The sequence below is a fragment of the Arthrobacter sp. Dra40 genome (genome assembly GCF_059091905.1).
In genome coordinates this window covers 55,787-111,442 of record NZ_JBNHHB010000008.1, presented here as the reverse complement: position 1 = coordinate 111,442, position 55,656 = coordinate 55,787, and the positions used below count along the sequence as shown (strand labels likewise).

Annotated in this window: 56 protein-coding genes (2 of these 56 only partly in view); 28 read left to right on the top strand and 28 right to left on the bottom strand. The window is 67.0% G+C overall.

Going from position 1 to position 55,656, the window contains the following annotated elements; all coding sequences use genetic code 11:
* From AC5RWT_RS06540 to AC5RWT_RS06530, 3 genes are all read left to right on the top strand, one after another.
* Positions 1-297, top strand: the end of a protein-coding gene (locus AC5RWT_RS06540) for an Fpg/Nei family DNA glycosylase (protein WP_494079618.1). 492 nt of this gene lie to the left of the window's left edge; the window shows 297 of its 789 coding nt (coding positions 493-789); its start codon lies beyond the left edge, outside the window; the stop codon is at positions 295-297.
* Positions 298-660: 363 nt separating this feature from the next.
* On the top strand, positions 661-2,613 hold the full coding sequence (locus AC5RWT_RS06535; protein ID WP_494079617.1) for a DUF6541 family protein: 1,953 nt from the start codon (positions 661-663) through the stop codon (positions 2,611-2,613).
* A gap of 99 nt (positions 2,614-2,712) precedes the next feature.
* The gene (locus AC5RWT_RS06530) at positions 2,713-3,672 is read left to right on the top strand and encodes an RluA family pseudouridine synthase (RefSeq protein ID WP_494045072.1); all 960 of its coding nucleotides are present in this window, start codon (positions 2,713-2,715) and stop codon (positions 3,670-3,672) included.
* Here AC5RWT_RS06530 and AC5RWT_RS06525 read toward each other — a convergent pair whose 3' ends face one another.
* Positions 3,673-4,152 carry a DUF4383 domain-containing protein gene (locus tag AC5RWT_RS06525; RefSeq protein WP_494079616.1) on the bottom strand — a complete coding sequence of 160 codons (480 nt, stop codon included), beginning with the start codon at positions 4,150-4,152 and terminating at the stop codon, positions 3,673-3,675.
* Between the two features lie 117 nt (positions 4,153-4,269).
* The gene (locus tag AC5RWT_RS06520) at positions 4,270-4,683 is read right to left on the bottom strand and encodes a hypothetical protein (protein ID WP_494079615.1); all 414 of its coding nucleotides are present in this window, start codon (positions 4,681-4,683) and stop codon (positions 4,270-4,272) included.
* A 220-nt stretch (positions 4,684-4,903) separates the two neighbouring features.
* Here AC5RWT_RS06520 and AC5RWT_RS06515 point away from each other — a divergent pair, with 220 nt between their 5' ends.
* From AC5RWT_RS06515 to AC5RWT_RS06495, 5 genes are all read left to right on the top strand, one after another.
* The gene (locus AC5RWT_RS06515; protein ID WP_494079614.1) at positions 4,904-5,410 is read left to right on the top strand and encodes a DUF2231 domain-containing protein; all 507 of its coding nucleotides are present in this window, start codon (positions 4,904-4,906) and stop codon (positions 5,408-5,410) included.
* Positions 5,411-6,481 (top strand): SDR family NAD(P)-dependent oxidoreductase, encoded by a 1,071-nt coding sequence (locus tag AC5RWT_RS06510; RefSeq protein ID WP_494079613.1) that lies wholly within the window; start codon positions 5,411-5,413, stop codon positions 6,479-6,481.
* A 526-nt stretch (positions 6,482-7,007) separates the two neighbouring features.
* Entirely contained in the window at positions 7,008-7,889 is an 882-nt protein-coding gene (locus AC5RWT_RS06505) for a manganese catalase (protein WP_494045078.1), read from the top strand.
* Between the two features lie 57 nt (positions 7,890-7,946).
* Positions 7,947-8,690 (top strand): MBL fold metallo-hydrolase, encoded by a 744-nt coding sequence (locus AC5RWT_RS06500; RefSeq protein ID WP_494079612.1) that lies wholly within the window; start codon positions 7,947-7,949, stop codon positions 8,688-8,690.
* A gap of 47 nt (positions 8,691-8,737) precedes the next feature.
* Positions 8,738-9,538 (top strand): FRG domain-containing protein, encoded by an 801-nt coding sequence (locus tag AC5RWT_RS06495; protein ID WP_494079611.1) that lies wholly within the window; start codon positions 8,738-8,740, stop codon positions 9,536-9,538.
* Here AC5RWT_RS06495 and AC5RWT_RS06490 read toward each other — a convergent pair.
* Positions 9,535-10,053: an O-acetyl-ADP-ribose deacetylase gene (locus AC5RWT_RS06490; protein ID WP_494079610.1), complete on the bottom strand. Its 519-nt coding sequence runs from the start codon at positions 10,051-10,053 to the stop codon at positions 9,535-9,537. The genes AC5RWT_RS06495 and AC5RWT_RS06490 overlap by 4 nt on opposite strands.
* Before the next feature lie 46 nt (positions 10,054-10,099).
* On the opposite strand from AC5RWT_RS06490, the gene AC5RWT_RS06485 reads away from it, so the two are divergent.
* Both AC5RWT_RS06485 and AC5RWT_RS06480 read left to right on the top strand, forming a co-directional pair.
* Positions 10,100-10,747: a DedA family protein gene (locus AC5RWT_RS06485; RefSeq protein WP_494079609.1), complete on the top strand. Its 648-nt coding sequence runs from the start codon at positions 10,100-10,102 to the stop codon at positions 10,745-10,747.
* On the top strand, positions 10,744-11,631 hold the full coding sequence (locus AC5RWT_RS06480) for a TspO-related membrane protein (protein WP_494079608.1): 888 nt from the start codon (positions 10,744-10,746) through the stop codon (positions 11,629-11,631). The genes AC5RWT_RS06485 and AC5RWT_RS06480 overlap by 4 nt, the downstream gene beginning before the upstream one ends.
* A 128-nt stretch (positions 11,632-11,759) precedes the next feature.
* Here the strand turns inward: AC5RWT_RS06480 and AC5RWT_RS06475 are convergent, their stop codons facing one another.
* The 3 genes from AC5RWT_RS06475 to AC5RWT_RS06465 all read right to left on the bottom strand — a co-directional run bounded on the left by AC5RWT_RS06475 (position 11,760) and on the right by AC5RWT_RS06465 (position 12,813).
* Positions 11,760-12,068: a hypothetical protein gene (locus AC5RWT_RS06475; protein ID WP_494045084.1), complete on the bottom strand. Its 309-nt coding sequence runs from the start codon at positions 12,066-12,068 to the stop codon at positions 11,760-11,762.
* A gap of 74 nt (positions 12,069-12,142) precedes the next feature.
* Positions 12,143-12,460 carry a DMT family transporter gene (locus AC5RWT_RS06470; RefSeq protein ID WP_494079640.1) on the bottom strand — a complete coding sequence of 106 codons (318 nt, stop codon included), beginning with the start codon at positions 12,458-12,460 and terminating at the stop codon, positions 12,143-12,145.
* Positions 12,460-12,813 (bottom strand): DMT family transporter, encoded by a 354-nt coding sequence (locus tag AC5RWT_RS06465; protein ID WP_494045086.1) that lies wholly within the window; start codon positions 12,811-12,813, stop codon positions 12,460-12,462. The genes AC5RWT_RS06470 and AC5RWT_RS06465 overlap by 1 nt, the downstream gene beginning before the upstream one ends.
* A 365-nt stretch (positions 12,814-13,178) precedes the next feature.
* On the opposite strand from AC5RWT_RS06465, the gene AC5RWT_RS06460 reads away from it, so the two are divergent.
* Entirely contained in the window at positions 13,179-15,308 is a 2,130-nt protein-coding gene (locus tag AC5RWT_RS06460) for an amylo-alpha-1,6-glucosidase (protein ID WP_494079639.1), read from the top strand.
* A gap of 42 nt (positions 15,309-15,350) precedes the next feature.
* Positions 15,351-16,367, top strand: coding sequence for a glycosyltransferase family 4 protein (locus AC5RWT_RS06455; protein ID WP_494079607.1), 1,017 nt, complete (start codon positions 15,351-15,353; stop codon positions 16,365-16,367).
* Between the two features lie 9 nt (positions 16,368-16,376).
* Here the strand turns inward: AC5RWT_RS06455 and AC5RWT_RS06450 are convergent, their stop codons facing one another.
* The 12 genes from AC5RWT_RS06450 to AC5RWT_RS06395 all read right to left on the bottom strand — a co-directional run bounded on the left by AC5RWT_RS06450 (position 16,377) and on the right by AC5RWT_RS06395 (position 32,150).
* Positions 16,377-17,951, bottom strand: coding sequence for an aldehyde dehydrogenase family protein (locus tag AC5RWT_RS06450; RefSeq protein WP_494079606.1), 1,575 nt, complete (start codon positions 17,949-17,951; stop codon positions 16,377-16,379).
* Entirely contained in the window at positions 17,948-18,715 is a 768-nt protein-coding gene (locus AC5RWT_RS06445; RefSeq protein WP_494045089.1) for an HD domain-containing protein, read from the bottom strand. Before AC5RWT_RS06445 ends, AC5RWT_RS06450 begins: the two co-directional genes overlap by 4 nt.
* Before the next feature lie 40 nt (positions 18,716-18,755).
* Positions 18,756-20,060: an NAD(P)/FAD-dependent oxidoreductase gene (locus tag AC5RWT_RS06440; RefSeq protein ID WP_494079605.1), complete on the bottom strand. Its 1,305-nt coding sequence runs from the start codon at positions 20,058-20,060 to the stop codon at positions 18,756-18,758.
* Positions 20,061-20,064: 4 nt separating this feature from the next.
* Positions 20,065-20,385, bottom strand: coding sequence for a 2Fe-2S iron-sulfur cluster-binding protein (locus AC5RWT_RS06435; protein WP_494079604.1), 321 nt, complete (start codon positions 20,383-20,385; stop codon positions 20,065-20,067).
* Positions 20,386-20,408: 23 nt separating this feature from the next.
* Positions 20,409-21,212: an SDR family NAD(P)-dependent oxidoreductase gene (locus tag AC5RWT_RS06430; RefSeq protein ID WP_494079603.1), complete on the bottom strand. Its 804-nt coding sequence runs from the start codon at positions 21,210-21,212 to the stop codon at positions 20,409-20,411.
* 95 nt (positions 21,213-21,307) lie between these two features.
* Positions 21,308-23,182, bottom strand: a complete 1,875-nt coding sequence (locus AC5RWT_RS06425) for a PEP-utilizing enzyme (RefSeq protein WP_494079602.1) — start codon at positions 23,180-23,182, stop codon at positions 21,308-21,310.
* Between the two features lie 117 nt (positions 23,183-23,299).
* On the bottom strand, positions 23,300-24,469 hold the full coding sequence (locus AC5RWT_RS06420) for a PEP/pyruvate-binding domain-containing protein (RefSeq protein WP_494079601.1): 1,170 nt from the start codon (positions 24,467-24,469) through the stop codon (positions 23,300-23,302).
* Between the two features lie 5 nt (positions 24,470-24,474).
* Positions 24,475-25,749, bottom strand: coding sequence for a cytochrome P450 (locus AC5RWT_RS06415; RefSeq protein WP_494079600.1), 1,275 nt, complete (start codon positions 25,747-25,749; stop codon positions 24,475-24,477).
* Positions 25,750-25,943: 194 nt separating this feature from the next.
* The gene (locus AC5RWT_RS06410; protein WP_494045096.1) at positions 25,944-26,738 is read right to left on the bottom strand and encodes an IclR family transcriptional regulator; all 795 of its coding nucleotides are present in this window, start codon (positions 26,736-26,738) and stop codon (positions 25,944-25,946) included.
* A gap of 108 nt (positions 26,739-26,846) precedes the next feature.
* Positions 26,847-27,530 (bottom strand): HD domain-containing protein, encoded by a 684-nt coding sequence (locus AC5RWT_RS06405; protein ID WP_494079599.1) that lies wholly within the window; start codon positions 27,528-27,530, stop codon positions 26,847-26,849.
* A gap of 708 nt (positions 27,531-28,238) precedes the next feature.
* Positions 28,239-31,187, bottom strand: coding sequence for a phosphoenolpyruvate carboxylase (locus tag AC5RWT_RS06400; RefSeq protein ID WP_494079598.1), 2,949 nt, complete (start codon positions 31,185-31,187; stop codon positions 28,239-28,241).
* Between the two features lie 186 nt (positions 31,188-31,373).
* Entirely contained in the window at positions 31,374-32,150 is a 777-nt protein-coding gene (locus AC5RWT_RS06395; protein WP_494079597.1) for a 3-hydroxyacyl-CoA dehydrogenase, read from the bottom strand.
* Between the two features lie 161 nt (positions 32,151-32,311).
* On the opposite strand from AC5RWT_RS06395, the gene AC5RWT_RS06390 reads away from it, so the two are divergent.
* Positions 32,312-33,472, top strand: coding sequence for a glycoside hydrolase family 76 protein (locus tag AC5RWT_RS06390; protein WP_494079596.1), 1,161 nt, complete (start codon positions 32,312-32,314; stop codon positions 33,470-33,472).
* A 99-nt stretch (positions 33,473-33,571) separates the two neighbouring features.
* Here AC5RWT_RS06390 and AC5RWT_RS06385 read toward each other — a convergent pair whose 3' ends face one another.
* Positions 33,572-34,165: a YdeI/OmpD-associated family protein gene (locus AC5RWT_RS06385; protein ID WP_494079595.1), complete on the bottom strand. Its 594-nt coding sequence runs from the start codon at positions 34,163-34,165 to the stop codon at positions 33,572-33,574.
* Between the two features lie 78 nt (positions 34,166-34,243).
* Between AC5RWT_RS06385 and AC5RWT_RS06380 the strand changes: the two genes are divergently transcribed.
* Positions 34,244-34,984 (top strand): VOC family protein, encoded by a 741-nt coding sequence (locus AC5RWT_RS06380; RefSeq protein ID WP_494079594.1) that lies wholly within the window; start codon positions 34,244-34,246, stop codon positions 34,982-34,984.
* A 155-nt stretch (positions 34,985-35,139) separates the two neighbouring features.
* Positions 35,140-35,679: an NUDIX hydrolase family protein gene (locus tag AC5RWT_RS06375; protein WP_364645705.1), complete on the top strand. Its 540-nt coding sequence runs from the start codon at positions 35,140-35,142 to the stop codon at positions 35,677-35,679.
* Positions 35,680-35,730: 51 nt separating this feature from the next.
* Here AC5RWT_RS06375 and AC5RWT_RS06370 read toward each other — a convergent pair whose 3' ends face one another.
* Positions 35,731-35,982, bottom strand: coding sequence for a hypothetical protein (locus AC5RWT_RS06370; RefSeq protein WP_494079593.1), 252 nt, complete (start codon positions 35,980-35,982; stop codon positions 35,731-35,733).
* 377 nt (positions 35,983-36,359) lie between these two features.
* Between AC5RWT_RS06370 and AC5RWT_RS06365 the strand changes: the two genes are divergently transcribed.
* Entirely contained in the window at positions 36,360-37,268 is a 909-nt protein-coding gene (locus AC5RWT_RS06365) for a DUF6707 family protein (RefSeq protein WP_494079592.1), read from the top strand.
* Positions 37,269-37,323: 55 nt separating this feature from the next.
* Positions 37,324-38,100 carry an SRPBCC family protein gene (locus AC5RWT_RS06360; RefSeq protein ID WP_494079591.1) on the top strand — a complete coding sequence of 259 codons (777 nt, stop codon included), beginning with the start codon at positions 37,324-37,326 and terminating at the stop codon, positions 38,098-38,100.
* A 54-nt stretch (positions 38,101-38,154) separates the two neighbouring features.
* Here the strand turns inward: AC5RWT_RS06360 and AC5RWT_RS06355 are convergent, their stop codons facing one another.
* The gene (locus AC5RWT_RS06355; RefSeq protein ID WP_494079590.1) at positions 38,155-39,213 is read right to left on the bottom strand and encodes an FUSC family protein; all 1,059 of its coding nucleotides are present in this window, start codon (positions 39,211-39,213) and stop codon (positions 38,155-38,157) included.
* Between the two features lie 303 nt (positions 39,214-39,516).
* Here AC5RWT_RS06355 and tgt point away from each other — a divergent pair, with 303 nt between their 5' ends.
* A complete protein-coding gene (gene tgt / locus AC5RWT_RS06350) occupies positions 39,517-40,776 on the top strand; it encodes a tRNA guanosine(34) transglycosylase Tgt (RefSeq protein WP_494079589.1) in 1,260 nt (419 codons plus the stop codon).
* Positions 40,777-40,862: 86 nt separating this feature from the next.
* Here tgt and AC5RWT_RS06345 read toward each other — a convergent pair whose 3' ends face one another.
* The 3 genes from AC5RWT_RS06345 to AC5RWT_RS06335 all read right to left on the bottom strand — a co-directional run bounded on the left by AC5RWT_RS06345 (position 40,863) and on the right by AC5RWT_RS06335 (position 42,507).
* Positions 40,863-41,186, bottom strand: a complete 324-nt coding sequence (locus AC5RWT_RS06345; RefSeq protein ID WP_494045108.1) for a hypothetical protein — start codon at positions 41,184-41,186, stop codon at positions 40,863-40,865.
* Positions 41,183-41,584, bottom strand: a complete 402-nt coding sequence (locus AC5RWT_RS06340; protein WP_494045109.1) for a GNAT family N-acetyltransferase — start codon at positions 41,582-41,584, stop codon at positions 41,183-41,185. Before AC5RWT_RS06340 ends, AC5RWT_RS06345 begins: the two co-directional genes overlap by 4 nt.
* A 209-nt stretch (positions 41,585-41,793) precedes the next feature.
* Positions 41,794-42,507 (bottom strand): TetR/AcrR family transcriptional regulator C-terminal domain-containing protein, encoded by a 714-nt coding sequence (locus tag AC5RWT_RS06335; protein ID WP_494079588.1) that lies wholly within the window; start codon positions 42,505-42,507, stop codon positions 41,794-41,796.
* Between the two features lie 314 nt (positions 42,508-42,821).
* Here AC5RWT_RS06335 and AC5RWT_RS06330 point away from each other — a divergent pair, with 314 nt between their 5' ends.
* Positions 42,822-43,061, top strand: a complete 240-nt coding sequence (locus AC5RWT_RS06330) for a hypothetical protein (protein WP_494045111.1) — start codon at positions 42,822-42,824, stop codon at positions 43,059-43,061.
* Here the strand turns inward: AC5RWT_RS06330 and AC5RWT_RS06325 are convergent.
* Entirely contained in the window at positions 43,025-43,735 is a 711-nt protein-coding gene (locus tag AC5RWT_RS06325) for a queuosine precursor transporter (protein WP_494079587.1), read from the bottom strand. The genes AC5RWT_RS06330 and AC5RWT_RS06325 overlap by 37 nt on opposite strands.
* A 165-nt stretch (positions 43,736-43,900) precedes the next feature.
* Here AC5RWT_RS06325 and AC5RWT_RS06320 point away from each other — a divergent pair, with 165 nt between their 5' ends.
* Positions 43,901-44,353: a hypothetical protein gene (locus AC5RWT_RS06320; protein ID WP_494079586.1), complete on the top strand. Its 453-nt coding sequence runs from the start codon at positions 43,901-43,903 to the stop codon at positions 44,351-44,353.
* 95 nt (positions 44,354-44,448) lie between these two features.
* Positions 44,449-45,282 (top strand): hydroxymethylpyrimidine/phosphomethylpyrimidine kinase, encoded by an 834-nt coding sequence (locus tag AC5RWT_RS06315; RefSeq protein WP_494079585.1) that lies wholly within the window; start codon positions 44,449-44,451, stop codon positions 45,280-45,282.
* A 220-nt stretch (positions 45,283-45,502) separates the two neighbouring features.
* Here AC5RWT_RS06315 and AC5RWT_RS06310 read toward each other — a convergent pair whose 3' ends face one another.
* The gene (locus tag AC5RWT_RS06310) at positions 45,503-46,129 is read right to left on the bottom strand and encodes a malonic semialdehyde reductase (protein WP_494079584.1); all 627 of its coding nucleotides are present in this window, start codon (positions 46,127-46,129) and stop codon (positions 45,503-45,505) included.
* A gap of 500 nt (positions 46,130-46,629) precedes the next feature.
* On the opposite strand from AC5RWT_RS06310, the gene AC5RWT_RS06305 reads away from it, so the two are divergent.
* Entirely contained in the window at positions 46,630-47,565 is a 936-nt protein-coding gene (locus AC5RWT_RS06305; protein ID WP_494079638.1) for an NADP-dependent oxidoreductase, read from the top strand.
* A 77-nt stretch (positions 47,566-47,642) separates the two neighbouring features.
* Positions 47,643-48,005 (top strand): iron chaperone, encoded by a 363-nt coding sequence (locus AC5RWT_RS06300; protein ID WP_494079583.1) that lies wholly within the window; start codon positions 47,643-47,645, stop codon positions 48,003-48,005.
* A 54-nt stretch (positions 48,006-48,059) separates the two neighbouring features.
* Here AC5RWT_RS06300 and AC5RWT_RS06295 read toward each other — a convergent pair whose 3' ends face one another.
* On the bottom strand, positions 48,060-48,539 hold the full coding sequence (locus tag AC5RWT_RS06295; protein WP_494045117.1) for a TetR family transcriptional regulator: 480 nt from the start codon (positions 48,537-48,539) through the stop codon (positions 48,060-48,062).
* A gap of 225 nt (positions 48,540-48,764) precedes the next feature.
* Here AC5RWT_RS06295 and AC5RWT_RS06290 point away from each other — a divergent pair, with 225 nt between their 5' ends.
* Positions 48,765-49,991 (top strand): MFS transporter, encoded by a 1,227-nt coding sequence (locus AC5RWT_RS06290; protein WP_494079582.1) that lies wholly within the window; start codon positions 48,765-48,767, stop codon positions 49,989-49,991.
* 475 nt (positions 49,992-50,466) lie between these two features.
* On the top strand, positions 50,467-52,116 hold the full coding sequence (locus tag AC5RWT_RS06285; protein WP_494079637.1) for a catalase: 1,650 nt from the start codon (positions 50,467-50,469) through the stop codon (positions 52,114-52,116).
* 157 nt (positions 52,117-52,273) lie between these two features.
* Here the strand turns inward: AC5RWT_RS06285 and AC5RWT_RS06280 are convergent, their stop codons facing one another.
* A complete protein-coding gene (locus tag AC5RWT_RS06280; RefSeq protein WP_494079581.1) occupies positions 52,274-53,710 on the bottom strand; it encodes an aldehyde dehydrogenase family protein in 1,437 nt (478 codons plus the stop codon).
* 345 nt (positions 53,711-54,055) lie between these two features.
* Here AC5RWT_RS06280 and AC5RWT_RS06275 point away from each other — a divergent pair, with 345 nt between their 5' ends.
* From AC5RWT_RS06275 to AC5RWT_RS06265, 3 genes are all read left to right on the top strand, one after another.
* Positions 54,056-55,126: an NAD-dependent epimerase/dehydratase family protein gene (locus AC5RWT_RS06275; RefSeq protein WP_494045120.1), complete on the top strand. Its 1,071-nt coding sequence runs from the start codon at positions 54,056-54,058 to the stop codon at positions 55,124-55,126.
* 79 nt (positions 55,127-55,205) lie between these two features.
* Entirely contained in the window at positions 55,206-55,418 is a 213-nt protein-coding gene (locus tag AC5RWT_RS06270; RefSeq protein WP_494045121.1) for a hypothetical protein, read from the top strand.
* A 47-nt stretch (positions 55,419-55,465) separates the two neighbouring features.
* On the top strand, positions 55,466-55,656 hold the 5' portion of the coding sequence (locus AC5RWT_RS06265; protein ID WP_494079580.1) for a hypothetical protein. It continues 244 nt past the right edge of the window; the window shows 191 of its 435 coding nt (coding positions 1-191); its start codon is at positions 55,466-55,468; its stop codon lies off the right edge, out of view.

Sequence of the window (55,656 nt, the reverse complement as noted above, 5' to 3'; positions counted from 1 at the left end):
TACCGCTGCGAGGTCTGTTTCATCGCCCGCGTGCACCCGTACACCCCGGTGGGCCAGGTGCCGGATCTCCCGGCCATGGTGCTGAAGTCCAAGCAACTGCTGGAGGTCAACAAGGATCGCGGCAGCCGCAGCACCACCGGCTCGCCCGCCCGCCGCGAATCGTTCTGGGTCTACGGCCGGGCCCGCCGTCCATGCGGACGCTGCGGCACCCCGATTGCCCACGATCTTCAAGGCAATACCGACGCCGACCAGCGCGACGTCTATTTCTGCCCGCACTGCCAGCCGCTTGCTTCCTGATTGCGCTGGCCCGGCGACCTTGGCGGGCGGTGTGGCGGCCCCTCGGCTCCCCCGTGGGCAGTACCTCAGCGCCCCTCGGCGCCCAGGTCAGGGGCTGCCGGCGAGATCACCCTCCACGACCCAAGACTTCATGCCGAGATCACCACATGGCGTCCAGACCGGGGGTTGCAAGGGGATATCTCGGCGCGTTCCCCCGACCTCACGAAACTGCCACCTCGCGGATCCACTCCGGCCACAGGGCGCCCCCGACCTCATGGAGCTGCCCGGCCCGGCGAAGGCCCGCGAAGGGCCGTGCGGCCCGTCAGGGCGTCGGCCGCGCAGTACGAACCGTAATATGGAGACGACAAGAAACGAAGGGGGCCCATGAGCTGGCTGCAGACGATTCCGGCGGTGCTGGTAGCCATCGTCCTCGTCTTCGGCCCCGGCTTGCTGTGGGGCGCCGTGCTCGGCTTGCGCCGGCTGTCGCTGGTGGCACTGGCCGGCCCGTTTGGCGTCACCGCCATCGTGCTCGCCGCCGAACTCGGGCGCCTGGTCGGCCTGCGGTGGGCCTGGCCGCAGCTGTTGGCCGTCACCGTCCTGGTCGCCGCCATCCTCTGGCTGCTCCGCCGCAGTCTGGGCCACCGCCTGCACCGGGACCCCGAGACGCCGAACCTCCCGGCGCCCTGGCGCTCGGTCGCGCTGGCCTGGGCGGTCTCGGCGGTGCCGCTGGCCGCAGCCATGATCTTCATCTTCGGTGCCCCGGACAACATTGCGCAGTCGCACGACAACATCTTCCATCTCAACGCGCTGCGCTACATTTCCGACTCGGGCAACGCCTCCTCGCTGACGCTGGGCTACCTGGGCACCACAGACCGGGGCGTGTTCTACCCGGCTGGCTGGCACGACGTGGTCTCGCTGGTGATGATCACCGCCGGGCTGCAGCCAGCGGCCGCCATCAACATCACCAATCTGGTGCTGATCACGGGCATCTGGAGCACCGGCTGCCTGTTCATGGTCAGCCGCATCACCGGCGAGCGCACCATGCCGCTGCTGGTCGCTGCGGTGGTCTCGCTCTCCTACAGCAGCTTCCCTTACCTGCTGCTCGAATTCGGCGTCGTCTATCCATTCATGCTCTCCATCGCCATGCTTCCGGCCGCCTTGGGCGTGGTGTTCCAGCTGCTCCGTCTGGGCGTGCACACCCGCGTGTCCACCGAAGGCAACGTGCTGCTGCTGCTCGGGCTGCTGCCGGGCATGGCGCTGTCCCATCCGGCCACGATCATGGGACTGCTGGCGCTCTCCGTGCCGCCGGTCATCGCGGCCGCCTACCCGGCACTGCGCGCCCCAGAACAACGACGGCGGTTGCGTGCCTGGGTGAGCAGCGGCGCCTTTCTTGTGGTGCTGGTGGTGCTGTGGATCACCCTGCGCCCTGCCCGCAGCAGCAGCACCAACTGGGACAACATGGGCAATGCGGCGTCGGCCCTGGTCGAGGTGGTGCTGAATTCGCCGCTCGACCGGCCCATCTCCATCCTGGCGACCGTCTTGACCATCGTGGGCGCCGCCGTCGTCTTCAATCTGCGCAAAAACCGCTTTGCGCTGGGCATGTATGCCGTAGGCGCCGCCCTGTACGTGATCGGCAACTGGCAGGCGATGCCCGGCCTGCGCTGGTGGGTGGCCGGCATCTGGTACAACGATTTCTTCCGCATCAGCGCCATGCTTCCGGTGGCCGGACTGCTGATTGCCTCCATTGGCGGCGTCGCGCTGGCAGGGACGGCGCGCTCCTTCTTCCGTGCCTCGCTGGCCCGCCGCGAGAAGAAGCAGCCCGCATGGATCCGCCCCGCCGGGACCGGAGTGCTGGTGGTGATCAGTCTGGCGGTGGTCCCGATGTTTGCGGTGCAGCGCGGCATCTCCGAGGCCGCCGCCAAGTATCGGTTTTCGGACAGATCGCAGTTGCTCACCCTCGATGAACTCGCGCTGATCAAGCGGCTTCCTGACCGGGTTCCCGAAGGTGCGGTGATCGCCGGCGATCCGCTGACAGGAGCCTCGCTCTCCTACGCCTACACCGGACGTCGCGCGCTGGTCCCCTCGGGAACCACGTCCCCCAGCGTGGACGGCAAGCTCATCATGGACAAGCTGGACGAGATGCGGACCGATCCGGCGGTCTGCCCGGCCGTGAAGGCACAAAATGTGCAGTTCGTGCTGGACTTCGGCAACCGCTCCGTCCACCCGGGCGAGAAATCTTCGGTACCCGGTTTGCAGGAGCTGACCGAGGCCAACGGTTTCAAACTGGTGGACTCCGAAGGTGACGCGAAGCTCTATCAGATCACCGGCTGCCCCTGAACCGTGCCGGTTCCGTCACGGAGCCGGTTCGCCGTGTCGGTTCCGTCACCGAGCAGTGCCGGTTACCGGGTGCCGGTCAGCCGGTAACCTTGATGGGTGATGAAATCTCCGCTCCCGGTGCGCGACGGCGTCAATGCCACCCGCTTGCGCCTGCCCGGCGAGGGCCCGTGGGAAACGGCGATGGACTACATGCTGCACCGCTGGGGCCACGTGGATCCGGACGGCATCATGGACCGGTTCGACCGCGGCGAGATCGTGGGCGAAGGCGGCGCCGTGCTCAGCCGGACTACTCCGCTGGATGCCCACACGTTCATTTGGTATTACCGCACCTTGCCCCGCGAGAAGCGGCTGCCGGTGGAGATCAACATCCTGCACCAGGACGAAAACATCCTGGTGGTGGACAAGCCCCACTTCCTGCCCACCACCCCCGGCGGCACCTACATCCAGGAGTCGGCGCTGGTCCGGCTGCGCCGCCAACTGGATATCCCCGATCTGATTCCCATGCACCGGCTGGACCGCCTCACCGCCGGGGTGCTGCTCTTCTCCACGAACCCCGCCACCCGCGGCAAATACCAGGTGCTCTTCGAAAAACGCTTGGTGCAGAAGGAATACGAGGCCATCGCGCCGGTGGATCCGCAACTCAGGTTCCCGCAGACAGTGCGGAACCGCATGACCAAGTCCCGCACCTACCTGCTGGCCCAGGTGGTCGACGGCGAGCCCAACACTGAGACCCGGATCGAGCTGCTGGGACAGCGCGGAGGGATGGGCCGCTACAAACTGGAACCGCATACCGGAAAGACCCACCAGTTGCGCGTGCATCTGGCCTCGCTGGGCATCGGCATTTTGCACGACCCCTTCTACCCGGTGTTGCTGGACCAGGCTCCCGACGACTTCGAGCGGCCGCTGCAGCTGCTGGCCCGCGGCATCTCCTTCACCGACCCGATCAACGGCGAACCGGTGGAATACCGTAGTCGGCTGGACCTATCCGAGTGGGCAGTCCGAGGCGCCGCCGACGCGGGGGACGCCGGCGACGCCTCGAAGCAAGGGATGCCTGCCTAATTAGGCGCGGCCCGAAGCGGTACCTTGCGCGTTGGTATCCCGCCTGCGGGTCAGCAGCAGACCCAAGGCAATCATGACCACACCCAAGATGAGATGCAGCCAATTGTCGGCCGAATTCAGGGGCACGAAGTTGGCTGCGCTCTGCTGGTCAATGAACAGCCCGTACAGCCAGATGACCAGATAGATCGCGCCACCCCAGATCAGGTAATTACGGGCAGCAGGGATGCTCCGGGCCAGCACCAGTCCCGCGATGCCGAACAAGATATGGACAATGTTGTGCAGGATGGACACCTGGAAGATGCCCAGCAGCATCGCCTCGGAATGGTGGCCTGCGGCCATCATCTGGTCGTAGTTGGAGGTAATCCCGGGAATGAAGCCCAAGATGCCCACCAGCAAGAAGACGGCGCCGAGGATCAGCGCCGCCAGCTGGACAGGAGTCCTGCCCGTACGGCGGGTCTGGACGTTGCGTTCAGCAGTCATGGCATTTCTTCCCGTCTGGCGCCGTCAGCCGGCGTGGGCCTTCCGGCGTCGGTAGATATGGCTCTTGACATCCACAACGATACAATAAGGCTGCTTAGGAGTTAAGAGGGCCTGCCCCTACAGTCCGGCATCGGCCGAATCCATGATCTTGCTTGGAGCAGCAGCTTCAGCGAGCGGGGCCACGGCAATGACGGCCAGCGGCTCCCGCCTACCTTCAACATGAAATGCCAACGTTTGGGCAGCAGGCGACGGCGCGCCTTCGAACACGACGCTGACTATGTCCTCGAGGTCCCGGTCTCCGCTGACCTCGTACAGTTGTGGGAAAGAGCGTCCCGAACCATCCACTGCGGTCATCTCCGCGCGGGCCAACAGCCAGGGGACGAGGGTATCCTCACCACGGAAGCGCGCGATGATCCGGTTGGGCAGCAACTCCACAATGGTGAGCGTCAGGAACCGCTCGTCATCCCAGCGGCAGTGCGCGTTGCACAGAATCGTCACGGCACTGGACGAACCGTGCGGTTCGATACCCATATGAAAGCAACTCCCCCCATCGCAAGCCCTGCGCGGCACTGGACCGCATGCTCCTCATCATAAGCAAACTGTTCATCTGAGCGGAATGTTGCGCCTTGCTCCCTTGCCACGGCACCACGGCCGGACAGCGCAGGCAGGGCGCTCCTAGTCAGCCGCGGCACCACGGTCTACGCTGAGGCCAGTCACATGAGTCTCTGCAGGACCTTGCCGAGGAGGAGCATTGACCGAGGATGCAGCCCAACAGCGGGCCAAACGCCCACGCAGCATGCTGGCCGGACCCTATGGACACCCCTTCCATCCCATTCTGGTGACGATACCGATCGGCACTTGGATTGCGGTGGTCGTTTTTGACCTGGCCGGCATCTTCACCGACGACGCCGCCCCTTTTGCCCGCGGCGCGCTCTGGCTGACAGGGATTGGCATTATTGGCGCTCTGGTCGCAGCCGTTCTGGGACTCCTTGACTATTCACAGTTGGCCCCGGGCACACGAGCCAAGAAGACAGCCACGCTGCACATGGTGCTGAACCTGACGGTGACCGCACTGTTCGTCGTCGCTTTTTTCATCCGTTTCGCGGCCGGCTACCAGACGATTAGCATGACCGGCTTCATCATCAGCATTGTTGGCCTGGGCCTGCTCAGCGCCTCCGGGTATCTCGGCGGCACGCTGGCCTATCACTACGGAGTCAGGGTGGCCGATGAACAGACCCAAAGCGAAGGGTATAGATAGATGGGGCTGCGGCGGGACCGGACCGGCCCGAAAGTGGTGGTGATTACCGGTGCCTCAAGCGGAATCGGCCGGGCTACGGCCACGAGGCTGGCCAAGCGCGGTGCATCCCTGGTGCTCGCCGCTCGAAGCCGCTCGAGCCTGGATGAGGTGGCTGCCGAATGCCTTCGGCTGGGCGCACGCGCCGTCGCAGTCCCCACTGATATTACTGACGACGGGGCATCGGAAAGACTGGTCCAGACTGCGCTGCGGGAGTTCGGGCGCGTCGATGTGTGGATCGGGGCGGCGTCGGTGTACGGCTACGGAACCTTCGAGCAAACACCTGCAGACGTCTTCCGGAAGCTGGTGGAGACCAACCTGCTGGGCGAAGCCAGCAGCATCCGCGCCGTTCTGCCGCAGTTCCGCCGGCAGCGGCACGGAATCCTGATCCTGGTCGGCTCCATCTACGCCAAGATGACCACGCCGTACGTGTCCGCCTATGTTGCCAGCAAAGCAGGACTACTGGGGCTGGCCAATGTGCTGCGCCAGGAGTTGCTGGATGAGAAGGGCGTGCACATCTGCACCGTGCTGCCGGCCACCATCGACACCCCGATTTTCCAGCATGCCGCCAACTACACGGGCCGCAGAGTGCGTCCGCTCCCGCCGGTGGCAAGTCCGCACCGGGTCGCAAAGGTTTTGGCCCGGCTGGCATTCAAACCCCGACGACAGGTTGTGGTCGGCCGCATACAACAACTTTTCATTCCGTTCCAGCACCGGTTCCCGGGCCTGTACGACCGCGCCTCCGGGCCACTCATGGACACATTTGCCCTTCACGGGAGCGGCGCTGCACCGACAGCGGGCACCGTCTTCGCTCCCGATCCGCCGTCAAACGGAGTCAGCGGTGAATGGCGATCCCCAGGCACCCGCCTCTTGGCCGGAGCAGCCCTACTAGGGCTCACCGTAGCCGGCTGTTGGAGGGGCCTGAAAGGGCGTCACCTTGAGGACCGGCACCGGAGAACTGCCGCCGCCCCGACGCAGCCCAAGCAGCCAGCCAGCCGAGTTCCAACACGGCATCTAACAAATAGATCCTGCTAATGCGCCCCGGTCCGGCCGTAGCGATGTCGACGGCCGCAAAAGTGGCCGCCGACCCAAGGCCCAGCCGCCGGGCGCCAGCCACTCCAACTTCGGTCATTGCCCCGCGCATCTGGGCGTAGCCCAGGGTGACCATCAGGCCACCAACCGTCTTCACCAGCCATGGCTCCGCCTTGGGGCCGGTGACAGTTTCGAAGCTGCGGTACAGGAGCAGTGGCCATGCCCCCAGGACCACATGGAACAGTCCTTGCGCCCTGGCCAGTGTCGCGGGGCTCATCGGGCCACCTCCCGCGCTCGAGATGAACGTGAGCCCATTGTGCCGGACGGCCGAGCGGAAAACCATGCTCCGCTGCCAGAAACAGATGCCGCACTTTTTAATCGCTGGCAGCGACGGAAAGCGGTATCACTAAGGTTGCTTATTAAATTCAGGGCCCTTACCGTGGAATGCACCCGGCCCGGACGTGGCCAGCCCAGACCGATGAGTTGGCAGCAACGACAGCGGGCCCAATGACCGCGGAGGTCGCCGCAGATGTTCTTCCATAAGCAAGAGCTCCAATACAAGGCCGAACCGAACCAGCCGGACGCCGTCTATGCCAGGAAACTGCAGGAGGTCTTGGGCGGTCAGTACGGTGAGATCACCGTCGCCATGCAATACAGCTTCCAAGCCTGGAACATCCATATCCCCGGCAAATACAAAGACCTGCTCTACGGCATCGCCGCGGAGGAGTTCGGCCACGTGGAAATGCTGGCCAAAATGATCGCGCAACTACTGGAGAAGGCCCCACTCGGCATCACCGACGAGGCGGTCCAGTCCGATCCGACGATCGCCGCCGTGGTGGGCGGGACCGACGTCCAGCACGCCATCGTCGCAGGCGCGGGAGCCCGGCCGGTGGACAGCAACGGCAACCCCTGGTCGGGGAGCTACGTCACCGCCAGCGGCAATTTACTGGCAGATTTTACGTCCAACGCCAATGCCGAGATGCAAGGCCGACTGCAGGTTGCTCGGCTCTACCACATGACCGATGACCACGGAGTGCGCGATCTGCTCTCCTTCCTGCTGGCCCGGGACACCATGCACCAGAACCAATGGATCGCCGCTGCACGGGAGCTCCAGGAGGAGGGTTCCGAGACCCTGCCGGTGCCGAGCAACTTCCCGCTGTCCAAGGAGAACCGGGACGTGGCCTACCAGTACCAGAACTTCTCCGATGGTCCCGCGGCCGCAGAAGGATCCTGGGCCAGCGGACCTACTCCCGACGGCATGGGCGAATTCAGCTACCACGACTCCGCCACCACCAGCGCCCCGATGCCCAAGCCAACGCATCCGGACGCCCGCTTCTACGGCACCACCGAGGTTCCCAACATGGTCGAAAAGACTGCTGGGGCAGTTCAGGACAAGCTCCGCAAAGAGTGACGGCCTGACACCCCCGCGGCCGCAGTGCCGCGGGGGTGTCCTCTCCGGAAGGCACAGATGTTCCACCGCAACATCGCCGATAACATCCACCGCGTGGGCCATGCAGATGTGAACCTCTACATCGTCGAAGACGGCGACCGGATCATGCTGGTTGACGCCGGCCTGCCGGCCATGTGGAAGATGACCGTGGCAGCCATCCGGGAACTTGGCCGTTCCCCCCGCGACATCACCGCGTTGGTGCTGACCCACGCGCATTTTGATCATCTGGGTTTCGCCGCTCGCGTGAGGCATGACCTCGATGTTCCGGTTTACTGCCACCCCGACGACTACTACATTGCCGCCCACCCGTACCGGTACAAGCACGAAAAAAGCCGCCTAGTCTACCCGATTAAATACCCCCGCTGCATTCCCATCCTCGGTCGGATGAGCGCAGCCGGTGCGCTCATGGTCAAGGGGATCACGGACCTGCGCCCGCTCGACGGCGGGGCAGCAGCATCGCTGCCCGGCTCACCGATGGTGGTGCCCACACCCGGGCATACTGCCGGTCATTGCGCGCTGCACTTCCCCGAGCGCGACACCGTCATCAGCGGTGATGCGCTGGTGACGCTCGATCCCTACACCGGTGCCCGCGGACCGCATATCGTGGCTGCAGCGGCAACTGCGGACACCCGGCAAGCACTCGATTCGCTCCAGGCCTTGGCGCAGACCGATGCACGAATCGTGTTGCCCGGCCACGGCGAGCCGTTCGGCGGCGGCATTGCTTCCGCGGTGCAGGAAGCCATCGAGCGCGGACCCTCTTGATGGGCGGAAGCGAACCCGCTCCTGCCGAAGATGGCCAGGAGCCCGTGGTGACGGTGGACGCTGACGATCTGTTTGGCCTGATTGCCGCACTCACCGAAAGCCGCTGGCAGCCCTCACGGGGAAAGTTTCGGCCGCCTGTTGCCTACCGCGGACATACCTCGGCGGACCGCAAACTCACCACCGGGTTGGTACGGCTGAGTGGGGAGTCCGAAACGACTGTGGAACGGCACATCCTGCGCAATTTCCGCAAGTACGCCCACAGGGACACCTCACCCGGGGATTCGGACTGGAATTGGCTGAGCGTGGCCCAGCACCACGGTCTGCCGACCCGGCTGCTGGACTGGTCGCATTCGCCCTACGTGGCCTTGCACTTCGCCACCCGGGACATCACCAGGTATGACGAGGACGGTGCAGTCTGGTGCGTGGACTACGCGGCCGCCCACCAACTGTTGCCCGACGAACTGCGTTCGGCAGTCGAGTCACTGGGCGGCGGCCTGTTCACCACCGAGGTTCTCTCCCGCGCGGCCTTCACTTTGGATGAATTCGACCGCTTCACTGACGGAGACGGTCGAAGCGTGCCGTTGTTCTTCGAACCGCCGTCGCTGGACGAGCGGATTGTCAACCAGGCGGCGATCTTCTCCACCATGTCCGACTCCTCTGCCAATCTGGACGAGTGGCTGAACCATCACCCCGGGATCTACCGGAAAGTCATCATCCCAGCGAAACTGAAGTGGCGCATCCGGGACCACCTTGACCAGGCGAACGTCAATGAACGGGTGCTCTTCCCCGGCTTGGACGGTCTTGCCTTGTGGCTGCGCCGCTACTACGGGCCTCGCGAGAGAGGTTAGGCGTCCAATTCGGCGTGCACCCGGCGGAAAGTCTCTGCCAGCCCGGCAGAGAACAGCACAAATTCGACCACCTGCAGACCGCCGTCGTACTCCAAGACCTGACCGATGCCACGGCGGGCGACCGTCTCCGCATCCCAGCCATACACGCCGGCGCCGATGGCCGGGAAGGCCAGCGTCTCGGCATGCAATTCGTCGGCCACCCGCAGCGATTCCCGGAAGCATCCGGCCAGCACCTCCGGGTCGGTCTGGCCCGCGCGTCGATTGGGTCCCACCGTGTGGATCACCCATTTGGCCGGGAGGAAGTACCCCTCGGTGGCGGCCGCCTGGCCGGGCGGCAGTCCGTCCGGCCACTCGGTGTCGCGCAGTCGGCGGCACGCTTGAAGCAGTTGCGGGCCGGCCGCGGCGTGGATGGCCCCGTCCACGCCGCCACCGCCCAGCAGGCTGGAGTTGGCGGCGTTCACAATCGCGTCCACCTGCCGCTGGGTGATGTCGCCTTCGAGGATGCGGATCTGCACGTTTGCCAGTCTGCCACCGGGTCGCAATTCCCGATAGATTGGGCCAATGGAGATTCCCGAGGGGCCGCTGCAGTGGGTGTACTATCCCATGACGCTGCTGCTGGTCGTCCTCGACGCCGCGATGCCGGTGGCCCCGTCGGAATTCATGGTGATCGGCGGCGGCACGCTGCTGGCCAACGGCGAACTGATCCTGCCGCTGGTGTTCCTGGCCGTGATGCTGGGCAGCTGGCTGGGCGACCTGCTGCTGTTCCTCCTCTTCCAGCGCGGCGTCAACACATGGCTTAATCGCTACAGCTGGGGCCGGCGGATCGACCGGGGCGTGACGCTGGCGCTGAGCAAGGCCGGCGAATCCTCCACCTATGCGGCGATAGTGGCAGCCCGCTTCATCCCGGGTGGGCGGACCGCGGCGGTGGCGGCCTCCGGGCTGGCGGATGTGCCGTTCAAGCCGTTCCTGCTCGCCTCGGCCGCCGGTTCAGCGCTGTGGGCCACGTGGATGATCGGACTGGGCTTCGCCGCTGGGCGGGTATCCGTGTTCCCGTTTTGGGTCAACATCCTGATCGGTACAGGCGTGGGCATAGTGGTGGGCTCGGTGATCGCCATGGTGATCGGCTTCCGACGGCGCAATAGCGGCAGCCGCACGCGCCCGGTCCGCGAATCCGCCGGCAACCCGGTCCCCGATCTAGGAGCCGAGTGAAACCGGAAAGTGACCTGGTCCAGCCCGTCCGCAAAGCCGCGGAGCCCCTGGCCGGCAGCATCCGTGCCGCGCTGGCGACGGACCTGGCCAGACAATGGGCAGTAACCGGCTCGCTGCTGCTCTGCCTGCTGGCCGGCATGCACGGCGCCGGCATGCTGGGCGGCGCCGGGATCAAAGACGCCGCTGCCGGCGCCTTCGCCCCCGACTTCACGCTGCTGGCGCTGGAGGCGCTGGCCTTCGGCATCTGGGGCGTGATCTATCTAGGCCTGCTCGGCTACACCATCTTCCAGTGGTGGCCCGCCGACCGCGCGTCGCAGCGGCAGCGCAGCATCGGGTGGGCGGTGGCAGCCTCGATGCTGCTCAACGCCGCCTGGATCATGGCCGCCCAGGCGGGCAACGTCGGCCTGACCCTGGTCCTGGTCCTGATGCTGGTGGCCGCGCTGGCATGGGTCATTGACGGTTTGTCCCGCTACCCCTCGCCCTACCGGGTGGACGCGCTGCTGGTGGACGGGCCGTTGGGCCTCTACGCCGGCTGGGTGCTGCTGGCCGCCGCCCTGAATGCCAGCAGCTGGCTGACCGTCCGCGGGATCGACTGGTTGGGCTGGGGCGGCGAGCTTTGGGCTGTCATCGCCGTGGCCGTCGTGTCTCTGGCCGGAGCCGTGATGGCGATGACCGGCCGCGGCCGGGTCTCCACCGTGCTGGCCCTGGCCTGGGGGCTAGGCTGGTTGACCTACGACCGCTTTTTGGGCGAGCCGCAGTCCGCTCCGGTGGCGATGGCCGCCGGCTTCGGACTGTTCTTCGTGCTGGTCTGCGGCATCTCCCGGCATTTCCAGGTGGGGCATGCGGAACGCCGCGCGCTGCGGCGCGGTGAGCCGCTGGACTGAGCAAACAGAGCAACCAACGACGGCGGCCGGCCGGATTCCGCGGGGGCGGCGGCGGATTCTGCGGGGGACGCTTGCCCCGGGGTCCGCGGGGCGCGGGTTCTGCAGGGGGGCGCAGCCCCGGGACGGTCTCAGCCGACGGGCGCCCATTTGCCGCGCGCTCGCCGGAGCACCGCGAGCCTGGCAGTGGTGGCGACTTCTTCGACGGCGTGCCGCATATTGGCTCCGGCTTGCAGCGCTTGGCGGTTTTCGGCGGCGTAGGCGTTGGCGTCAACGGTGAACCGGACGGTGATCCGCGGGACGCCGGCGACCACGTCCAACTGGTTGGCCTCCACGATGTGCGCCGAACCCACGGCCGCCACCGCAGCATCCATGACGGCCTCGGGCTGGTTCCCGGGCCGCAGGCCGGTGATGCTCAACTGGGCGCGGAAGGACGGCATCCCTCAACTTTAGCCGCGTCACGCGCCCCTGGTTCCAGGCGTCGTGCGCCGTCACGGCTGCCGTTCCGGGCCGGTCAGTGCGAACCGAGTTGGATGAGAAGCACGCCGGCGCCGATGAGCACGATGCCGGCAGTCATCAGCTTGGTCAGCGGTTCGTCGAAGAGGAACCTACCGATCAGCGCGGTCAGGGCCACCCCGCAGGCAGTCCAAATACCGTAGGCCATCCCTAGTCCAAGCCCTTCTCGCAGCGCCAGCGACAGGCAGGTAAAGGCGAGCAGGTAGCCGGCTGCCACGGCCACGAGCCATGCCCTGTGCCCGTCGATGCTGGCCCGCAGCGAGAGGGTCGCGGCTACCTCCACCAGGATCGCGACGGCTAGGAAGACCCACCCCATCACGTTGCGGCCTGCTCGGCGGAACGCGCCGCGGCCCGGCTCGCTCCCCATTGCACCAGCAGCACTCCGGCGACGGCCAGCGCCATGCCTGCCAGCATCACGGTAGTGAGCGGTTCGTGGAAGAGGACAGCGGCCAGGACCGCCGTCAGGGCAACCCCGAGCGCACCCCAGATCCCGTAGGCCACGCCGACCGGGATTCCTGCCCGCAGAACAGCGGCGAGGAAGGCAAACGACGTCACGTAACCGACGACGACCACAACATACAGAACTGGGTCGTCCAAAGCTGCCTTCAGCGACAGCGACGCCGCCACCTCACACACGATCGCCCCCGCGAGGAGCAGGCAGTTCTTCATGTATCAAACCTCCCCCACCAGCAGAGCAGGTTTCGCGTTGCATTGCACACCGGGAGTAAAACCGCGGGCGGGGAATCTGCTGGATCGGTCCTTGACCATCGAGCAGCCACCCTTGACGCCACGAACCAGTAGAGAATGATATGAGAGTGGAACCGGTCAAGGCGGCTGCCCCGCGCGCAGCCTCTTTGGCAACCAGTTCCGCACATCAGGATAACCACTGGCGCCGGTCAAGAGAGCCACTCGTGAAGCACTCACTCACTCCTGAATCCGACTTCCCCGCCCAATCCGGCGCAGCGCCGGAACAGCCGGAGTCCGGCAGCGGTTGGAACGCCGACACAGCGGCGGGGCCGACGGGCAGCGGCGCGGTGACCGTGGTCGAAGGTTCGTCGTTCTGCATCTCCTCCTCCGGCGGCGACATCTTTCCGGGCCTGACGCAGGGTGCCTTCTACCAGGACACAAGGATCCTGTCCGGCTGGAAATTAACTGTCGACGCGCTTCCGCTCGAGCCCCTGTTTGCCCGCGTCTTGGAGCCCTACCGCGCGCTCTTCGTCGGCCGCGCACGCCGAGCGGACGGACGCGCCGACTCTCCGCTGGTGATCCAACGCGAGCGCCTCATAGGTGCCGGGCTGCGCGAGGACCTCGTGGTGAGCAACCACTCGGCCCTGCCTGCCGAATGCGTTGTGGACCTACACGTGGATGCCGACTTTGCCGATCTCTTCGATGTCAAGGGCGGACGCGCGGCACCGCCGGCGCAATTGGTCCGGCGGGGTGACGGTGACGAACTGCTGCTCGAGGTCATCCGCGGCGGACGCAGGAGGGGCGTTGAGGTGCACGGCCGGGGCGCCATGGCAACCGAATATGCGCTCCACTTCCAAGTAACCGTCCCGGCACGCGGAAAATGGTCCACCAGCATCATCGTCACTCCGCTCGTTGAACAAGACCGGCCCGCAGAGCAGCTCGCCGCCGCCCACCCGGTAGCCGATCTTGAAGCGGCCCGCCGCCACCGGGACTGGGGGAAGTCAACGCCACAACTGGACGTGGAAAACGACGATATCGAGATGGTGCTGGTGCGCAGCCAAGAGGATCTCGGGTCGCTGCGTATTTTCGATCCCGATCATCCGGGCCGCGCAGTCGTGGCAGCCGGCGCGCCTTGGTTTATGGCGCTGTTCGGCCGGGACTCGCTGCTTTCCGCCTACATGGCGCTGCCCGTCGACCCCTCGCTGGCCCGCGGTACGCTGCAGACGCTCGCCGATCTGCAGGGCTCCAGCGTCAATCCGGACACTGAGGAGGAGCCGGGACGCATCCTTCACGAGGTGCGCATGGGCGTGACCGCCGGGGCTATTCTCGGCGACCGTGCCGCGTATTACGGAACGGCCGATGCTACTCCCCTGTTCGTCGTCCTGATGTCGGAGCTGAATCGGTGGGGCATGGAGAAGGAGGTCCTGCAGTCGCTGCTGCCGCACGCCGACCGCGCCTTGGCATGGATCCGCGACTTCGGAGACCGGGACGGAGACGGGTTTGTGGAGTACAGCCGGGCCGCTCCCCATGGATTGATCAACCAGGGCTGGAAGGACTCTTGGGACGGCATCAACTTTGCGGACGGCCAGTTGGCCGAGCCGCCTATCGCCCTGTGCGAGGTGCAGGGGTATGTCTACAGTGCGTATGTCGGACGCGCCCTGCTTGCGGCTGCCGCCGGTGACGAGGAACTGGTGGCGGAGTGGGGGAACCGCGCCGCAGCTCTGAAAGAGGAGTTCAACCGGCACTTCTGGCTCCCGGACAAGGGGTACTACGCCATAGCGCTGGACGGTAAAAAGCGGCCGGTGGACGCCTGCGCCTCCAACATGGGGCACTGCCTGTGGTCCGGGATTGTCGACGACGACAAGGCAGCCAAAGTAGCCGCCCGATTGATGTCGCCGGAAATGTTTACCGGGTGGGGGATCCGGACGCTGGCCTCTGACATGGGCGCCTACAATCCGGTCAGCTATCACAATGGCTCAGTTTGGCCCCACGACAGCACGTTGGTCGCCAGCGGGCTGATGCGGTACGGCTTCGTCGAGGAGGCCCGGAAGGTAGCCACCGGACTCTTCGACGCAGCCATCCGTTTCGGCGGACGGTTGCCGGAACTGTTCTGCGGTTTCGACCGGGATGAGTACGACGTGCCGGTGCCCTATCCCACCTCCTGTTCGCCGCAGGCCTGGGCCGCCGCCTCCCCGGTCCAACTGATGCGCACGCTCTTGCGCCTGGATCCTTACCTTCCGGCGAAAGAGCTGTGGCTGGATCCCACGATTCCCGATGACTTTGGATCGTTCCGTGCAGACAACATGCTGTTGGGAAACTCGCGGGTTTCCCTGACGGCAAGCGGACAGCGCTTCTCCGTGGAGGGACTTCCTCCCGGCGTGACGCTGCGTCACGGCACACGGTCGCCTTTGGCAGAGCTGCTGCTGGTGAACGGCCGAGAAGCGTCGGGCGAGGCAGGCTCCGTAGGGGATCGTTAGGCTGCCGTCCGGGCGCCAAGAACCATCAGGGAGGAGGCAGTGATGCGCATCGGTCTCATTGCTCCGCCATGGCTCCCGGTCCCGCCCCGCGCGTACGGCGGAACGGAAAAGGTCGTCGACACTCTGGCCCGTGGTTTCGTAGAAGCCGGCCACGAGGTGCTGCTGGCGGCAGCAGCCGACAGCACATGCCCCGTTCCTCTGGTTCCAGGCACAGAACCTTCTGATCCGGACACCATCGGCAATGACCAAGCTGAGCTGTACCATGTCATCCGGGCCTACGAAGGACTGAAAAGCGTAGACCTCGTCCACGACCATACTTTGGCAGGACCCTTGTACCGGGACAGGCCCCCTTCCCTTCCAGTGGTCACGACAGTTCATGGGCCGTTGACGGCGCAGCTGGCCGGGATCTATCAGGCGATGGCCCGGCACGTGCCCATCGTGGCCATCTCGCACCAGCAGTTGGCCGGGTCCAGCCTCAGGGCAGCCGCCGTCATTCACCACGGCATCGACACGGCTGCAGTGCCCGTCGGCGATGGTCGGGGCGGCTATGTCTGTTTCCTGGGCCGGATGTGTCAGGACAAGGGGGTGGCACATGCCCTCGCCATCTCCCGCATCGCAGGGATTCCGTTGAAGATCGCCGCCAAGATGCGCGAGCCCGAGGAGTTACGGTATTTTCACGATGTCATCGAACCCCTGTTAGGGCATGATGAAGAATTCCTCGGTGAAGTCGGCGACGGCGACAAGTACCGGCTGCTGGGCGAGGCCCTGGCACTGCTCAACCCCATCCAGTGGGCCGAGCCTTTCGGCCTCGTCATGATCGAGGCGCTGGCCACCGGCACGCCCGTGGTGGCCACGCCGCGGGGAGCGGCCCCGGAGATCATCAAGCCCGGCGTCACCGGATATCTGGCGCTGGACAATCGGGGGCTCGCCGACCTGTTGCCGCTCGCGGCCACGCTGGACCGCCGGGTCTGCAGGGCAACGGCGGAAGAAAGATTCAGCGCGGAACGCATGACGGCGGATTACCTGCACCTCTACGCGCGGCTACTGGCAGGACCCTGAGCGCGCAGCCTAGCGGCGGTGGATGGACTTGTAGCTCAGGTAGGCGTTGAGCCCCTCAATCCCGTACTCGGTGCCCAGACCGGAGTCGTGTCGGCCGCCGAACGGGGCGGAATGGTTGGAGGCGAAGAAGTTGATGCCCACCGATCCGGTATCCATCCGGTCGGCAACCGCGAGCGCCGCGTCCTGGTCCCGGCCGAACACGATGCCGCCCAGGCCGAACTCGGTGTTGTTCGCCAGTGCCACGGCGGCGTCCACGTCCGTGTACTTCAACACGGAAATGACCGGCCCGAAAACCTCTTCGCGGGAAATCCGCATCTCCGGCGTGACATCGGCGAAGACCGTGGGCTGCACGAAGTAGCCACCCTCCAGTCCGCCGCCGAGCCGCGCCGCCCGCCCGCCGGTGGTGGCGCGGGCGCCTTCCAACCGGGCGGAATCAAGATAGTCCAGCACAGTCCGGTACTGCGACTCGGTGGCCGCGGGCCCGAAAACGGTGGCCGGATCCAGCGGATCGCCCTGCACCCCGGCGGCGATGGTCGCGGTCACCATGTCCACCACCTGGTCATAACGCGAGGCGGGGGCCAGAATCCGGGTGGAGATGTAGCAGGTCTGCCCGGTGTTGCGCATGCAGGAGCGCACCAGCACCTTGGACATTTCATCCAGGTCGGCGTCCTCGAGCACCACCGCGCTGGACTTGCCGCCCAGTTCCAGCGTGACCGGCCGCAGCAGTTCCCCGCACGCGGCCGCGATCTTGCGGCCCACCGGGGTGGAACCCGTGAACGCCACCTTGTCGACGCCGGGGTGCTTCACCAATGTGTCGCCCAGCCGCCCGGACCCGGTGACGAGGTTGACCACGCCGGCCGGCACGCCCGCGGCGGCCACCGCATCCACAATCAACCGGAAGGACAGCGGCGTGGGCGAGGCCGGCTTCATCACCACCGTGCAGCCGGCCAGCAGCGCGGGCGCCAGCTTGATCACCATCAGGTTGATCGGAAAATTCCACGGCGCAATCAGCCCGCACACCCCTACCGGGTCGCGGCGCACCACCGACTCGCCGCCGCCGCGCGGGAACGGCCGCAAGTCCTCGCGTTCCAGGTAGTCGGCGAGCGTGGCGAAGTAGCGGAAGATGCCGGCCGCGTTGGCCGCGGCACCGGAGGATTCGGAGACCGGGGAGCCGTTCTCGCGGGTATTGGTCAGGGACAACGCCCCGGCCCGCTTTTCCACCTCGTCAGCGATCCGCAGCAAATATGCCGCACGCTCGGAAGGCGCCAGCGTCGGCCACGGGCCGGCGTCGAAGGCCCGTCGGGCCGCGGCCACCGCGGCGTCGACGTCCTCGACCGTCCCATCCGGCACCGATCCCCACACCTGTCCGGTGGCCGGGTCCGTGACCGGGTTGCGGCCGGTCCCGCGGGCCGGGACCCAGCCGCCGTCAACAAACACGTCGTCCACATGGGTGTAGGGCAGCTCCAGTGCCTCGCGGGCGGCCAGCGCCGGCGCCGTGGCTGGCCCGGCGGCTGTTCCCGCTGCGGCGGACGACGCCGGGGCTCCCCCGGGTGCCGCGGCTGCGGTGTGCGGTGTGCTGGTCATCGGATGACTCCCGTCTTCAGCAGGGCCCGGGAACGCTCCAGGTCTGCGGTTCCCATCGCCAGCGCGGCCTCGGTGATTAGTTCCGGTATGATCTCCACGCCCAATCGGTCGGTGTACACGTCCGGCGTCATGCCGAACCAGGTCGAGGCCAGCGCAATGCCTGCGTGGTCAAACCGCCACAGCCGGTCGGCGTCGCGGACCAGTGCGTCCTCCAGCGAGTACGCCACATGGCGGGTGTCATGCCCGTCGATGATTTCGCAGACCCGGTCCACAAACTCCGCGGCGTAGCCCAGACCGGGCAGCACCCGGCGGGCCACCTCGCAGCCCTCGGCCTCATGCTCGAACCGGATGGCGGCCTTGCGCCAGTCGCCGGTAAAGCCCTCGGAGAGGATCCGGGACTCGTCCACATGTGCCCAGCCGGTGTCGTGCAACAGGATGGCCACCCGGACCAGTTCCGCGTCGGCCTCCGGGTACGCCCGGCAGAGCCGTTCGGCGAAGGCCAGCGAGATCGGCAGGTGGATGTCGTTGCCGCGGCTGCGCGTCTCCCGCACCACCGCCTGCCAGATCGCATCCAGGTCGCCAACGGCGGCGGGAGTGGTCGAGATGGGCGTGGTGTCCACCAACCCGGTGGCCGGCAACGGCCGGACCGGATGGGCGGCGGCAAAGGCCACGGCGCGCGGGTCGTCGGCCGGATCAGTCTGGCCTCCGACCCGCGCGGGAATGGTGCCGCGGGCCTCCGGGGTTTGCGTCTCGGGGGTGCTCATGGGTGGGTCTCCTAGGGGTGCGGCGTGCCGGGTAGGCTGCTCAGCCGTCCGTCGCAATGGTCTTGAGGACGACGGCGGGATCCGCTGCGGCGTCCGCGGGGATGTTCTGGCCCTTGGCCAGGGCGTTCTTGACCGCCATGAAGTCCAGCGGCGCGTTGACGCAGTCGGCGGCAATGATCTGCCCGCCGCGGTAATACAGCACGGAGAACTTGCCGCGCTCATCATCGCGGCGGACCACGGTCTGGTCGTAACCGAGCGTGAGCCCGGCGATCTGCAGTTTCAGGTCCGCCTGGTTGGACCAGAACCACGGGATGCCCGCGTAGTCCTCGCGCCGGCCCATCAGGGAGTAGGCGGCCACCTTGGCGTGTTCGATCGCGTTGTTCACGCTCTCCAGCCGGATCCGCTCGCCCTCCGGCGAGCCGGGCAGCGGGTTCGGCATGTTCGCCACGTCGCCCACCGCCACGGTGGTGCCGTCGGAGGCGAGCGCGTGCCGGTCCACCACAATGCCGTTGTCCACCTCCAGGCCGAGCTGCTCGGCGAGCTCGGTGTTCGGCACCACGCCGATGCCCACCAGCACCAGCTGGGCGGGCACCACGGTGCCGTCCTCCAGCCGGACGCCGGAGACCCGGCCGCCGTCCGCGGGGGTGAGTTCCTGGATCCGCGCATTGAGCCGGATGTCCAGCCCGCGTTCGCGGTGCGCGGTGAGGAAGTACTCGCTGGTCTCTTCCCCCACCGCCCGGCCGATCAGCCGCGGCCCGTATTCCAGCACGGCGACGTTCTTGCCCATCTTGTGCAGGCTGGAGGCGGCCTCCAGCCCGATGAAGCCGCCGCCGATCACTACGGCATCCTGGACGCCGTCCAGTTGGGCCTTCAGTGCCAGCGCGTCGTCGGCATTGCGCAGGTAAACCACACCGTCCAGGTCCGCTCCGGGCACCTGCAGCTTGCGGGCCCGGGCCCCCACGGTCAGCGCCAACCGGCGGAATGGGAATTCCGCCCCGGAGGCCGCGTGGGCCACGCCCGAACCGTCGGCCTCCTTGTCGATCCGCTCGATCCGCTCGCCCTTGACCAGGGCCACGTTGTGGTCCTCCCAGTACTGGTTGGACCGGAAGATCAGCGATTCGCTTTCCACCGTGCCCTGCAGGAACTCCTTGGACAGGGCCGGGCGCTGGTAGGGGCGGTGGTCTTCCTCGCCCAGCAGGGTGATGTGTTCGTCGAAGCCCAGCGCCCGCAGCGATACGGCCAACTGGACCCCGGACTGGCTGGCGCCGATGATCAGCAGCCCCGTGCGCACGGCGCCGTCGGCCGCCTCGGCGGGCACCGTCGTCGTTGTGGTGGTGGTGTCCATGGTCCTACACCTGGGTTTCCGGGGTGGTGACGTAAATGTCCTGGCCCTCGCAGAGCTTGAGCTGGCAGGACAGCCGCGAATTGTCCTCGCGGTCCACGGCCGTGCCGTAGAGCATTTCGTCTTCCATTTCTTCCATCTCCGGAAGCTGGTCGAGGATGTCCTCGCGGACAAAAACGTGGCAGGTCGCGCAGGATAGCGAGCCGCCGCATTCGGCGACGATCCCGGGCACGCCGTTGCGCACCGCGGTCTCCATGACGGAGTCGCCGGGGTTGCCTTCGACGTCGCGGACGGCGCCTTCAGCGTCGGTGAATTGAACCGTAGGCATGGGTTCTCCTTCGGGTTGCAGTGCTAGATGAACTGGCGGCCGCCGTCGACCACCATGGTTTGTCCGGAGATGTAGGAGCTGTCCGGTCCGGCGAGGAAGAGCGCAGCGCCCACAATGTCCTCGGGCTGGCTGGCGCGCTTGAGCGCGCCGCGGTCCACGCCGTAGTTCTCGGCGTTCTCCATCAATCCGTAGCTGGCCTCGGTGAGGGTGAAGCCGGGCGCGATCGCGTTGACGGTGATGTTGCGCCGGCCCAGTTCCTTGGCCAGCACCCGGGTCATCGCCACCACGCCGCCCTTGGACGCGACGTAGTGCAGCCACTGCTCCGAGCCGGAGTAGATAGTGGCGGAGGACAGGTTGATGACGCGCCCGCCGTCGGGCAGGTACGGGCTCGCGGCGCGGGTCATGAGCCACGGGCCCTTCAGGTTCACGTTCATCACCAGGTCCCATTCGGCCGGGTCGATCTCCTCGAACGGAGTGCGGGTCACCGTCGCGTAAATGGCGGCGTTATTGAGCACGACGTCGATACTCCCCTGCCCGAAGGCGGCGCACCTTTGGGCGAGGGCCTCGGTGGAGGCGACGTCCGTGACATCGGCCTCGAAGGCTTCGGCCTCCGCTCCGGCTTCGCGGACCAGCGCCGCGGTCTTCTCGGCGCCGGCCAGGTTGGTGTCGGCCGCCGCCACCTGGTAGCCGCGGGACGCGAAGCCCAGGGCGAAGGCCCGGCCGAGTCCGCCGGCGGCGCCGGTGATCAGCACCGTCCGCGTGCCGGACCCCGCGGTGGGGTTGCCGCCGTCGGGAGTGGCTGCGGCGTCCAGTGGAGGCTGTGTCATTGGTCTAACTTTCCTGTTGGGATGTGCCGGGCCGGGGCCCCGCGAAGGGACTCGCCCGACCCGGCAGTGGGAGCGCCTGTTAGGGGCGCCGGTGCTCAGACGTGGCTGTGGCTGTGCGCGCCGGGGCCTTCGACGACCGTTGTAGTCGGTTCTTCGGCGTCCAGAATTTGCACGGTTCCCTTGGTACCGTCCACCCGTAGCCGCTGGCCGGTCTTGATGGTGGTGGACCCGGACCCGGTGCCGGTCACCGCTGGCAGCCCGTATTCACGGCAGACTATCGCGGCGTGGCTCATCATGCCGCCGATGTCCGTGACCGTGGCCTTGATCTTGCCGAAGATAGGGCCCCAGCTCGGCGCGGTCACGGTGGCCACCAGGATTTCGTCCTGCTGCACCTCGGCGAGCTGGTCGGAATCGTGGATCACCCGCGCATACCCTTCCACCACGCCCGGGGACGCGGCCATGCCGCGCAGCCCGCCGCCCTCGACCTCCTCGCCTTCGCCCAGCCACTGCTGGACCTGCTCGGTGGTGATGCCCCAGAGCATCCGGGTGAACGGTTCGGTGATGGATTCCGGCGGGGTGTTCAGCGCCGGCGCCGGCCGCGCGGTCTTGAGCGCGTTCACAATGCCGCGGCGGCGTTCGATTTCCTCCGGCCAGTAGGTGGGGCCGATCGGTTCGGCGCCCACGCCCCAGCCGGTGACCAGGTCGAAGAGCGCGTCGCGGACCTCGTTACGGTTGAGGTAGAGCAGGTCATCCGGCTCGGTCCAGAAGCCCTCGGCGTGCATCATCCGGGAGAGCTCGCGGATCTTGCGCCAGAAGACGCCCATGGTCCAGTGCTCAATGTAGAAGTTGTGGTTCTCCACGTACGGGTACGCGGTGGCGGCCAGCTGGCGCTTCGCGTCGAACACCGTCTGGGCCTCGCCCTCGAGCAGGTCGCGGTATTCCTCCACGATCCGTTCCTTCTCCGCCACCAGCTCCGCGACCGGGCGCATGATCTGCTGGCCTTCGTCCAGCCGGCGGATGTAGTCGGCGATGTAGCCCAGCGGGATTTCCTGGTGCTCGTTCCAGTACTTGTCGTGCCCGTAGAAGCCGTTGCCCACGGTGAAGTTGAACCACGGATCCTTGGCTTCCTCGTAGCGGGCAATCCAGCGCTCGCCGCCCGCGGAGGCGCGGACCGAGGCCAAGGTGGCATCGACGTCGTCGGTGTTGGCGAAGGCAGACTGGATGCCCAGTTCCACCGCCAGCTTGGCCAGGTGCTTGAGCTCGTCGTCCGGGCGGAACAGTTCCATGTCCACGCCCTGGACCATGGTGGCGATCGACTGGTCCGGGATGTTCGGGAACACTTCCTTGCAGAAGTTGAAGAAGTCCAGGTAGGCGATGTAGCCCAGGTTCAGGAACTCGAAGTGGTACTGCCAGTTCTGGTAGGCCAGCTGGATCAGCCGGTCGTAGTTCTCCAGCAGTACCTCGGAGCCGTCCATCGCCTTGCCCGTGGTGATGTCCTCCATCGGGACCATGTCCGGCAGCTTCTTGAAGGAGAGTGTCTCCATCTCGTCGATGGTGCCGCGGACCTTCACGTGCCACTGCTTGAGCAGTTCCTCCCAGTTCTGGAAGTAGTGACCCACCCGCTGCTCGAAATGCGGGACGCGGGCGGCGATCTGGTCCTCCGGAACCGGGATCGGGGACATGTACAGATAGCCCAGGTGCACGCGGAACTCGATGCCGTTGGCGTTGGGGATCATCAGGTGCCGGGCGTTGTACTGGCCCAGGCACTTGACCGCGAACTCACCGCCGATGGTCTCGAACGGCTTGTAGACGGTGGGCCAGTGCTGGCTGTCGCAGAACCAGAACTTGGCGTCTTCCTGTTCCTTGAGCTTGTCCTGGAACACCAGATAGTAGGGGTAGATCTTCTCCCAGCCCTCGGCGCCGGCGGGTACCGGCAGTTCGGACGGCTTCGGGAAGGACTTCATGGACATGGCGGTCCTTTCGGTGGCGGGCTGAAGCGTTGAGCCTTCAGTGGGCGGTTCGGTGGAACGGTGGAACCTAGCAGGTAACGCAGTGGAAACTGTGGAACGGGTGGTGCAGTAAAACGGTCAGATGGAGGCTTTCATCAGCGAGGCGGTGATGCTGCCCAGGCTGAAGCCTGACGTGCCGGAGGCCGGGTTGCCGGAGGCCGGGTTGCCGGAGGCGTCCGTGGCTTTCGGGATGCCCGCTCCGAGCACCGAGGCGTAGCCGCCGGTTCCCGGGGTTGCCGCGGAGGAGGCGGATTTTTTGGCGGAGTGCACGGTTTCCGGGCGGGACTGCAGCAGGAGCAGGTTCTCGCCGTCGGGCAGGTCGTGGTCCAGCGCCCACTCGATGTCCTGCGGGCACTTGTAGTGCTTCTCCGCGCGCTTGGCCATCTGTGCGACTGCTTTCAATTCGTCATCGGTCAGGCAGCGGCGGGACCGGCGTTCGGCGTCGACTTCCCGCTCGATCAGGCTGCGGGCCGAGGCATCGGGCACCAGTTCGGCGTGCTTGTCCCCAATGTGTTCCGCTACAGAGACCAGCGTGACCTTGTCCAGCACGATGTTGTCCGGCGTGACCTGCCCGGACACCACCATTTCGCCGACGCCGTAGGACGCGTCGATGGTGATCTTGGAGCGGTCCCCGTTGGCCGGATCCAGCGTCATGGCGACGCCGGAGACCTTGGCGTTGACCATCTTCTGCACCACCACGGCCATGGACAGGCCCTCGTCAGGGATGTTGTTCTTCAGCCGGTAGATGATGGCGCGGGAGGTGTACAGCGATGCCCAGCACTGGCGGATGTGCTCGCCCACGGCGGCGAATCCTTCGAGCCACAGGTAGGTGTCCTGCTGGCCCGCGAAGGATGCGTCCGGCAGGTCCTCGGCGGTGGCGGAAGAGCGGACGGCCACCGGCACCGGTTCGTCGAAGCGGGACATCAGGTCCTCGTAGGCCTCGATGGTCTGAGCGCGCATGTCGGCCGGAACCGGCCGGGAGCAGATGTCCTCGCGGATGGCGGCGGACACAGAGTCCACCTGGGCAACGTCTTCGGGGTCGAGACCGGCCAGCAGCTGGTTGATGTGCCCCGTGATGCCGGCTTCCTGCATGAAGCGGTCGAACTGGGCGGTGGTGACCACGAAGCCTGGGGGCACCGGCATGCCAGCCGACGTCATGGTGACCAAGGATGCACCCTTGCCGCCGAGGTTCTCGAGCTTGGGTTCGACGCCGCCGTCGAAAAATTGGATGAATTCATTGCTGTGCATGGTGTTCAGGCCTCCCAGCTAACGGGAACGGTTTCGGGAACGCGGAAGGAGATGTTCTCGCGGAACTCAATGCCCTCCGGGCTCTTCAGTTTCAGGTTGGGTGCCAGCCGGGCCACCTCTTCGAGCGCGATCTTGGCCTGCAGTTTGGCCAGCATGTTGCCCAAGCAGTAGTGGATGCCGAAGCCGAAGGACAGGTGCTCGCGGGCGTTGCCGCGGGAGATGTCGAACTCCTCGCCGTCCTCGAAGCGGGCTGCGTCGCGGTTGGCGGAGCCCATCAGCAGCAGCAGTTCGCCGCCCTCCGGGATCTTGACCCCGCCCACTTCGGTGTCCTTAAGCGCCTTCCGGCGCCAGCCGACGATCGAGCCGGCGAAACGCAGCACTTCGTCGATGGCGGCCGGGATCTTCTTGGGCTCCTCCACCAGCTGCTGCCACTGCTCCGGACGGGCCAGCAGCACGCGCAGCGAGTTGGCGATCAGCGTGGTGGTGGTCTCGTGCCCGGCGAACAGCAGGGAGTACAGGATCGAGGCGATCTCGTGGTCGCTGATCTCCGCGCCGTCCTGCTGCGCCTTGACCAGGTCGGCGGTCAGGTTGTCGCCGCCTTCCTCGTGGGCCACGCGGACCAGGCGCAGGCACTCCTGCCAGTACTCCACCAGGTTGTGGGCGTGCGGGATCTGCTCTTCGTCGCTCAGGTCGCCCCAAGTCATGGCCGCGCGGGAATCGGACCAGCGCTTGAACGTGTCCACCTGCGAGACGTCGGCGCCGATCAGGGTCAGGATGGTGACCGTCGGCACGGTGTAGGCCAGGTCCTTGACCAGTTCGCCGCGGTGCTCCGGGCGCGCCAGCATTGCCTCCAACTGGTCCACCACGTTCTGCCGGATGAACGGTTCCAGCGCCTTGTAGCGGCGCGGGGTGAAGGCCTTCTGGGCCACCGCGCGGATCCGGGTGTGCTCGGGCGGGCGGCGGGCCGACAGGCCCGAGTAGGCGGTGAAGCCCCCGTCTTCCATGATCTTGGCGGCCTGCGGGCCCCGCTTGCGCACGGGGGCCTGGGCGTTCTCGCTGGAGAAGGTTTCCCAGTCGTCGAAAACGGCCTTGATGTCGTCGTAGCGGGAGACAACGTAGTAGCCCACCCGCTCGTCGAACATGACGGGCTGTTCGTTCCGCAGCTCGGCATAGGCCGGGAACGGGTCCTTCATCTGGAACGGCTCGTAGCCGTGGTGTCCGGCAGGGGCCTCGGCACCGTGGCCAAACGGACAAGCTGCCGTTTCGGTTGAGGAAGACATCTGGAACTCCTTGGGGTCGGGCTCCCGCGGCGGCCGTTTCCGGCTCCAGCGGGTTGATCTGACTCCAGTGTTGCCCACGTCACCCTGTGACACACATCTATGGCTTCCACTGAGTGGAAACGAATAGTGCTTACCGTCTCTCGCTTGCTTGACCGGGCGGGACAAGGAGTTGCGCCGTCATCGCCCCAAGCGGCTTAGGTTTTCCGCGCGACATGGCTGCCCAGCAGCGACTCGAGCGGGATATGCGCGGTGGCCCGTTCAATCTGCGCCGAAACCCCACGCAAGGCCGGAAGATGTCGGGCCATCGTCCCCGCTTGGGAAGTCAGCAGCACCAGCCCCAGGCCGGCACCGATCCTGCCGGTGTGAAAGACGGGCACGGCGATGGAACAGGAGCCCAGCCGGACTTCCTCCAGCGTGGTGGCATAACCCTGCTCGCGGATCTGGTCCAGCTCCTCGGCCAGCCGCCCGGGAACAATGTGGGTGTGGGCCGTGGACCGCTCCAGTTGCCGGTTGAGATAGGCGGTGCGGACCCATTCCTCCTCGTACGCCAGGATCACCTTGCCGACGGCGGTGGCGTGCATCGGCAGCCGTCCGCCCACCCTGGAGGCACGCGGGACTCGCTTGGTGCCGTAGATGCGCTCGATGTAGAGCACCTCGTGGCCTTCCCGGACGGCCAGTTGCGAGGTTTCTCCGGTGAGCGAGAACAGGTCCTGCACGAACGGCCGCGCGGCATCGCGCAATTGGCGGCCTGCGTTCTGCGCCAGCTCCCACAGGCGAATGCCCAATTGGTACCGGCCGTTGGCGCCGCGGGAGAGGAAGCCCCAGTCCGTCAGCTCGGCGACCAGCCGGTGCGTGGTGCTCAGCGGCAGGCCCGAGCCCTCGGCAATCTGGGTCAGGCTCAGCGCGGTCCGGGATTGTTCGAAGGCTTCCAGAATGGCCAGCACGCGGGACGTGACCGAACGCCCCGGCTCACTGCTACCGCCGGCCATAGCTGCCTCCCACATTCCGCAGGTGGACCCGCGGAGCCGGGCACCGTCGTCGTCATTGCATCCGCGCTCCACCGCCGGCGCCCCAGCGGCAGCCGGCCGACACCGAGTCTAACGCGCCAGCAGCGCCTGGCGCTGCGGCCACAGCGTTGCCGATTCCAGCGCGGACAACGCCCGGGCCATGGCCTCGGCCTCCGCCGTGAATAGGTGGCCGAGCACGCGCTGACTGCAGAGCCGCAGGGCCTGGCCGCGATCCAGCCCGAACCATTCCATCACCGTGTCGAGGCCGTGCGGGCTGAGCCGCCAGGTCTTGTCCGCATCCTTGACGATCGCGTCCTCGATGGAGAGCGCTTCCTTGCGTGAATCGTGTCCGTCGATGATCTCCAGGATGCGCGGAATGAGCGCCGCGTCATGGCCTGCGCGCTCCAGGATCCCCGCCGCCAGCCGGGCACCTTCCTTCTCATGCAGCAGCACCAGGTCGGACCGGCCGCCGCCGGGGGCGATGGCGGACAGCACCTCGTCCGGCGGCACCCGGGACCAGCCGATGTCGTGCAGCATGATCGCCGGAAGCACGACGCCGGCGTCGGCCTCCGGATGTGCGGCAAGCATGGCCTGGGCCAGGCCGAACGCGTACAACGTGTGGGCGTCGTTGTCCCGGATTGTCAGGAGTGGCGCGGCCTGCTCCCAGATCCGCGCCAGATGCTCGTCCAACTGCAGCACGCCGTCCGGTTCGGCCTCGATGGCGGCGGTGACGTCGTGGCCGAACAGGTTTTCGGAGGGCTGCAGCTTGGTCATGCTCCACAGCATGCCGGGCCGGGCCGCGGCGGGCAACCCGGGGTTTCCGCTGGGCGGAAGGGGTGCGGGGTGGGGCGATTGCCGCGGCGGTTGGCTGGGGCGCCACGGGCGGGCGGGACAGGCCTGGACCGGCAGCCCCTTCAGTGGGACCGGACGCAGGAGGCGTCGAGGCGGCACCGTCCGTTACACCGCCACCGTCGAGGCGGCACCGTCCGTTACACCGCCACCGTCAAGGCGGCACCACTACGTGTGCTGTCCACGTTTTACCGGATGCTTAAGCATCATGCCTAGTCAGAGGGTGGTAGTTCACCCGAAACGTGGACAGTTACTGCTGAACATGGACAGTTCGTCGCCGAGGGGCCCAGCCAGAACGGCCCGCAGCCAGCCATCGCCGGAAGTGGGGTGCACCGCCGGTGGATGCGTGCCGGGCCCGAAGTGGCGTGCCGGGCCGGTGGATGCGTGCCGGGCCCGAAGTGGCGGGCCGGGCCCGAAGTGGGGTGCACCGCCGGTGGATGCCAGCCGCCCGTTCACTTTTCGCTCCCATGTCTTGCCAGCCTCCGCGAGCATCGTCCCACGTCAGGGCGGTTTGGGTCGGCCGAAACGTGGGCCGATAAGCCGAAACGTGGGAGCGAAGGCCGAAGACACCCACCGGACCGGCAGACGCGCCCGTCCCGCGCTGCCCCAGCCTAGACACCACGCCCGCCCTCGCTACCCGGTATTCCGCAGGCCGGCGGCAATCCCGTTGACGGTGATCAGCATGGCCCGCTGCAGCGCCTCGTCCGGCTCCGACGCCCGGATGCGCCGCAGCAGCTCAACCTGCATGTAGGAGATAGGGTCCAGGTACTGGTCGCGGACGTCCAGCGAGCGCTGGAGCACCGGCTGGTTGTCCAGCAGCTGGTTTTCGCCCGTGAGCATCCGGATTTCCGCCACGGTGAGCTCGTACTCGGCGCGGATGTCGTCGAACAGGTGCCGCAGCTCGGCGGGAACCAGCGTGCCGACGTAATGCGCCGCAATTTCCAAGTCGGTCTTGGCCAGCGTCATTTCCACGTTCGAGATGAAGGACTGGAAGTAGTGCCAGTTGCTGATCATCTCGCGCAGCAGCGGCTGGAGTCCGGCGGCCCGGGCGGCGCGCAGTCCGCTGCCCACGCCGTACCAGCCGGGAACGATCTGCCGTGACTGGGTCCAGCCGAACACCCAGGTAATGGCCCGCAGCTTGCCGAACCCCGGACCGGCGGCGGGGCCGGCTTCCGGGCGGGCCGCCGGACGCGAACCGAATTTCACCGCGCTCAGCTGTTCGACCGGCGTCGACGCCCGGAAATACTCCGGCAGATCCGGATGCTCCACCAGCGAGCGGTAGCGCCCATAGGCCGCCCCGGAGATCTCCTCCATCGCGGCGTGGAACCGGCCGCGCTCGGCCTCTGACGTCCTCGGTTCCTGGTGCAGCGCAGACGCCTGCAGCACGGCCGCCAGCGCCAGCTCCAGGTTTTCCCGCGCCAGCTCCGGCAGCGTGTACTTGTCCGAAATGACTTCGCCCTGCTCGGTGAACTTGATCTCGCCGGCCAGCGCGCCGTTGGGCTGGGCGAGGATCGCGTCGTAGGTCGGTCCGCCGCCGCGCCCCACCGAGCCGCCGCGGCCGTGGAAGAAGCGCAGCCGCACGCCGTGCCGTCCCGCTACATCCCGCAGCACCAGTTGGGCCTTGTGGATCTCCCACTGGCTGGTGGCCACGCCGGCTTCCATGTTGGAGTCGGAGTAGCCGAACATGACTTCCTGCAGGTCCCCGCGCAGCTGCACGATCCGGCGGTACTGGGGATCCGAGAGCAGATCGTCCAGAATCCGGCCGCCGCTGCGCAAGGCCTCCACGCTTTCCAGCAGCGGCGCGAACCCGATCAGTGCCTCCGGCTCGGACCCGCTGAGGTCCAGCAGGCCAGCTTCGCGGGCCAGCACAACCGCCGCCAGCACGTCGTCGGCGCCGCGTACCCGGGACACGATGTACGTCTCCACCGCGTCCGGGCCGTACTGGCGCAGGGCGTCGGCAATCGCCTGGAACACCTCCAACGTCCGCGCGCGCTTCTTTTTCAACGACGACGGCGGTGCCAGCGGCCCGGGCACGAGCAGCAACGAGGAAAGCAGCTGTTGCCGCGGACCGGTCCCCAGCTCCAGGTAATTTTCCGCCGGTCCAGCTTCCACCGAAGCGGCAGGGGTACCCGCCGTTGCAGCAGGGGCACCCAGCGTCGCCGGGGATCCCGATGCTCCCGTCGCCGTTGCCGCCGGCGCACCCAACGTCGCCGGGGATCCCGCCGCACCCCCAGGCACCCCGGCCGGCACACGTTCCGCGTCGCGGGCCGCCAGCAGCGCCGCGACGGCCTTGTGGTGCTTGCTCGCGTTGTCCCGGAAATCCAAGGTGGCCAGATGCAGGCCGATGGTGGACACCGCCCGGCGCACCGCGGCCAGCGAACCGTCGGCCACCAGCGACGCGGTATGCGCGCGCAGCGACTGCTCGATCAACGCCAGGTCGGCCAGCACCTCGGCCGTCGAGCTGTAGTCCCGCCCTGGTTCATGCGGGAGCCGGCGCTGGATCCGGGCGCTGGTATTGAGCAGCTTCGCTTTGATGCAGGTCAGCTTCAGCCGGTACGGCTCGTTCGCGTTCAGCTCGCGCACCCGCGGGTCCAAGCCGGGCAGGTTCGCCAGGTCTTCGGCCACGGAGTCGAGCAGCTCGACGCTCGCGGCCACGATCGTCGTCGAGTTGGAGAGCACCGCGATCAGCGTGTCCACAAAGCCGATGTTGATCCGCACGGCATGCTGGTTCTGCATTTGGAAGACCTCATGCGTCACGTCCACGGTCACATGCGGATTGCCGTCCCGGTCGCCGCCGATCCACGAGCCGAAGCGCAGCGGGGCACCGTCGTCGGGCAGTGTCACGCCGTGTTCCGAAAGCAGCTCGGCCAGGTCCCCCATCAGCTCCGGCATGGTGTTGGTGAGGATGTTGCCCAGGTAGTAGGCGGCGTTGCGGGCCTCATCCACCGGGCTGGGCCGCACGTGCCGCAGCTCGTCCGTCTGCCACATCTGGTCGATGATTTCGGCCAGCCGCCGGTCCTGCCGCCGTCGTGCCGTGCTGCCTTCCGCCGTCGTCGTGGAGAGCAGATCGGAGATGGCCCGCAGCTTGTCCAAAACGGTCCGGCGCGACGCCTCGGTGGGATGGGCGGTGAAGACCGGACGCACGTCCAGTTGGTTGACCGCGCGCTGCAGCGCTTCCGGTCCGGCTTCATCGGCGATCTGCGCGACGGTGCGCAGCAGCTGTCCGTCCTCCTCGGGCCGGCGGCGCAATTGGCGCACGCGGTGCACCTGTTCGGCGGCGTTGGCCAGATGGAAGTAGAAGGCGAACGCCCGCACCAGATCGGTGGCCTCGCCCACGTCCAGGCCGGCGAGCAACTCGCGGACCTGGTCGATCACGTCGCGGGCGGTCCACGGCCCGGTTGCTTCGCCCTCGCCGCGGGCGGCTTCCTTGGATTCCTTGGTCAGCAGCCGCACCTGTTCCACCAGGTTTAGCAAATCCGGCCCGTGCTGGCGCACCAGCGATTCGCCCAGCAGCGTGCTCACCCGGCGCACGTCGGCGCGCAGGCTCGCGTCGAGGTCCCGATCGCGGGCGGCGTGGGGCATGGCCGTATCCTTTCGCGTCCTACAGGGCTTGCCGGTTGATGCCGGCACGGCGGATTCAGCAGCCTGGCGCGGCATCCCCTCAAGCGTACGACGGCGGCGGCTTTCCGTCCGCGGGCCCGTCCCCTCCCTGTACCGCCGGCTCAAGTGGACTGCGCCCCGGGAGTCCAGCGCCCCGGGACCTCCTGCCTACTTCGGCGCCATCCGGATGGCCCCGTCCAGCCGGATGGTTTCGCCGTTGAGCATGCTGTTGGCCACGATGTGTGCGGCAAGTTCCGCGTATTCCGCGGGCCGGCCCAGCCGCGACGGGTGCGGCACCTGATGGCCTAGCGATTCCTGCGCCTGCTGCGGCAGTCCGGCCATCATCGGGGTCTCGAAGATGCCGGGCGCAATGGTGACCACGCGGATCAGCGAGCGCGCCAGTTCCCGGGCCAGCGGCAGCGTCATCGCCGCCACCCCGCCCTTGGAAGCGGCGTAGGCCGGCTGGCCGATCTGGCCGTCGAAGGCCGCCACGGAGGCCGTGTTGATGATGACTCCCCGTTCCGGGCCGCCCACTTCAGTTTCCACCGGTTCGGTTGCGGCCATCGCGGCGGCCGCCAGCCGGATCACGTTAAACGTGCCGATGAGATTGATCTGGACCACCTTGGTGAACGCTTCCAGCGGCAGCACGCCGTCGCGGCCCAGCACCTTGCCCGGTGTGCCGACGCCGGCGCAGTTCACCAGGATGCGCAGCGGCCCCAACGCCGCCGCCCGGTCCACCGCGGCCTGCACTTGGTTCTCGACGGTCACGTCGGCGGGCGCAAACACGGCCCGGTCCCCCAGCTCGGCGGCGAACTGCTCCCCCTCCGAACTGGGCAGATCCATCAGCACCACTGACGCGCCGGCAGCATGCAGCCGGCGGGCCGTGGCCGCGCCCAGCCCCGATGCTCCGCCGGTGATCAGGGCTACGGTTCCGGAAACCTCCACTGAGTCCTCCTCATCTGTTCACTGTGCTTTCGCCGCCACCGGTCCACCGGCAGCACCGCACCTCAGCCTAGTGTGGCCCGCAGCACACCGCCTCACCGGCGGGGCCCGCGGGCGGAATGCCCGGCCTGCTCGAGCACCCATCCGCGGTTAGGCTAGTGCCCATGCCCACCCCGCCTGGCGGCGGAGCCTTCCGCCCGCCCATCCCCACGCTGGCGGCGGGCCGCGCGGACGAGGCGGCGATCGCCGTCGTCCGCCATTTCGGCCACCGCCTGCTGGGGCTGCCTTTCACGCTGCTGGGTGCCGTCCGCCGACCCTCGCTCGGCTGGACCGGACCGTGGCACTACTGGTGGCAGGCGCATTTCCTGGACTGCCTGGTGGATGCCGGCCGGCGGGAGCTGCGCCGGGATCAGCATTACGACGGCGGCAACGGACCGAGCGCGGGACGCCTGGCTGCCCGGCTGCTGCGCACCGTCCGCTGGCGCAATGGCTTCCGCTTCCCCAATTCCTACTACGACGACATGGCCTGGCTGGCTCTGGCCACGCAGCGGCTGGATGCGCTGGCGGCCGACGCGCACAAGCCGCGCTTTCGGTCCAGGGCGGCTGCCCGGCGGCTGCTGCCCCAGCTGGAATCGGCGCACACCCCAGACCTGGGCGGCGGGTTGTTCTGGAACACCGCCCGGGACTTCAAGAACACGCCGGCCACGGCGCCGGCCGCGCTGTACCTGGCCCGCAGCGGCGACACCGGCCAGGCCGCGCGGCTGCTGGACTGGCTGGATGCCGAACTTTACGCACCGGAACAGCGGCTGTACCTGGACGGGGTGCGCATCGCCGGCGGCAAGCCCGTCCTGGTGCCGGACATCTATACCTACAACCAAGGACCGGTGCTGGCGGCACTGCTGGCGGTGGGCCGGGACGCCGACCTGCAGCGCGCGGCCGAGCTGGTGCACGGCATCGCGGCCGGCCTGGTGCAGCAGCCCGAAGTCACCGAGGAAGAGGGCCGGAAACTCGTCCTGCGCACGCACGGCGCCGGCGACGGCGGTCTATTCACCGGGATCCTGGCCCGTTATCTGGCCGTGGCGGCCCGGTCGGACAAGCTGCCCGGCGAGGTCCGCGAGCTGGCCGCGCGGATGGTCGCGGACACCGCGGAAGGCTTTTGGGCCGGCCGGGCCATCGAGAACCACCGCAGCTGGGAGGTCCTGGTCTTCTCCGCCGACCCCGCTGCCCCGGCGGCCGCGAAACCCGAGCCGGGCACCGGCGTCGAACTCTCCACCCAATTGCAGGCGTGGATGACGCTGGAGGCCGCCGCCACGCTGGCCGGCTGACCCCGGCGGCAACCCGGTTGAACCCGGCGGCAACCCGGCTGACCCCGGCGGCAACCCGGTTGACCCCGGCCGCAACCACGGGAGGCCTGCCGGCGGACGTCAGGACGGCTTCTTTTGCTGCGGGTACGGCGTTTCGTGCCGGGCCAGCATCTCCACGAAGTCGGCGATCCTGCGTTGCCGGCCAGCCTCGGTCTTCAGCTGGCCCAGCCGGTGGATCAGGGCATAACGGTTCTGCGAGGTGAGCACGTCGAACATCGCCTGCGCCTCCGGGACGGCAGCGATCGACGCGGCCAGATCCGCTGGCACTTCGGCCGTGGCCGGGCCGGCGTAGGCCTTCTCCCAGCGGCCGTCGGCCTGCGCCGCAGCCACCGCCGCCCGGCCGGCGTCGTGCATCTTGCCGGCCTGCTCCAACTTTTCGATGTACCCGACGTTGCGCTGCGACCAGATGCTGCGCTTGCCGCGCGGGGTGAACCGCTGGAAAACGCTTTCGGCATCACGGCGGCGCGACTGCCCGTCGATCCAGCCGAAGCACAGGGCCTCTTCCAACGCTCCGGCGTAGTCCAGTTCCGTCACCGTTCCGCCCTTCTTGTGCAGGATCAGCCAGACGCCGGCCGACGCCGCGTGGTGTTCCTCCAGCCAGGCCCGCCAGGCGGCGGCGTCGGGCAACAACAATTCCGGAAGTTCTGCAGGCATGCCCTTATGCCAGCACGGCGGGGCCGCGCCGTCTAGTAGTTTCGAGGTAACTTCGTTGCTGACCTGAAGGAGATTGCCGTGCTGCGCGTGCGCCCCGTTGTGTCCACGTCCCGGATTGAGCCGTGGCGGGAGCTGCTGACCGCCGCCGGGCTGGTGTGTGCGGCCGACGACGGCGGGTCTTGGCTGGAGTTTGATGCCGCCTCCGGCCGGTTGGGGCTGCACCGGGTCGATGCCGGCGACCCCGCGGACGGCCGCCTGCAGCTGGGCTTCGAGGTCCGAGACCTGGACGAGTTCGCCCGCCGGACTACAGCCGACGGCACCCGGGCGGCGATCGAGGACGCCGACCACGGCCGCGCCGCCAGGATTACGGCGCCGTCGGGCTTCAGTTTCCTGGCCGACCCTGCCTCGCCCTCCTTCGGCAGCCACCCCGGGCCCGATCAGCCGGATCCGGCGCTGGCCGTGATGCCGCTCTGGGTGACGCCGGATGTGCCGGGCGCGGTTGCCACGCTCCGCGGGATCGGCGCGCACCCCAGGTTCGGCGACCCCGGAGTATGGGCGGACTTCGCGGCGAAGAACGGCGGGCTGGTCGCGGTGCGGCACGGCGCAGCGGAGCAGCTGGAACTTTCCTTTGAGTACGACGACGACCTCACCGCCCTGCGGGACCGCCTCAGCGCGGCGGGAATCACCTGTTCGCTTGAAGGCGCTGCCGACGCGCCGACCCTGCTGGTGGAGCACCCGGACGGCGCGGAGTCGGCCGCCCCCATGCAGGTGCGCTTCACCGTGAGGCCGAATGCCTCGGCCGGCTCTGCTGCCGGCTGAATCGCGGCCGGGCAGGGCGGTCAAATAAATCACGCAATGTACCGCGGACCGGCGGTGGTACCGGCTCGTACGGGGAGCACCAAAGTCCAGCCGCCGGACGCGCCGGGATGGTCGCCGGCGTGACTGGCATTGCAACGGTGCTGTAGAACAAGTACATGAGCGTACGCACCCCCGACCCGTATCCCGGCTGGCTCTCCAACGAGGATCTGCATGAGGCCCGGCAACGCCTGCCGATGCTCTACGTGGAGGCAGTGCCGGTGCGGCTGGACTCGCTGGGATACGTGACAGAGATCGGTCTGCTGCTGCAAGCCTCCGCCGAAGGCGAGATGGTCCGCACGTTCGTCTCCGGGCGGGTCATGTACCGCGAGACGGTCCGCGCTGCCCTGCTGCGCCACTTGGAAAAGGACCTGGGCCCGCTGGCCTTTCCGCAGCTGCCAGCCAGCCCGGTGCCGTTTACAGTGGCCGAATACTTCCCGTCGCCGTCCGAGACCGGTCTGACCGATGACCGGCAGCACGCCGTTGCGCTGGCCTACGTCATCCCGGTCACCGGCGAATGCAACCCCCGCCAGGACGCGCTGGAGCTGAGCTGGATGACGCCGGAAGATGCCCTCAGCCAGGCGGTCCAGTCTGAGTTCATCGGCGGCCGTGGCAATCTGCTGCGCCAGGCGCTGGCCCACGCAGGCTGGTGCCGCTGACCGCCGACCGCCGACCCGGCACGAGCCCGCCGCGCCCCGGTCGGGCGGGCGCTATCTGGGCAGCGTCCAGGTGTACATCTGGGCGGCCAGGTTTCGGGACTGCTCCTGGTGCTGGTCCTGAAAGTGCAGCCGCGTCAGCGTGACCGGTCGCTGGCTGCGCCGGTTGGCAAGATCCATCAGGATCATGCCCCCGAGGCGCAGCAGAACGGTTAGGCCGCTCCGGCTGCGGAACTGTTCCGGCTGAACGGTTGCGTGCGTTGGTACATGGGTGATGCGGCCCCGTGGGGCAAGGATGATGCTCATGGCAGGATTCAACTTTCACAGAACGTAGGGCTGCTGTGCGTTGGCGGCTTCCCCGGAGGCCTAATGAAGCTACGGTCCGGGTGCTTCTCGATATTCTTCGACGCTATCCACGATCGCGGTCATCTTTGGTCCTCTATCCGCTCCCGGCGACCGACTTTGTGAGCCTCTGTGTCCAAGTCGGAAACCGACTATGTGCATGTCGGGAACCGACGTCGCGGACCGTCCTACTCGCGGATCAGAGCCCCTAGCGTGATGCGCGTCACGATCTATCGTTTCATCGCGGCGGCCCCGCCGGACACCGCAGCGGGCCTCCCGACCGAAAGGTAACGGTTTCATATACTGATCTGACGATCGCGAGCGTGACTAAGGATTTACCCATGACGGAACAACAGGCTGAGACATTCATTCACCATGTCAAGGCCGAACGCGTAGGCGCCGGTGCCCGGTTCCTGACGCGCTCCGGTGAGCATTCCGCGCCCGTGGCGGACACCGCCGTCGTGCCCGATGATTTCGGCACTCCGGCGGTGGTGGTGGCAACGCTGGAAGACGGCAGCCGGGTGCGCATTGCCCACGGCTCGCGCATCCGCATTGCCTCCTCTCGCAGGCCCGCCCAGTTGCCCGGCGCACTGGCGCAGGATGACTTGGAGCTGATTCCCGCCGAGGAGGGCACGCCGGAAGCCGTGGTGGTGGCGGTGGCCCGGGCGCATGGCCGCCATGCCGGGGTCCAGCGGCTGGCCGCCCGCTTGAGCCGCGGGCTGAATACGAAAGCCGGCAGCCATTTGCAGGACGTGCGCGACCTCGCGCACACACTGTTCGTGGAACTGGACGACCGCGAGCGCGCGCTTACGGTGTGCCGGTTGATCATCGACCAGCCCTTCGACGGGAACTTCGGCCGGTGGAAATGGATCGAGTCGGCACTGGCCATGGCCGCGTACATCCTGCGCGAATCGGGCAGCGAAGAGGACCGCACGGAAGCGCTGAGGCTGGCCGAGGCGTTGCGCACTCCGGACGACGCCGACGAGGATCCCTTCCGCGCGAAAATCAACGCCGAGGTCCGCCAGCGCCAGTTGAACGAGCCCAACCTCTATGACAAGGAAATCCACCGGGCGATGGCGGCCGTCGACCGCACGGCGGAGCGCGAGTGGCGCGAGCTGCGGTTGACCGCGTTGTTGTACCTGCGTACGCACGGCGGGTCGGAGACCTTGGAACCGGTCGAATTGGACCGCCGGATCAGCAACGAGTTGGTGGCCATCCGAGCCCTGGACGTTCAGCAACGGAACTCCTAGCGCCCTGCCTCCGGGCTCTGGCCACTGCCTGCGGCCCGGGAGTAGAGTCGGCCGCATGACGGAGAGCGGAGTTGCAACGGAGCCCGGTTCACTCAGCGTCCACATCAACGCGGATGCGCGCCAGGTATGGACCATGCTGCGCGAACCCAGACACATCGCCCAATGGCACGGCTGGGACATGGCCGGACTGGACGAGGAGATCCGCGAGATCTACTTCACCGACGCCAGCGAAGCCGAAGACCACAAACGGCTGACCATGGGCGACAGCGACGCTTTTATTTTGGAGCCTGTGGGCGACGGCGTGCGCCTCACCCTTCAGCGCGGCCCGGAGTCCGGCGAGCAGTCCGACGAATGGTGGGAGGACATCAGCGAAGGCTGGCTGACCTTCCTCCAGCAGCTGCGCTTCGCCTTGGAACGGCATCCCAAGGACCACCGCCAGACCACTTACCTGGGCGCAGATTCCGTCCCGTCGGGCGGCCTGCTCTCCAGCCTTGGCCTGGACAACCTGCCGGCGGCGGGCGAAACGTACAGCGCATCCCTGGCCACCGGGGAAGAGATTTCCGGGAAGGTGTGGTTCCGCTCGGATCGCCAGCTGGGGTTGACCGTTGATTCGTATGCCGATCACGGCGGCGGTCTGCTGATCGTTGCAGAAACTCCATCGCACCCGGATGACAGGCCCGAGGGCGGCAGCCAGGTGTTGATCAGCTGCTATGGGCTCGGCGCCAGGCGGTTGGCCGAGATCCGGGACGGCTGGGAGGCCTGGCGCAAAAGCGCACTGCCCGACGCCGACCCGCTGGTGCTCGGCAGCACCGCCGGGGCCGGCGCCGGCTAGGCAACCGACCCTCGCCGGCCGAGTTTCCTCCGACGGGCGGGAACCACCCGCGCATCAGGCCCCGTCGTGCTGCCGGCGCTGGAACCGGCGCCGGTTCTTCTCCCGGAGCGTGCGCTGGTGCATGAGATACACCAGACTGATCCCCACCAGGGCGCCAACGGCCGTCTGCAGCGCCCTGTCCACCATCAGTTCCTGCGGATCGGTGGGGGCGGCAAGCTCGGTCATGATCAGGGCCAGTGGCGTGATGAAGATCAGCGCCAGCGCGTAATGGCGCAGCACGAACATTTCCGCGCTGAACTGCAGCACGATCACCATCAGGACCAGGACCCAGGGCTCCGGGCGCGGGGCCAGCAACAGCCCGGCTACCGCCACGCCCGCAAAGGTCCCCAGGATGCGGTGGACGCCCTTTTTCACCCGTTGGGCCAGGCTGGGGCCCGCGATCGGCGCCACGGCAGCCACCATCGCCCAGTAGTTATGGCCCAGCCCCACCACGGTGGCCAAGGTTCCGGCGGCCAGGGCCGCCAGCGCATTTGCGCCGGCCTCGACGCCGAATTCCCGCCAGTGTTCGCGGGTCAACTGCGGCCTGGGCGGCGGCGCCATAGACGTGCGCCAGGCCGGCACCAGGCGGCTGCTGATCCCGATCAGCATGGCCAGCACCACACTTGCCAGGCCGGTCAGCATGGCCTGCCACAGCGGCGCGGTCAGCGTGATGGAACCGATGGCCGCATAGCCGAACGTAAAGAAGATGACACCCGCCGGACGCAGCTGGAAGTAGTTGACCGCCAGCGACCACAGGCCGGCCACCACGGTGGTGCCGAAGACGATCCCCCAGGGTCCGGCATCGGCCCTGGCGGTGAGGGCGCCGAGGAACATGACCAGCATGATCAGCACGCCGAATTGGCCCTGATGCCGCAGCCTGACGCCATGGGCCTCGCCCCGGCCATAGATGCCGGTGAAGGCGCCGAAGGCGGCGAAAATCATCAGGTCGAACCGGCCCATCGCCAGCAGGGCGAGCAGTGGCAGGCCGACGCTGATGCCGCAGCGGGTAGCCACGATATGGTCCTGGCGGGCCGGACCTACCCGAAAGAATTCGCGGACGTACTCCGTCACCATGCTGCCGCCTTTCGCTTGCCACACTATCCACGATGCCTCGTCTCCATCACCCAGCGGAGGCACCCAATTCCCTCCGGGAGAAAGATCAGGGACCCCCTGCGTACGGACCGGGCGGCAGAGCGGCGAGGGACCATTCGCGGTTGAAGAGCAACCCTTCCACCCTAATTCGCTTGCTTGAGGCAACCATCATTCTGTGAGCGGCCCGACAGGCCGGCGTTCGCCATGCCACACGCCGCACGGCCTTTCGCCGCCCGCCCGCGCACACGCGCCCATTCGGTGCACCGGGTAAGGCAAAATGGTGGAGTGCCCCAGTCTGATTTTTCCTTCCGCGTCGGCAACCGCCTCGCCAACACCGCCAGCCCCTCCCCTGCCCGAATCGAGGAGAACGACGGCGGGTTCCAGGGCCGCACCGGCACCATCACTACGCCGCACGGCGAGATCCAGACCCCGGCGTTCATCGCCGTCGGCACCAAAGCCACGGTCAAAGCGGTGCTGCCCGAGTCCATGAAGGAACTCGGCGCGCAGGCGCTGCTGGCCAACGCGTACCATCTGTACCTGCAGCCCGGCGCAGCGGTGCTCGATGCAGCCGGCGGCTTGGGCAAGTTCATGAATTGGGACGGCCCCACCTTCACCGACTCCGGCGGCTTCCAAGTGATGAGCCTCGGCTCCGGGTTCAAGAAGGTCATCAACATGGACGCCGCCGCAGCCAGCACCGGCTCGGATGACCAAGTGGCACCCGGCAAGGAGCGGCTGGCCCATGTGGACGACGACGGCGTCTGGTTCAAGTCCCACCTCAACGGCGACAAGCACCGCTTCACACCGGAAATCTCCATGCAGGTGCAGCACCAGCTGGGCGCGGACATCATGTTCGCCTTCGACGAGCTGACCACGCTGATGAACTCGCGCGGCTACCAGGAGGAGTCGCTGGAGCGCACCCGACTGTGGGCCGAACGCTGCGTCACGGAACACGAACGGCTCACCGACGAGCGCGCGCACCGCCCGTACCAGGCACTGTTCGGTGTGATCCAGGGCGCCCAATACGAAGACCTGCGGCGCAAGGCCTGCCGGGACCTTGGTGCGATGAACTTCGACGGCTTCGGCATCGGCGGCGCGCTGGAGAAGGAAAACCTGGGCACCATCGTGCGCTGGTGCACCGAGGAGCTCCCCGAGGACAAGCCGCGGCACCTGCTGGGGATCTCCGAGCCGGACGACATCTTCACCGCGATCGAGAACGGCGCGGACACCTTCGACTGCGTCTCCCCCACGCGCGTGGCCCGCAACTCGGCGTTCTACACCCCGGACGGCCGCAAAAACCTGTCCAACCGCCGGTTCAAACTGGACTTCACGCCGTTGGTGGACGGCTGTGACTGCTACACCTGCGCCAACTACACCCGTGCCTACATCCACCACCTGTTCAAGGCCAACGAGATGGTCAGCCACACGCTGATCTCCATCCACAACGAACGCTTCACCGTGAAGCTGGTCGACGACGCCCGGCTGGCCATCGACGACGGCTCCTTCTTCGACTTCAAGGCAGAGGTACTGGGCCGCTACTACGCCTGACCCTGCGGCAGCATCACAGGCGGAAGGCCGCCGTCGTATCCAAAGATAACGACGGCGGCCTTCCGCCTGTGTGTGTGGCCTGCCGCCTAAGCGGCAAGCACGACGTCGGCCCGCTCGTCCTGCGCCAGGGGCGCCAGGATCTTCAGCCGGCATTCGGCCTGCGCCGGATCGGCATGCTCGGGCAGGAACCCGGAAACCGCGCACGCCTGCAGGTGCCACAGGACTGCGCCGTCCACCGAGGCATGCTGCAGATCTATGGTCACTTCCAGGCCTGCCGCCAAAGAATTTGCCCGCTTCGCGAGTGAATACACCGCCAAGACGTTGCGCTCGTCGACCCGCCCGCGCACGTCAATATGCGCCGATGAGCATTCCAAGTCGACGCGCACCGTCACGCCCAGCTTCCCGCTCATCGAGATCCCGCCTTCGAGTCCACCGAGGCGCGGACGGCGGCCGCCGGAACCCGACGCCGGCGGCGTGAGGCGCGGGATTTGCCCTCCAACGCCCAGGACTTGTGGAATCGGCTGCGCTGCTCCTGCGGGACCAACTGCAGGAAGACCGGATGGCCGAAGACCTGCTGCCGGGCCTCCGAGCAGAACGGCAACACGCGCAGCCGACGCCGGTGCGCCTCGGCCAGCGCCCGGCGCACCAAGGCCTCGCCGAGTCCCAGCCCGCGGTGCCACCGGTCTTCTTCGATTTCGAGGAGCCACATTTCGCCGTCCTGGATCTTGTACTGCAGAGACGCCGCCACTTCACCATCAACGTAGGCATCGAAGCGTGATGCGCCGTAGTTGTCGCGTATAACTTGCATGCGTTCTCCTCATCCATGCGCAGCCCGGCAGTGCTGCACCTGTGATGCCAGCCCACCTGCTGCGAAACCATGGCTCCAGCGGGCCGGAGCCACAACAGTAACCGTGCTTACGATGTAAGCAAAGCATGCTTAGTATCGTTCTGCAAAGTCGCCAGGTGAATTTCAGCTGGCCGGAGGAACAACATTGACAGAACCGGGACGAGCCCTTATCACGTGAGCTGGCTATCCAGCCTGTCCAGCAGGGCATCAAGCGCTGCGTCGAACTCCTGCTTGGACCGGTCTTCCGACAACAGGTCCTGCAGCTCCTGCAGGAGCGGGTACTCGGTCAGGTCCGCCTGCGGGGAAGGCGAAGGATCGGCGTCTTCTACCGGGCCGATGTCGGCGCCGAGGGCAGCCACTTCCAACAACAGGTGGCCGATGAGGAAACTGCTGAAGGCCCGGTAGGCTTCGACCGCCTGCTCGTTGCTGAACCCCGCACTGGTCATCGCCCTGAGGAACGACTCCACCCAGCGCAGGCTCCGCAACGGCGGCCGGACCCAGGGGGCTTCGGCAGGCCGTGTGGCAATCAGCGGGAATACTTGGGGATGCTTCACCGCCAGCCGGCGCAGGCCATGGGCCAGCCGGAGAAGGTAGTCCTGCCAGCCATGGCGCGGCTCCACGTACACCTCCGGATCGCCGTACAACTCGTCGACCACCGACTCCACGATGCCGTCGAGCAGGTCCTCTCGCGACGGCACGTAGCGGTACAGCGACATGGCTTCGACTTCGAGCTCGGCGCCCAGGCGCCGCATGCTCAATTGGCGGACCCCATGCTCTTCGATGAACATTGCACCGGCCTCGAGAATCCGCTGTCGGTCCAGGCGCTGGCGGTCGCCACCGGGGTGGTCCCCGCCTGGCGATGCGGACGTTCCGGACTCGACCATTGAGCACTCCCCTCCTGCGATTGCGCACCAGCCTACGCGCCGGGATTCCCGCTGTCCTCCCACCCAACCGTGGCCGAGAGGCCTTCCCCCGTTCGAATCCAGCACCGGCAGTGCGTGTTTTCCGCTGCAGGCCGCGGTTTTTGCGCTGTTGGAGAAGGTTTGGAAAATTCCCGGCAAAGTGCCTGATTGGGGGTGCCAAGCGCGGACCTTACACTGTAAGCTGGCGAATCCGGGACTCGTTCCTTCATCCGAGGGAGGAGAGGTCCGGCTAGGGCAGACGGACCTTCGTCCTGGCCAGATAGGAAGTTAGCAAAATGGAAGAACACCTGAAGGACGTTTGGACAGCTTCGGCAGCAGTCGAGGGGTTGCAGGTAGAGATGGACCAGGCTGAAACGAATCTGGACGTTGCCATTGATATAGCCCTGAAGGCCGGAGCCGCACCGGAGGAAATCCTCGTGACAGCGAACTTGTCGCCGTCGGAGCTCAGCGAGCGCGTCCCAACACTGGCCATCGACGATCAGGCCGCGGAGGAATCCGAAGCCAGCGCATTGTAGGACGGTTCACGCCTCTTCACCCAGCCGATCACCGCCGTGGTGACGGGGACGAAGAGGAACTCCACCAAGGTCTTGTAGACGAAACCGACCACTACGTAGTTGACGAACGTGGGGACGTCGTTGATGCCGATGATGGAGGCCGCAATCGAGCAGAAAATCAGTGTGTCGGCGAATTCCCCGACCCCGGTGGAGCCCATCAGGCGCGCCCACAAGCGGCGTTCGCCCCAGCGTTCCTTCATCCGCACCAGCACCCAGGAATTCAGGGTCTGGCCAACGAGGAAGCCCAGCAGGCTGGCGAGCACAATCAACGGCACCGGGCCGAGCGCGCCCTCCAGGGCCTGCTGCTTCATCCGACCGAACTCGTCGTCAAAGCCGGGAAGCCCGATGATGACCCAGTAGCAAAGCGAGGCGAAGACCGACAGGGCGAAGGTGGTGATGATGGCCTTCCGTGCCACCTTGAAGCCGTACACTTCGCTGATCACGTCGCCCAGAATGTAGGCCAGCGGGAAGAGGAAAAATCCGCCGTCGGTGATAATCGGGCCGATGACTACGCCTTTGGCGGCGCCGATGTTGGACAGAATCAGGACCACGGCCATGACGGCAAGCATGATGCCAAAATAGGGGCTGCCGATCGAGGCGAAGCGGGCAGGCGTGCGGGATTGCAGTTCAGTCATTGTGGTGGTTCACCCTTATAGAAGTGGTTCGCGCAACGCTTCGCACCGTGTGGTGCCTGACGAAACGTCCGCTGTATTAGCACTAATGGGTCCGTCTGCCACCCGGACCGCCATCCATTCTCCCACGGCCCGGCAGTTCCTTGGCCGCCGCCCTATTCTTGCTTTATGAGCCAGGAACCGGAGCTCGACGAGTTCGAGCACAGCAACCCGCGCCACCGGGTGACGTTCGGGTTCGGGGCCTTTGTGGTGGGTTTCCTGGTGGCCATCTCCGTTTTCGCGCTGGGCGCCTTATTACTGGCCCTGCTGGGCGGCCCCCTCACCTGGACCCAAGTGGTGTCGGCCTCGCTCTTGGCGCTGGTCGTGGGCCTCTATGCCGGCGGCGTCGGGCTGGTGATCGGGGCGCCGATCGCCTTTGTGCTGGGCCTGTTGCTCCGGCCGGTGGCCAACCAGTGGCTGCACGTACTGGCATTCTTCCTGGTGATGACCACGGCCTCCTTCCTAATCCTGGTCTCGCTCTCCAGCGGCGACCCGCTGGGCACGCTTGAACTAGCGGCGCTGATCGGGCTGGCCGCGGCGTTCGGCCGTTTCAGCGTGTGGAAAATGATGGATATCCGCTGACCGCGCCCGGCCCCGCAGGCGGCCGCACGTTCGCCCTGAGGTGAGCACCGCCGTCGTCATTAGGAACCGAGGGGGGACGGGTGGAAAATGGGCGCATGTCTGTTTCCACCACCGAAGCCACCCGGCCCGCCATCACGCTGACCATCGCCGGCTCCGAAGCCACCGGCGGCGCAGGCGCGCAGGCCGACCTGAAGACCTTCCAGGCGCTGGGCACCTACGGCATCACCGCCCTGACCTGCATCGTCTCCTTCGACCCGAAGGACAACTGGAACCACCGCTTTGTCCCGGTGAACGCCGGCGTCATCGCGGACCAACTGGAAGCCATCCAGACCTGCTACGAAGGCTCGCTGAAGACGGTCAAACTGGGCATGCTCGGCTCGCCACAGACGATCGACACGGTCGCCGCGGCGCTGAAGACCCAGCAGTGGGACAACGTGGTGCTGGACCCGGTGCTGATCTGCAAGGGGCAGGAACCCGGCCACGCACTGGACACCGACCAGGCACTCAAGGCCCAGATGCTGCCGCTGGCCACCTTCGTTACCCCGAACCACTTCGAAGCCGAGTCCCTGGCCGGCATCACGATCAACGACGTGGAGGACCTGAAGGCAGCCGCCAAGATCATCCACGAAGCCTCCGGCGCCGCCGTGCTGGCCAAGGGCGGCGTGCGGTTGGCGGGCGCGGACGCGGTGGACGTGTTCTACGACGGGGCCACCTTGGAGGTTCTCTCCGCGCCGAAGGTCGGCGAAGTGGCCGTCTCCGGCGCCGGTTGCTCCCTGGCCGCGGCGGTGACCGCCGAATTGGCCAAGGGCGCCACACCGCTGGAGGCTGCCAAGACCGCCAAGGCCTTCGTGACCGAGGGCATCAAGGCCCGGGTTTCCTCCAACGCCCCGTTCGACGCCCTGTGGCAGGGCGGCGCCACGCTTTCCTGATCTGGCCCTATCTTGAGCGACGGCGGCGCCCCGGTCTCGGGACGCCGCCGTCGCCGTATTCCGGCTCTTTGCCGGGGCGGCCATACCTGATCCATGCCGCCTAACAGGTCCGACGTGCTCGGCGCTTGGCTTAAACACCCGACGGCGGCGCCCACCCCGGGAGGCTCGCAAGCCACGTCGGGGTGGGCGCCGCCGTCGTCAGCGGTTCAGACGGAAGGAATCAGACCGTCTTGGTGGCGGTCTCAGCGTCCAGACGCGGTAGCCGCGGGAACCAGGCGTTCTCGCCCGGAGTGCCGATGTTGACCACCATGAACGTGTGATTGCTGGTTCCGGCGTTGAAGTCTTCGTCAATGCCGGCAGCGTCGAACCCACCCATCGGGCCGGCGTGCAGGCCCACGGCGCGGACGGCCATGATGAAGAATCCGGACTGGAGCCACGCGTTGTTCTTGGCGATTTCGGCGCGCATTTCCGCGTTGCCGTCGAACATCTCCTTGCGCTCCGGCGCGTGCGGGAAGAACGAGCCGAAGTGCTCGTGCCAGTCGGCGTCGTAGCTGAGCACTGCGACCATCGGCGCGGTCAGGGTCTTGTCACGGTTGCCCTCGGCCATCCGGGCGGCGAGCTTCTCGCGTGCTTCTGCCGAGCGGACCCAAGTAATGCGCAGCGGCTGGTTGTTCATCATGGTCGGGCCCATCTTGGCCAGCTCATAAATCGCGGCGAGCTGCTCGTCCGAGACCGGCTCGGCGGAGAAGGTGTTCGCGGTGCGGGCCTCCAGGAACAGGTGGTCTGCGGCCTCGCGACTCACGGACAACTGGTTCTCCAGATTGACCTCAGCGGTTTCGACGCTCATGTGACTCCTCAGGTTGGGGGTGTGGTGTCTGCTGGGGTTAACGCCGTGGCCACGCGCCGGAATTTCTCCCGGCGGGGTGATATTCGCTACACGGCCGCGGTGCGCGGGCGGCCGGGTGCCTTGGTTGCCGTCCACGTTCAACTTTTGGGCCGAACTTTCCTGCTGTCCATGTTCAGCCGAATCTGTCCATGTTTTGCGGGCGTGCACGGCCCTGACCTGCGGAAACGATTTCGGGCCGCGCAAGACGTGGACAGCGTCTGGGACCGGTCGTCGATCCGCCGGGGCAAACGGGCGGGGGCCGGCACCGACGGGGCCGTCTGGGCAGCGGCACGGGCCGAGCAAGACGTGGACTGCGCTTGGACCATCCGTCGAGGTGCCGGGCAAACGGCACGGGGCGGGACTCAACGCGGGCCGGGCACCATACCGCGGCCCATGGAAAGCGCGGCCGCCCGCCACTAGGGTGGACCGAAACAGGAAGGCGGTACCCGTTGGGCAAGAGCATGCAGGCGATGACCTACTCCCGTTACGGCGGCCCGGAGGTGCTGGAGCAGTTAGAAGTTCCGCGGCCGAAGGTAGCCCCGGGAACGGTGCTGATCCGGGTGAAAGCCGCCAGTGTGAACCCGGTGGACTGGAAGGTGATGTCCGGCGGGCTGGACGGGATGCTGGACGTCCACTTCCCGGTGATCCCCGGCTGGGACGTTGCCGGCGTGGTGGAGCAAGTCGGCCCGGACACCCCTGAATTATCGCCGGGCGACGAAGTGTATGCTTACGGCCGCCGGGACACGGTCGCCGGCGGCACCTATGCGGAGTTCGTGGCGCTGCCGGTCTCCATGGTGACGCGGAAGCCGGAATCATTGAGCTGGGAACAAGCGGCCGGTTTGCCGCTCACGGGCATGGTGGCACAGCGGACCCTGGACGCCTTGGCCCCGTCCACCGGCGAAACCGTGCTGATCCACAACGGATCCGGCGGGGTCGGACGCATCGCCATCCAACTCGCCGTCGAGCGCGGTCTCCGGGTCATCGCGACGGCGTCGGAGAAGCACCACCAGCGGCTGCGGGAACTCGGCGCGGAGCGGCTGGAATACGGCACCGGTCTGGTGCACCGCGTGCGCGAACTGGCGCCGCAGGGCGTGGACGTGGTGGCGGACTTCGTGGGCGGCGTCTTACAGGACACCCAGGCGGTGCTGCGCAACGGCGGACGGCATGCTTCCATCGCCGATGCGGCGGTGACGGAACACGGCGGCCGCTTTATCTGGGTGCGTCCGGTCGGTTCCGAGCTCGCACGGCTGAGCGAGTTGGCCGACGCCGGCAAGCTCACCGTGGATGTTGACCGCACCTTTTCGATGGGCCAGGCCGCGGACGCCATGCGGCACAGTCAGCAAGGCCACGTCTCCGGGAAGATTGTGCTGACGCCGTTCGCGGAGCACGCCGGGTAAGCGGCAGCACGCCGGAAGCAGAAGGCGGGACCAGCGCGCCGGAAGCAGTAGGGCGGGAACAGAAGGCGGGATCAGAGATGGCGGAGAAGTTTTCGAACGTCGACGAATACATCGCGTCGTTCCCGGAGGACGTCAAGATCATTCTGGGGGAGATCCGGCAGACCATTCACAGCGCCGTACCGGGGTCCGAAGAGAAGATCAGTTACGGCATGCCGACCATCATGTTCGAGGGCCACTACCTCGTCTACTTCGCGGCATGGAAGCACCACGTCTCGCTCTACCCACTGCCCCAAGCCGACGCTGCCCTGGAGCATGACATGGAACCATATGCCGGAGCCAAGGGGACGCTGAAGTTTCCGCTGGGAAAACCAATTCCCTACGACCTCATCAGGCGCGTGGTCATAGCATTGGCCCGCCAGCGGGGCGCATTTGACGCTTAGTCTGCGGGTGGGCGGGGCCGGCGTGCCTTCAGCCGTTGACGGGCCGCCGGACCTTCAGTCCTTCTCCGTACGCGGTGCCTTCGGCTGCAGCTCGGCCAGCAGTTCCATAAGCCGCTCGTCGGTCAGATAGGTCATGCCGGTGAGGACGTCCGTGATCCGGCGGCGGTCCGCGGGCTTGAACCGAGTGCTGTCCAGGATGTCGGAGACCCACAGCCCGTCCATCGCCAGCCGGACGATAATCCCCAGGATTCCCACCGGCTCGCGCGGATCCAGGTCCTGCCGGTCCAGCCGCTGGTTGAGGTAGATCAGTGATTCGGCCAGGTTCGGCTGCTGGATCGCCGTGGACAACAAGCCGGCCTGGTTGCGGTCGTTGTTTGCCCGTGCGTCGGAGAACGCCGCGATGTAGGCCCGTTCCTCCGCGCCCAACGGCTCTGGATCGGCGTCAGCCCGCTCGCCCAGCTCGTGCACCAAAGCCATGATGATGGATTCGACATCGCGCTCGACCTCGTCGATCGGCGCCCCAGGTTCAAACATGCTGCCCCTCTCATGGTTCCCGGCGGGTTTGCCGCCTTAGCCAGTCTATCCACAGCCGCCGCGCCGCCGGCGGCCCCTCACTTCCCGCCCCGATGGACACGTCCGGACCCGGATCGGAGTCAACTATTACGACGCCGGAGCCTGTCTTACGTGCCGCGCGTCACCTTCTTTCCCGCCGCAGTTAGTCTGTACAGGCAACTAATTGACCGGGGCCGAAGGAGCAACATGGCCGCACCGAGCGTCACACAGCAGCGCGCAGATGCGGCGTGGATCGTCGTCGTACTCGCGGGCGTCACCGCCGCCATGCACATCTGGAAGCTGCCTACTGCCATTCCCGTCATCCAGCACGAGCTCGGCATGTCCTTGGTACAGGCGGGCGTCCTGCTGGGCGTGGTGCAGGTGGCCGGCATGGCGGGCGGACTGGCCGTCTCGCTGCTGGCGGAAATGATCGGCGCGCGGCGCTGCCTGCTAATCGGCCTCTGGCTGCTCATTGCCGGCTCGATCATCGGCGGCTTCGCCGACTCCGCCGTCGTGCTGATGGCCTGCCGCGCGTTGGAAGGCGCCGGGTTCTTGCTGACCACCGTGGTGGCGCCCGGCCTGATCCGCACGAACACCCCGCTGGCGCGAGTGAACATGGCCGTCGGCTTCTGGAGCGCCTACCAGGGCTTCGCCACCTTCACCGGACTGGTGGCGAGCGCGCTGATCCTGCAGGCCACCAACTGGCATGTCTGGTGGTGGCTGATGGCCGCCCTGACCCTGGTGCCGATCCCGCTGGTGCTGAAGTTCGTGCCGCAGGACCCGCCGCGCGACGGCTCCGGCCTGCCCGCCGCCACCCGCCGGATCGGCCGCACCGTCCGGTCCCCCAAACCCTGGATCGCCGGAGTGGTGTTCGGCTGCTATACCGTCCAGTGGATGGCCGTGGTCGGCTTCCTGCCCACCATCTACCACCAGAACGGCGTCACCGGCATCTGGGCTGGCGTCCTCTCCGCCGTGGTCGGCGGCCTCAATGCCGTGGGCGCCATCGGCACCGCTCCCCTGCTGCAGCGCGGCGTCCCGCCCCGGATGCTGCTTATCCCCACCTTCATCCTGATGGGCGCGACGACGGTGCTCACCTTCGCCGTCGATTGGTCCGCGGTGCCCGGCGGCATGGCCATCCAATTCGCCTTCGTGGCCGTGTTTTCCATGGTGGGCGCGGTGATCCCGTCCACGCTCACGCGGATGGCCGTGGATCTGGCACCACCGGACGGTTCGACCCCGGCGGCGATGGGCCTGATGCAGCAGATCTTCAACGTCGGCAACTTCACGGGCCCGGCCATCGTAGCCTGGTTGGCCACCGTCACCGGCGGTTGGCAGTCCACCTGGTGGATGACCTGCACGTTCGCCCTGCTCGGGATCTGCCTGAGCCTGTACCTGAGCGAGAAACGGCTGGGCCTCAACTTCGCCCACCGCTGACTCCGGGCAGAACCTTCGCCCGCAGTTAAGGGCGGCGGAAGCCGGCTGCTTCGGTGCACGGAAGCAGAGCACTCTCGCCCGGACGCGCTGCGGCCAGAGGCCTGTACGCTATACGCCACATTGCTCCGGGAAGGGCCGGCTTACAGCCGCACGCACGGGATGACCGAGGCCAAAGCTCCGCAAACGCGGATACCTTCTGTCAGGCCGGGAAGCAATGTGGCGTATAGCGTACGGCAGGCGCATGTTTGACGGGCTGAGCCTGCACCTCAGCGAGAGTCGTCCGGGGCCCCAGCGTCCCATGGGTAAACGACCGCCTCGCCACGCGGAAGCGGCTGCTTCCCGCTGCTTCCCGCTGCTTCCCGGTGCTTCAGACAGCCACCCTCAAGCAGCCGTCGAACTCTTGCCCATGGCCCGGCCGAGGAGGAAGGTGGAAAACGGCAACCGGCACACACCTTTCCCCTAGGAGTGATCAGTGATGACCGACGCGGCCAATTCCCCGGACCAGCCCCTGACCAATCGGCAGGGCCACAAGGTCTACGACAACCAGAACACCCGAACCATCGGCGCCCGCGGCCCGGCCACCCTGGAGAACTACCAGTTCCTGGAGAAGATGAGCCACTTCGACCGCGAGCGCATCCCGGAGCGGGTGGTACACGCCCGCGGCACCACGGCCTTCGGCTACTTCGAGGCCTACGGCAAGTGGGGCGATGAGCCGATCGCCAACTTCACCCGCGCCAAGCTGTTCGAGGAAGCCGGCAAGCGCTCCGACCTCGCCATCCGCTTCTCTACCGTGGCCGGCGGCCGCGATTCCTCCGAGGTGGCCCGCGACCCGCGCGGATTCGCAGTCAAGATCTACACCGAGGACGGCAATTGGGACCTGGTGGGCAACAACCTGGGCGTCTTCTTCATCCGCGATGCGATCAAGTTCCCCGACTTCATCCACTCCCAGAAGCCGGATCCGGTGCACTTCCAGGCGTCCGTGCCGAACCGCGCGATGGACTTCTTCAGCCAGTCGCCCGAGTCCATGCACATGGTGATGCTGGTCTTCAGCCCGCGCGGCGTGCCGGCCGACTACCGGCACATGCAGGGCTTCGGCGTGAACACGTACAAGTGGGTCAATGCCGCCGGCGAGACGGTGCTGGTCAAGTACCACTGGCTGCCCAAGCAGGGCGTGAAGTCGCTGACCGCCGAGGACGCCGCGAACGTGCAGGCGCACACCTTGGGCTCGCACACCAAGGACCTCTACGACGCCATCGAGGCGGGCAACTTCCCCGAGTGGGAACTGCAGGTGCAGATGATGTCCGACGACGAGCATCCCGAACTCGATTTCGACCCGCTGGACGACACCAAGGTGTGGCCGGAAGAGCAGTTCCCGCCCCGGGCCGTGGGCCGGATGGTGCTGGACCGCAACGCGCAGAACTTCTTCGCCGAGAACGAGCAGATCGCGTTCGGCACCGGCGTGCTGGTGGACGGCCTGGACTTCTCCGATGACAAGATGCTGGTGGGCCGCACGTTCTCCTACAGCGACACCCAGCGGCACCGGGTGGGCCCCAACTACCTGCAGCTGCCGGTCAACAGCCCGAAGGCGCCGGTGGCCACCAACCAGCGGGACGGGCAGATGGCCTACATGGTGGACACCGCCCAGGGCCAGAACCCGCACGTTAATTACGAACCGAGCATCACCGGCGGCGTGCAGGAGGCGGCCAAGGACGAGGGCTACCACCACGCGTACGGCCCGGAGATCAGTGGGCGGCTGACCCGCGAGCGGATCGAGCGCACCAACGACTACCTACAGGCCGGCCAGCGGTTCTACCTGCAGCAGGACTGGGAGCGCGAGGACCTGATGACCAACCTGACGGACGCGCTGTCCCAGTGCGACCGGCAGGTCCAGGAGCGCATGCTCTGGCATCTCTACATGATTGCCGACGAGCTCGGCGAGCGCGTGGGGGACGGCATCGGCATTGGGCTGGACGAGGTGAAGGACCTGGGGCCGCTGGCCAGCCAAAACCTCTCCGAAGCGGAGCAGGCGTGGATGGCGAACCTGGGCAAGAACGGACCGCGCGACGTCTCCGGCGTCACCATGACGCACTGCGTGCCCAACGAGCGCATGGGGGTGGACCGTTAATTGGTACCGGACGCAGAATAACGACGGCGTGGCTCCCCGCCGTCGTTGTCCTGCCTGCGAGGCCGCCAAGGGAGGCGGGGGCCGACCTCGTCTGCCCACGGATCAGGCCCGGACGGATTGCTTCCGTCCGGGCCTGCTTTGTTGCCAGCTGCTGTAGTTAGCCGGCGATGACCTGCGGGGAGCCGAGCTGCTTGAGGCCTTCGACGCCGAACTCCAGTCCGTAGCCGGACTGCTTGGCCCCGCCGAACGGGACGCGCGGATCGATCGCGCCGTGCTTGTTGATCCAGACCGTGCCGGCCTCGATCCGGGCAGCGACCTCGCGGGCGGCGGCCGGGTCGGAGGACCAGACCGAGGCGCCCAGGCCGACCTTCAGCCCGTTGGCCATCGCCACTGCCTCGTCGACGGTGGAGTACTTGATGATCGGCAGCGCCGGGCCGAACTGTTCCTCGGCTACCAGCGGGTTGTCGTTGTCGATGTCCGCCACCAGCGTGGCCGGGTAGAAGTAGCCGGCCTGGCCCTCCTCCGGATTGCCGCCGGTGAGCACGCGGGCGCCGGAATCCTTCGCCGCCTGCACCAGCTTCGCGACGATGTCGTACTGGGCCTTGTTTTGCAGCGGGCCCAGCACGTTGTTCTCGTCCAGCCCGACGCCCATCGGCATCTGCTCGGCGACCTCGGTCAGCGCGGCGCACACGTCGTCGTAGATGTCCTCATGCACATACAGCCGCTTCAGCGCCGCGCAGGTCTGGCCGGTGTTGATGAACGCGCCCCAGAACAGATCCTGTGCGGCGGCCTTCGGGTCGGTATCCGGCAGCACAATACCGGCGTCATTGCCGCCCAATTCCAGCGTCAGCCGCTTCACCGTGTCCGCGGAGGAGCGGATGATGGCCTTGCCGGTGGCGGTGGAACCGGTGAACATGACCTTGTCGATGCCGTGATGCGCGGAGAGCGCCTCGCCCACCTCGCGGCCGCCCGGCACCACGTGCAGCACGTCCGCCGGCAGCACGGTGTTGAGGACCTCGGCCAGCGCCAGCACGGACAGCGGCGTGTACTCGGAGGGCTTCATCACCACGGTGTTGCCCATCCGCAGCGACGGAGCCAGCTGCCAGATGCTGATCATCATCGGCCAGTTCCACGGCCCGATCGCGCCCACCACGCCCAGCGGCCGGTAGTGCAGCTCGGCGTGGTTGCCGTCTTCCTCCACCAACGTCTCCGGCTCCAGTTCGAACGCGGCGGTGGCGCGCAGCCAGCCCGCGCACGCGCCGACCTCGAACCGGGCGTTCGGCCCGTTCAGCGGCTTGCCCTGCTCGCGCGAAAGCAGCTCGGCCAGCGCCTCCGCGTTCGCCTCCACTGCGTCGGCGGCCAGGTTCAGGTACTCGCTGCGCCCGGCGTGGCCGCGCCCGGCCCACTCCGGCTGCACCCGGCGGGCGGCCTCGACCGCGGCATCCAGCTCGGCAACACCCGGCTCGGCCACCCGGCCGACCAACTCACCGGTGGCCGGATCCTTGATCTCCCGCCCGCCCTCGGCCGGCTGGATTGCTGCGAGCAAATCCGCAGCTGAAGCGAAAGTACCTTCGACAGTGGTCTCGGTGGTCATGGTTTTTCCTCCCGGTTGTGACGACAACTGGCTCCAGCTTGCCGCAGACCCGGCGCGGCTCCGTAGACTTTGCGCGCCGAGGACTTGACGCTGAGCGCACAGCTTCCGGATCGGCCGCGCCAAGGCCTGCCCCGATCCCCCCTGCCGGCAAACAAACCCGATCCCCCTCCCCCTGCCGGCAAACAAAGAGGTGCAACTTCAACGGATCACGTTCAACGTTCGGGAAAAACAACGCGCTGACCTGCAGTGACGCCCTGGGTCCCACCGAAACATGCACCTGCTCCCACAGCCCCTGCCCATTCCCAGCCCTCGCCAAGCCCCGGCATCGGCGGTAGCGTCGGGAGCATGCGAATTGCGGTGGTCGGAGCCAGCGGAAACGTGGGAACAGCGCTTTTGCGGCGCCTGCATGCCGCACAGAGCGAACGTGCGGATGATCTGGAAATAGTCGGGATTGCCCGGCGCGTGCCGGATGCCACGCAAGCACCGTACGACGGCGTCACCTGGGTTGCGCTGGACGTCGCCGCGGGGGATGCGCGCCAGCGGCTCGCCGAGGCTTTCAAGGCGTGCGACGCCGTCGTCCATCTCGCTTGGCTGCTGCAGCCGAACCACGACGAAGAGCAGATGCGCCGAGTGAACGTGGACGGCACATCCAATGTGCTCGCCGCCGCCGTCAACGCCGGCGTCGGGCATGTGGTGTGTGCGTCGTCGGTAGGCGCGTACAGCCCAGGGCCGAAAGACTCCCGCGTTAACGAAGACTGGCCGGCCCGCGGCATCGCCACTTCGCACTACAGCCGGTTCAAGGGTCAACAGGAAGAGCTGCTGGACCAGTTTGCCGATGACCACCCGGAGATCAAGGTGGCGCGGTTGCGGCCGGGCCTGATCTTCCAGGCCAAGGCCGGCAGCCAGATTGGCCGCTACTTTGTGGGGCCGTGGATTCCGAAGTTCTTTGTCAACCGGCTGCGGTTGCCGCTGTTCCCGTTTCCGGAGGAGTTCGTCTTCCAGGCGCTGCACTCAGATGACGTGGCGGACGCCTACTGGCGCGTGCTGGATCAAGGCGCGCGGGGTGCCTTCAACGTGGCCGCCGAGCCGGTCATGACGCCCGGGCTGGTCGCTGGCCTGTTTGGGGCCCGACGCTGGCTGCCCGTCCCCGTACCGCTTGTCAGGTTGCTGGTGGGTGCGGCGTGGTCGGTCCGGCTGCTGGCCAGCGACCCGGGATGGGTGGACATGGCCCGCGCCGCGCCGGTGATGGACACCAACCGCGCGAGGACGGAACTCGGATGGAATCCGCGGGTTGATTCGGTCTCGGCGATCCGGGAGGTGCTGCACGGTATGGCGGCGGCAGGAGGCGTTCCGGAATCACCGGCCATGCGCCCGCGAAGCCGCTGGACCAGTGCGGAACCGCGGACCGGCGCGTAGTCTGAGCCACAGGGCGCCGCACGAAGAACGTGGTGCCCGGTCCGCTCCCCAGAACGACACACTCGAGAAGGAGGACCTGATGGACCAGAACGAGAATCCCCGCCAACAGCCCGACGATCTGGAAGGCGAAGCCCAGCCTGCTGGCGCAGGCGAGAAGGACGATAATGACGTCCATGAAGCCCACATCCCGGTCCACGGCGACGAAAAGCTGGCCGAAGATTTGGCCAAGAAGGCCTACGGCGACAAGGACCACGATGGCGAAGCCGATACCCCCAACGTCCCGTTCCCCTAGGCCCCCAGGCAACACCTCAATCACCCACCGTATGAAAGGAGCACCCTGTGAAAGGGAAACTCATGTTCGGCGCCGGTATGGCCCTTGGATTCGTCATGGGCTCAAAGTCGGGGCGGTCAGCTTATGAATCGCTGAAGACTAAGAGCCAAGAGCTATGGCAAAACCCAGCCGTGCAGGACAAGGTCCACGAAGCAACGGACGCGGTCAAGGACAAAGCTCCGGGAGTCGCTGAGCAACT

Coding starts and splice junctions, on each gene's coding strand:
- AC5RWT_RS06355 (WP_494079590.1), bottom strand. CDS start 39,213: ATGGTGACGGAGTACGTCCGCGAATTCTTTCGGGTAGGTCCGGCCCGC.
- AC5RWT_RS06415 (WP_494079600.1), bottom strand. CDS start 25,749: ATGTCTTCCTCAACCGAAACGGCAGCTTGTCCGTTTGGCCACGGTGCC.
- AC5RWT_RS06440 (WP_494079605.1), bottom strand. CDS start 20,060: ATGGACACCACCACCACAACGACGACGGTGCCCGCCGAGGCGGCCGAC.
- AC5RWT_RS06485 (WP_494079609.1), top strand. CDS start 10,100: ATGGAGATTCCCGAGGGGCCGCTGCAGTGGGTGTACTATCCCATGACG.
- AC5RWT_RS06365 (WP_494079592.1), top strand. CDS start 36,360: ATGACGGAACAACAGGCTGAGACATTCATTCACCATGTCAAGGCCGAA.
- AC5RWT_RS06435 (WP_494079604.1), bottom strand. CDS start 20,385: ATGCCTACGGTTCAATTCACCGACGCTGAAGGCGCCGTCCGCGACGTC.
- AC5RWT_RS06315 (WP_494079585.1), top strand. CDS start 44,449: ATGTCTGTTTCCACCACCGAAGCCACCCGGCCCGCCATCACGCTGACC.
- AC5RWT_RS06500 (WP_494079612.1), top strand. CDS start 7,947: ATGTTCCACCGCAACATCGCCGATAACATCCACCGCGTGGGCCATGCA.
- AC5RWT_RS06405 (WP_494079599.1), bottom strand. CDS start 27,530: ATGACCAAGCTGCAGCCCTCCGAAAACCTGTTCGGCCACGACGTCACC.
- AC5RWT_RS06305 (WP_494079638.1), top strand. CDS start 46,630: ATGCAGGCGATGACCTACTCCCGTTACGGCGGCCCGGAGGTGCTGGAG.
- AC5RWT_RS06300 (WP_494079583.1), top strand. CDS start 47,643: ATGGCGGAGAAGTTTTCGAACGTCGACGAATACATCGCGTCGTTCCCG.
- AC5RWT_RS06400 (WP_494079598.1), bottom strand. CDS start 31,187: ATGCCCCACGCCGCCCGCGATCGGGACCTCGACGCGAGCCTGCGCGCC.
- AC5RWT_RS06390 (WP_494079596.1), top strand. CDS start 32,312: ATGCCCACCCCGCCTGGCGGCGGAGCCTTCCGCCCGCCCATCCCCACG.
- AC5RWT_RS06455 (WP_494079607.1), top strand. CDS start 15,351: ATGCGCATCGGTCTCATTGCTCCGCCATGGCTCCCGGTCCCGCCCCGC.
- AC5RWT_RS06430 (WP_494079603.1), bottom strand. CDS start 21,212: ATGACACAGCCTCCACTGGACGCCGCAGCCACTCCCGACGGCGGCAAC.
- AC5RWT_RS06520 (WP_494079615.1), bottom strand. CDS start 4,683: ATGGGTATCGAACCGCACGGTTCGTCCAGTGCCGTGACGATTCTGTGC.
- AC5RWT_RS06475 (WP_494045084.1), bottom strand. CDS start 12,068: ATGCCGTCCTTCCGCGCCCAGTTGAGCATCACCGGCCTGCGGCCCGGG.
- AC5RWT_RS06285 (WP_494079637.1), top strand. CDS start 50,467: ATGACCGACGCGGCCAATTCCCCGGACCAGCCCCTGACCAATCGGCAG.
- AC5RWT_RS06525 (WP_494079616.1), bottom strand. CDS start 4,152: ATGACTGCTGAACGCAACGTCCAGACCCGCCGTACGGGCAGGACTCCT.
- AC5RWT_RS06280 (WP_494079581.1), bottom strand. CDS start 53,710: ATGACCACCGAGACCACTGTCGAAGGTACTTTCGCTTCAGCTGCGGAT.
- AC5RWT_RS06505 (WP_494045078.1), top strand. CDS start 7,008: ATGTTCTTCCATAAGCAAGAGCTCCAATACAAGGCCGAACCGAACCAG.
- AC5RWT_RS06270 (WP_494045121.1), top strand. CDS start 55,206: ATGGACCAGAACGAGAATCCCCGCCAACAGCCCGACGATCTGGAAGGC.
- AC5RWT_RS06450 (WP_494079606.1), bottom strand. CDS start 17,951: ATGACCAGCACACCGCACACCGCAGCCGCGGCACCCGGGGGAGCCCCG.
- AC5RWT_RS06370 (WP_494079593.1), bottom strand. CDS start 35,982: ATGAGCATCATCCTTGCCCCACGGGGCCGCATCACCCATGTACCAACG.
- AC5RWT_RS06345 (WP_494045108.1), bottom strand. CDS start 41,186: ATGAGCGGGAAGCTGGGCGTGACGGTGCGCGTCGACTTGGAATGCTCA.
- AC5RWT_RS06295 (WP_494045117.1), bottom strand. CDS start 48,539: ATGTTTGAACCTGGGGCGCCGATCGACGAGGTCGAGCGCGATGTCGAA.
- AC5RWT_RS06510 (WP_494079613.1), top strand. CDS start 5,411: ATGGGGCTGCGGCGGGACCGGACCGGCCCGAAAGTGGTGGTGATTACC.
- AC5RWT_RS06410 (WP_494045096.1), bottom strand. CDS start 26,738: ATGGCCGGCGGTAGCAGTGAGCCGGGGCGTTCGGTCACGTCCCGCGTG.
- AC5RWT_RS06445 (WP_494045089.1), bottom strand. CDS start 18,715: ATGAGCACCCCCGAGACGCAAACCCCGGAGGCCCGCGGCACCATTCCC.
- AC5RWT_RS06290 (WP_494079582.1), top strand. CDS start 48,765: ATGGCCGCACCGAGCGTCACACAGCAGCGCGCAGATGCGGCGTGGATC.
- AC5RWT_RS06310 (WP_494079584.1), bottom strand. CDS start 46,129: ATGAGCGTCGAAACCGCTGAGGTCAATCTGGAGAACCAGTTGTCCGTG.
- AC5RWT_RS06340 (WP_494045109.1), bottom strand. CDS start 41,584: ATGCAAGTTATACGCGACAACTACGGCGCATCACGCTTCGATGCCTAC.
- AC5RWT_RS06470 (WP_494079640.1), bottom strand. CDS start 12,460: ATGGGGTGGGTCTTCCTAGCCGTCGCGATCCTGGTGGAGGTAGCCGCG.
- AC5RWT_RS06385 (WP_494079595.1), bottom strand. CDS start 34,165: ATGCCTGCAGAACTTCCGGAATTGTTGTTGCCCGACGCCGCCGCCTGG.
- AC5RWT_RS06465 (WP_494045086.1), bottom strand. CDS start 12,813: ATGAAGAACTGCCTGCTCCTCGCGGGGGCGATCGTGTGTGAGGTGGCG.
- AC5RWT_RS06325 (WP_494079587.1), bottom strand. CDS start 43,735: ATGACTGAACTGCAATCCCGCACGCCTGCCCGCTTCGCCTCGATCGGC.
- AC5RWT_RS06360 (WP_494079591.1), top strand. CDS start 37,324: ATGACGGAGAGCGGAGTTGCAACGGAGCCCGGTTCACTCAGCGTCCAC.
- AC5RWT_RS06425 (WP_494079602.1), bottom strand. CDS start 23,182: ATGTCCATGAAGTCCTTCCCGAAGCCGTCCGAACTGCCGGTACCCGCC.
- AC5RWT_RS06530 (WP_494045072.1), top strand. CDS start 2,713: ATGAAATCTCCGCTCCCGGTGCGCGACGGCGTCAATGCCACCCGCTTG.
- AC5RWT_RS06375 (WP_364645705.1), top strand. CDS start 35,140: ATGAGCGTACGCACCCCCGACCCGTATCCCGGCTGGCTCTCCAACGAG.
- AC5RWT_RS06420 (WP_494079601.1), bottom strand. CDS start 24,469: ATGCACAGCAATGAATTCATCCAATTTTTCGACGGCGGCGTCGAACCC.
- AC5RWT_RS06320 (WP_494079586.1), top strand. CDS start 43,901: ATGAGCCAGGAACCGGAGCTCGACGAGTTCGAGCACAGCAACCCGCGC.
- AC5RWT_RS06330 (WP_494045111.1), top strand. CDS start 42,822: ATGGAAGAACACCTGAAGGACGTTTGGACAGCTTCGGCAGCAGTCGAG.
- AC5RWT_RS06275 (WP_494045120.1), top strand. CDS start 54,056: ATGCGAATTGCGGTGGTCGGAGCCAGCGGAAACGTGGGAACAGCGCTT.
- AC5RWT_RS06535 (WP_494079617.1), top strand. CDS start 661: ATGAGCTGGCTGCAGACGATTCCGGCGGTGCTGGTAGCCATCGTCCTC.
- AC5RWT_RS06335 (WP_494079588.1), bottom strand. CDS start 42,507: ATGGTCGAGTCCGGAACGTCCGCATCGCCAGGCGGGGACCACCCCGGT.